Genomic DNA, 57,671 nt, shown 5'->3' with positions numbered 1-57,671 from the left:
CGCGCGCTGAACGCCCCGCAGCTGACGGTGGAGCGCTCGCTCTATCTGAACGCCGCGTGGGTGTACGAATCGACGGGGAACGCCTCGGCGACCCCGCCGTACGGCATCGGCTACACCCCGGTGCGGGGGGCGCGGCGCAAGCCCGTCGAGTGCCACGGCGGGGTGCGGCTCGACGACGGGCGGTTCGGGGACGCCGTGGACCTGCACTACGCCCGCTTCGTGCTGAACGGCGCGCGGCGGGAGGAGGTGTCGCTGCGCCGGATCGTCACGCCGGAGCTGCGGTTCAACGGCGAGCGCCCCGAGGAGGGGCGGGTGGTGCTCAACGGTGCCAAGATCGTGACCCTGATCGACCTGTCGACCAGCTGGCCGGGGCCCGGCGGTCTCGCGATGGGCGGCTTCGTCTACGAGAACCTGGTGCCGTACGGCCACTTCCCGCTGGCGCGGCGGCTCGAATGGGTGGCGGCGGCGACCCCGGAGTACGCCCCGGAGCCGTACGAACGGCTGGCGACGGTCCTGCGCAACAGCGGCGAGGACGCCGACGCCCGGGCGGTCCTGCTCGCCAAACAGCGGCGGCGCCGGGAGACGCTGCCGGTGGCGGGGAAGCTCTGGGGCTATCTCCAGGACTGGACGGTGGCGTACGGCTACCGCCCGGGCCGGGCGGCGCTGTGGATGGCGGTGCTCTGGGCGGCGGGGGCGATCGCGTTCTCCCGCTACGACCCGGTGCCGCTGAAGGCGGAGGAGTCCCCCCGGTGGAACGCCACGCTGTACGCCCTGGACCTGCTGCTGCCGGTGATCAATCTCGGCCAGGACGGCTACTGGCGGCTGGAGGGCCTCTGGCAGTGGGTGGCGACGGTCCTGATCCTCCTCGGATGGGTGCTGGCGACGACGGTGGCGGCGGGGGCGTCGAGGCTGCTGCGACGGGGATAGACGGCAGGGCCGGTGTGGGAGACGAGGCGGGGGCGGAAGGGGCGACGGGAGGGGCGCGGGTCATCGCGGGGACGTGTGGGGGTCGTGACCGTTCCTGGGGGCGCGCGGCACGGATCCCGACCAGGCTCACCTCTTTCTTTACTCTGTCTTGACCTTGCTCAGGACAACTTTCCCGCCGCTACCAAAGCTTCACAGCTCCCCACTGGCGCCGTCCTCACCTGCGGTTTTCAATGGCGGCACCATGTCATTGCTCCGCGCCCTGATCGGCACCGCCCGACTCGTCCGGCACGCGCCGCGGCTCGCCGCCGTCCTGCCGCCGGACGACGACGTGCTGCTCGACGCGCCGGACGGTCGGCTCGCGCCGGCCCTGGTCGCCGCCGCCCTGGCGGACCCCGCGCCGGCGGCCCGGCTCCTGGCCGCCACCCGGGAGGCCGCCGAGTGGGAGAACCGCGACCGCTACGTCGCCCGGCTGGCCACCTTCGCCTACGGCCGCGACGAGTGGCTGGGCCGGTGGCTGGCCGCCGCGCCCCACGACCCCGACGCGCTGCTCGTCAAGGCGCAGCTCGAGGTGCGCCGGGCCTGGGAGTCGCCCGCCCGCGCCGAGCGACTGCGCGAGCTGGGCCCGCTGATCGACGCGGCCGCCGGGGCCGCGCCGCGCGACCCCGTGCCGTGGCGCCTCGCCCTGGACCACGCCCGGGGCACGCACGCCCCGCACACGGACTTCGAGCCGCTGTGGGAACAGGCCGTCCGCCGCTCGCCGCACCACTACGGCTGCCATGTCGCCGCGCTCAAGTACCTCTCGGCCCAGCGGCACGGCTCGCACCGCGAGTGCTTCGACTTCGCCGAGCAGGCCGCGGAGGACGCCCTGCCCGGCTCCCTGATCCAGGCGCTGCCGGTTCGCGCCGCCTTCGCGGAGCTGCTCCTCGGCACCGGGCACCCGCACGAGGACCGGATCGACGCGGCCGCCGACCGGGCCGCCGCCCTCTCCGCGGTGTACCCGGCCGGCGACCCCTGGCCCGCCGAGGTCCGCAACCTGCTGGTGTACGTGCTGGTCAGGCGCGGGCGGTGGGACGAGGCGCTGGAGGAGTTCCGGCGTCTGGGCCCCTGTGCGACGTCGTTTCCGTGGACGCTGGTGGGCGAGGATCCGCTCGCCCGTTTCCTGGCGGCACGGGACGCGGTACGGGTCGAAGTGGCCCGCGCGACGCCGCTGCGGGAAGCCGGACGGGGACGGGCCGGTCGAGGCGGGCCGCGCGGCCATTACGCTTGACCGCTGTGACCACCGCTCGCCTGCCTCTCTTCCCGCTCAACGCGGTGCTGTTCCCGGGCCTCGTGCTGCCCCTGAACGTCTTCGAGGAGCGTTATCGCGCCATGATGCGCGAGCTGCTCAAGACCGACGAGTCGGAGCCGCGCCGCTTCGCCGTCGTGGCGATCCGCGACGGCCGGGAGGTCGCGCGCACCGCTCCGGGCATGCCCGACCCGACGGCGCAGCCGGAGAAGGGGCCCGCCGCGGGCTTCGGCTCCGACCCGATCCAGGCGTTCCACCGGGTCGGCTGCGTGGCCGACGCGGCGACGATCCGGGAGCGGGCCGACGGCAGCTTCGAGGTGATGGCGACCGGCACGACCAGGGTGAAGCTGCTGTCGGTCGACGCGAGCGGGCCCTTCCTGGTGGCGGAGGTCGAGGACATCCCCGAGGAGCAGGGCGACGAGGCGGGCACGCTCGCCGAGGGCGTCCTGCGGGCGTTCCGGAGCTACCAGAAGCGGCTGGCCGGCGCCCGGGAGCGGTCCCTGACCACCAGTGAGCTGCCGGACGATCCGTCGGTGGTGTCGTATCTGGTCGCGGCCGCCGCGGTGCTCGACACCCCGGCGAAGCAGCGGCTGCTGCAGGCGCCGGACACGGCGACCCGGCTGCGCGAGGAGCTGACGCTGCTGCGGGCGGAGACGGCGGTGCTGCGGCACCTGCCGTCGCTGCCGGCGGTGGATCTGACGCGGGCGCCGACGAGCCCGAACTGACGGAGGAGCCCGGTGGCGAAGAAGCAGAGGAAACAGGGAGGCGGCACGCCCGCGACGGTGGCGCTGGCGGCCGCCGGGACCGCGTTCACCCTGCACGCCTACGACCACGACCCCGCCTCGGCCTCGTACGGCGAGGAGGCGGCGGAGGCGCTGGGCGTCTCGCCCGACCGCGTCTTCAAGACCCTGGTCGCGGACGTGGACGGCGAGCTGACGGTCGCGGTCGTCCCGGTCGCCGGCCAACTGGACCTCAAGGCCCTCGCCTCGGCGGTCGGCGGCAAGCGCGCGGCGATGGCCGACCCGGCGGCCGCCGAGCGGACCACCGGATACGTCCGGGGCGGCATCTCCCCGCTGGGGCAGCGCAAGCGCCTGCGGACGGTCCTCGACGCCTCCGCCTCCGGCCACCCGACGATCTGCATCTCGGCGGGCCGCCGCGGCCTGGAGGTCGAGCTCTCCCCCACCGATCTGGCCGCCCTGACATCGGCGGTGCTGGCCCCGATCGGCCGCGCGTAGGAACGACCGCGCCGGGCCCGGCCCCGGCGCTCGCTGCCCCCGCCCGAGGTCAGTTCTCCGCGGCCGGCGGAGTGGTGGGCTGGACGGGCGGCACCGGCCACTCCTGCTCCGGGTCGCGCGGACCGAAGAGGGCCGTCAGACCCAGGTGGACCAGGAGCGCGGCCAGCGGCCACGCGAGGATCGCCCCCTGCCACATCTCCAGCTTCAGCGGCGCGTCGAACACCACGTTCGGCCCCACCGCCTTGGCATGGGCCACCACGTCGTGCGAGGGCCCGAGGTACGTCCCCACCCCCCAGCCGAGCAGCGACCCCAGCACGCCCCCGACGGTCATGCCGAGGATCAGCGCCACCCCGCCGTGCCGGTGGAAGAGGAAGACCAGCAGCGCTGCGACCGCCCCGAAGGCCAGCGCCAGGAGCACGAACGTGCCGTCCGCGCCGATCGCCGCCTCCCCCTCGCTGTCGCGCAGGAAGACCGCCTTGCCGTCCGAGACCAACGGCACCCTCGGCGCCAGCCACAGCCACAGCGGCCCCAGGGCCGCCCCGAGGACCGTGGACACGGCGGCCACCACGGCCGCCTGTCGCAGTTCCGTCCCCGAGCTCGGGACGTCGTCCGCCTCCGGCGACGCGGGGTAGGGCGAGGGCCAGGCGTGGGCGTCGTGCGGAGGCTGGTGAGGCGGTGTCAGAGGTGCGGTCACCCCGCCATCGTGCCAGGTGCCCGCGCGCCCCGCCTCAGCGGACCGCCGCCCGCCGGTACGCCCACGTCGCCACCGCCAGCGACGCCACGCCCACCGCCCCGCACACCGCGAGGTCCAGCCCGACGGCCGCCCAGTCCGGGTGCGGGCCGAAGGTCCGGGCCAGCGCCTCCACCCCGTACGTCGAGGGCAGCAGGTCCCGCGCCCAGCCGATCGGCTCCGGCAGCCGGTCGGCCGGCAGCACGCCGAGCAGCAGCGCCGCCGACATGCCCAGCTGTCCGAGGAGCGTCGCCAGTTCCTGGCGTGGCGCGAGCAGTCCGAGCGCCGCGCCGAGCCCGGCGAGCGCCGCCCCGGCCAGCGGCACGACGGCCGCCAGGATCCACAGGTGCGCGAGCGGCAGCCCGAACAGCACGGAGCCGATGACGGCGGTCGCCACCGTCCCGGGCACGGTGAAGGAGGCGTACGCGCCCGCCGCGCCGAGGACCACGGCGGCCGGCGGCACCGGCAACGTGGCGTAGTGGTCGAGCCCGCCGCCGGCCCGCAGCTGGCCGAAGTACTGGGCGAGCAGGTTCAGCGCGACGAAGGCGACGACGAGGACGGACGAACCGGCCACCACCGCCCGCGCCTCCTCCCCGCCGTCGACGACCCCCCGCATCAGGACCATGATCCCGACGGACTGGAAGGTCGCCACGAAGAGCAGCGGGATACGGGAGACCCGGGCGCGCGAGAGCTGCGCGCGGTACACGGCCGCGAGGGCCGGCAGCAGCCGGGCGCGCGGCGCGAGCGGCGCGGCGCCTTCGCCCTCGCCGCCGTCACGGCTCCGGGCCGCCGGCGCACCGGTCGACAGGACCTCGGCGGGCACGATGCTCACTGCGTACTGCTCCTGACCGTCCGGTTCCACGACATCTCGTACGACTCCGCGCACCACCTCGGGTACGACCGCGCGGCCGGCCGCGTGTACGGGTTCACGCCTTCACCAGCCCCTTGGTCTCGCCGCCCAGCGCCAGATAGACGTCCTCCAGGCTCGGCGTCGCCAGCGTGAAGTCGTCCAGCGCCGCGAAGGCCGCCCCGCCGGTGACGGCGGCGACCGCCGCCCGGGCCTCGTCCGGTGCGAGCCGCAGGGTCCAGCGCCTGCCGGACTCCTGCGCGGAGGTCCGCAGCGCGGCCACCTCGGGGACGTCCAGCGGGGCGCGCTCGCGCCAGACCAGATCGACCCGCACCTCGCCCGCGACGCGCTCCTTGAGCCCGGCCGGGGTGTCGCAGGCGATGACCCGGCCGCGTTCGAGGACGGCGACCCGGTCCAGGACGGTCTCGGCCTCGATGACGTTGTGGGTGACGAGCAGCACCGTCGTGCCGTGTTCGGCGCGGCGCCGGTCGACGGCGGCCCAGACGGCCCGGCGGGCGACCGGGTCCATGCCGGTGGTCGGCTCGTCGAGGACGAGGACCGGCCGCTGCCCGATCAGGGCGGCGGCAACGCAGGCGAGCCGCCGCTGCCCGCCGGAGAGCTTCTTCAGGGGCCGCCCGGCCAGCTCGCCGAGACCGAGCTCCTCCAGGACGGCGTCGCGGGCGGCGCGCGCGTCCCGGGCGGTCAGTCCGCGCAGCCGGCCGGTGGTCTCGGCGGCGAGGGCGACCGTCAGCTCGTCGAGCGCGGTGGACTCCTGGCCGAGATAGGCGAGCAGCCGCGCGGCGCGTTCCGGGTGGCGGACGAGGTCGTGGCCGAGCAGCTCGACCGAGCCGGAGTCGGGGCGCATCAGACCGGTCAGCTGGCGGACGAGGGTGGACTTGCCGGCGCCGTTGGGTCCGAGCAGGCCGAAGATCTCGCCGCCGCCCACATCCAGGCTGATGCCGTCGGTGGCGCGCACCTCGGGCGTCGCGGGGGTCCCTCGCCTGCCGCGCGCGGCGGGGTACGTCTTGACCAGATCCCGCACCACGCACACCGTACTCACGAGGGATGAGCCTACGGGGTCCGCGGCCCTACTCCCCCGCGGGGGCGTGTTCCGCGGCGGCCCGGACGTCGATCTCGCGCCAGAACCCGGCCCGGATGGCATAGCGGTCGTGCTCGTCGATCTGGTCGTCCTTGTGGGCGAGGAGGCCGAACCGTGCCGCGTACCGGAGGAGTTCGCCGTCGATGCGGTGCGGGATGCGCGGATACATCGTGGAGAGCCGCTGGACGTGGCTCTGCTCGGGGAGCCGTTCCATCCAGCGGCGGGCGAAGACCTGCCCCACCTCGAACGGGTCGCCGCCGACGGTGGTGATGTCCTCCTCGCGGTCGGCCCAGCGCTGCTCGGCGCTGGTGAGCTGGGCGAGGGTGGGCAGCGATGCGGTCTCGGCCGGTTCGCCGAGGGGGCCGCCGGGGCGCTCGATCCACCCCTTGTCGGAGGACCAGCGCAGGGTGGCGTTGGCCGGGTGGACGTGGGCGTGGTGCGCGTGGGGGTGGGCGGGGGTCCCAGGTCCTCGCAGTCCGGCGAGGTCCTTGGGCGTGGGGACGCCGGCCTTGCCGGTGGCGGGGGCGGGGACGCCGGGCGCCGATCCGTTCGAGGAGGGGGCGGCGGGCGCGGGGGCGGGCGTTCCGTTCTGTCCGCGGGAGGCCTCGGCGGCCTCGGCGGCCCGTTCGGCGGAGGCGGCGAGCGCCGACTCGGGCAGCGGGGCGGAGAGGATGGCGGCGATCTCGGGGCGCGGGACCGGCGGGGGCGCGCAGATGCCGGTGAGGTCCTTGGCGCGGACGGCGCGGGTGATCCAGGCGCGGTCGAGGACCCGGCGTTCGTCGGCTTCGGCGACGAGGTCCTCGGACTGGTTGTAGTCGCCGTCGGCGGCCTGGACGGCCCAGAGGTGCACGGCGACGCCGTGCTCCTTGGCGGACATGAGGCCGGGCAGGAGGTCGCCGTCGCCGGTGACCAGGACCACGTCGGAGCAGGCGCGGTTTCTGGCCAGTTCGGTGAGCTCGGCGTGCATGGCCGCGTCGACGCCCTTCTGGGCCCAGCGGCCGTCGCTGCGGGTCAGGGCGCCCAGCCGGACGGTCACCCGGGGCATCACGCGCAGCCGGCGGTGTTCGGGCTGGGGGACGCGGTCGGGTGCGCCGTCGAACCAGTAGATGCGGAGCAGGGGCTGTTCGGTGTCGGCCTCGGCCCGGTCCCGCAGGCCCTGGATCAGGGCGGCGTGGTCGACGGTGATCCGGGAGCGGGCCGGTTCCCCGGCGAGAAGGCTCGCGGCGGCGCCCAGCAGATAGCCGGCGTCCACCAGAACGACGCAGCGGTCCACGTGTTCCACCCTCTTTCGGGAACCTCGGGATCGGAAGTTGCTTCGGATTTCCTTCGAGTCTGCCCGACGGCCGGGAGGTTGACGGCCGGAACTGGATCATCGGCGTGGCGGATCCGGCCCGCCGGGTGCCCTCACCGTCCGTAATGATCCAAAGTGCGGCGGTTCGTGCCGTATGTGAGTCTGGCAGCGGTCCTGGCCCCGAGATTCCCCCGAGGAGGCATCACCATGGCCAAGAACAAGAACCAGAACCGTTCGCAGAAGCAGTCGCCGGCCGAGCGCGGCACCCAGCAGGCGCAGCAGTCGGCGATGGAGTCGCAGGCCGAGCAGCGCGCCGCCCAGGTCACGCCGGGCGACATGGCCCGCAAGGGCCGGCAGAAGCGCTTCGGCCACAACTGATCTTCCGCGCCGGTACGCGGCAAGGGGCGCGCCCGTGACGACGGGCGCGCCCCTTCCGCGTGGCCGCGGGCCTTATCCGGCCAGGCAGGACGGGCCGAGCAGCACCTTCAGGTCGCCGAAGAGCGCGGGGTCGGGCTGGACCCGGTGCCGGTCGAGCCGGAGCACGGTGGTCTTCCGCGGGCCCTGGAGCTTGATCCGCACCTCGGTGTTGCCCTTGTGGTGGCCGAGGATCTCGCCGAGCCTGCTGATCATGGGCGGGGTGACCTTCACCGTGGGGATGGTGAGGATGACGGGGGCGTTGGTCCCGGCGTTCGACAGGTCGGGGACCATCAGCTCCATGGCGACGAGCCGCGGGATGTCCTCGCGCTTGTCGAGGCGGCCCTTGACGAAGACGACGGTGTCCTCGACGAGCTGGGTGGAGACCAGCTGGTAGGTGGCCGGGAAGAACATGCACTCGATGGAGCCGGCCAGGTCCTCGACGGTGGCGATGGCCCAGGCGTTGCCCTGCTTGGTCATCTTGCGCTGGAGGCCGGAGATGATGCCGCCGATGGTGACGACCGCGCCGTCGCCGTGCTCGCCGCCGGTCAGCTGGGAGATCCCGGCGTCCGTCTTGTCGGAGAGGACGTGCTCCAGGCCGAAGAGCGGGTGGTCGGAGACGTAGAGGCCGAGCATCTCGCGCTCCTGGGCGAGGAGGTAGGACTTCTCCCACTCGACGTCGGAGAACTCGACGTCGAGGCCGAAGCCGGGCTCGTCACCGGCGTCGTCGCCCATGCCGCCGAAGAGGTCGAACTGTCCCTCGGCCTCCTTGCGCTTGACCGCGACCACGTTGTCGATCATCGGCTCGTGGTGGGCGACCAGGCCCTTGCGGGTGTGGCCCATCTCGTCGAAGGCGCCGGCCTTGATCAGCGACTCGATGGTCCGCTTGTTGCAGACGACCGCCTCGACCTTGTCGAGGAAGTCGGGGAACGTGGAGTACTTCCCCTTGGCCTTGCGCGACTTGATGATCGACTCGACGACGTTGGTGCCGACGTTGCGGACGGCGGAGAGACCGAAGAGGATCACGTCGTCGCCCTGGGCGGCGAAGTTCGACTCGGACTCGTTGACGTTCGGCGGCAGCACCTTGATGCCCATGCGGCGGCACTCGTTCAGATAGACCGCGGACTTGTCCTTGTCGTCCTTGACCGAGGTCAGCAGACCGGCCATGTACTCGGCCGGGTAGTTGGCCTTGAGGTACGCCGTCCAGTAGGAGACCAGGCCGTACGCGGCGGAGTGCGCCTTGTTGAAGGCGTAGCCGGCGAAGGGGACCAGGACGTCCCACAGGGCCTGGATGGCCTCGTCGCTGTAGCCCTTCTCCCGGGCGCCCTTCTGGAAGAGGACGAAGTTCTTCGCCAGCTCCTCGGGCTTCTTCTTGCCCATCACGCGGCGGAGGATGTCGGCCTCGCCGAGGGAGTACCCGGCGATGATCTGGGCGGCCTTCTGCACCTGCTCCTGGTAGACGATCAGGCCGTAGGTGACCGCGAGCACCTCTTCGAGCGGCTTCTCCAGCTCGGGGTGGATCGGGGTGATCTCCTGCTGCTTGTTCTTGCGCAGGGCGTAGTTCGTGTGCGAGTTCATGCCCATCGGGCCCGGCCGGTACAGGGCGGACACGGCGGAGATGTCTTCGAAGTTGTCGGGCTTCATCAGCCGCAGCAGCGAGCGCATGGGGCCGCCGTCGAACTGGAAGACGCCGAGGGTGTCACCGCGCTGGAGGAGTTCGAAGGTCTTCGGGTCGTCCAGCGGCAGGGCGAGGAGGTCGAGGTCGAGCCCCTTGTTGGCCTTCACCATCTTGACGGCGTCGTCCATGATGGTCAGGTTCCGCAGGCCCAGGAAGTCCATCTTCAGCAGGCCGAGCGACTCGCACTGGGGGTAGTCCCACTGCGTGATGGTGACGCCGTCGGTGTGCCGCACCCAGATCGGGGCGTGGTCGACGATCGGCTCGCTGGACATGATCACGCCGGCCGCGTGCACACCCATCTGCCGGACGAGGCCCTCCACGCCCTTGGCGGTGTCGATGACCTTCTTCACGTCGGGCTCGTTCTCGTACATCGCCCGGATCTCGCCCGCCTCGCTGTAGCGCGGGTGCGAGGGGTCGGTGATGCCGTTGAGATCGATGCCCTTGCCGAGGACGTCGGCGGGCATCGCCTTGGTGAGCCGGTCACCCATGGCGTACGGGTAGCCGAGGACACGGGCCGAGTCCTTGATGGCGTTCTTCGCCTTGATCTTGCCGTACGTGCCGATCATGGCGACCTTGTCGGAGCCGTACTTCTCCGTCACGTACCGGATCACCTCGACGCGCCGACGCTCGTCGAAGTCGATGTCGACATCGGGCATCGAGACGCGCTCGGGGTTGAGGAAGCGCTCGAAGATCAGTCCGTGCGGAATCGGGTCGAGGTCGGTGATGCCCATGGCGTAGGCAACGATCGAGCCGGCCGCGGAGCCGCGGCCGGGGCCGACGGCGATGCCCTGCTTCTTCGCCCACATGATGAAGTCGGCGACGACGAGGAAGTAGCCGGGGAAGCCCATCGAGATGATGGTGTCCATCTCGTACTCGACCTGCTTCATGCGGTCGTCCGGGATGCCGTCCGGGAAGCGGCGGTGCATGCCGCGCATGGTCTCCTCGCGGAACCAGGAGACCTCGGTGTAGCCCTCGGGGATGTCGAACTTCGGCATGAGGTTCTTCTCGACGAACATGCCGTCGGTGGAGACCTGCTCGGCGACGAGAAGGGTGTTGCGGCAGCCCTCCTGCCAGGCGTCCGAGGAGTCGACGGCGTACATCTCGTCCGTGGACTTGAGGTAGTAGCCGGTGCCGTCGAACTTGAAGCGGTCCGGGTCGGAGAGGTTCTTGCCGGTCTGGATGCACAGCAGCGCGTCGTGGGCGGTGGCCTCGTGCGCGTAGGTGTAGTGCGAGTCGTTGGTGACCAGCGGCGGGATGCCGAGCTTCTTGCCGATCTCCAGGAGCCCGTCGCGGACCCGGCGCTCGATCTCGATGCCGTGATCCATCAGCTCCAGGAAGTACCGCTCCTTGCCGAAGATGTCCTGGTACTCGGAGGCCGACTTCAGGGCCTCGTCGAACTGGCCGAGGCGCAGCCGGGTCTGCAGCTCGCCGGAGGGGCAGCCGGTGGAGGCGATGAGGCCCTCGGACCACTGGGAGATGGTCTCCTTGTCCATCCGGGGCCACTTCTGGAGCCAGCCCTCCGCATAGGCGTCGGAGGAGAGCTTGAAGAGGTTGTGCAGTCCGGTGGCGTTCGCCGCCCAGATCGTCTTGTGGGTGTAGCCGCCGGAGCCGGAGACGTCGTCCCGCTTCTGGTGCGGCTGGCCCCACAGGACCTTCCGCTTGTTCCGCCGGGACTCGGGGGCGACGTACGCCTCGATGCCGATGATCGGCGTCACGCCGGCCTTCTTCGCGGTGTGGAAGAAGTCGTAGGCCCCGTGGAGGTTGCCGTGGTCCGACATGGCGATATGGGTCATGCCCATCTCGTTGCACGCGTCGAACATGTCCTTGAGCCGCGCGGCACCGTCCAGCAGGGAGTACTGGGTGTGGACGTGGAGGTGCGTGAAGGGCGGCTTGGTCACGGTGGGGAGCCTCCGGGCTGCGGTCTTTCAGGGGGCGCGACCCCCGGACCCCCGCTTTGGGGGAACAGCGTGGAAGTCTACTTCTCCGGACTGACATCGGCGGGATACTGCGGGGGCCGAGCCGCTCGCCGAGGGGTGGCGGTCGGGTGGCGGGCGGGCGGGCACTCGGGGGTACCGTCGCGCGTTGAGAGACAGGGAACACCTGTCCCGTTTGTCCGAACAGTCTTGCACCAGGAGGCACCCTCGATGTCGGTCCCCCAGCTCACCGAGGCCCAGCGCGGTGAGCAGATCCTCGCCGTCTTCGACACCGCCTTCGGTGAGCTCCTCGCCGCCGACCCGGCCGCCTTCCGGGTCAAGTTCCGGAAGATGGCCGGCTCCGCCTTCGCGTTCTACCGCGGCACCGCGAGCCTGTTCTACGCCGACCTGGAGGAGGAGCGGCACGGCGGTCCGTACGTGGACGAGCGGACCGGCCGGGTGTGGATCCACGGCGATCTGCACGCGGAGAACTTCGGCACGTACATGGACGCCACGGGCCGGCTGATCTTCAACGTCAACGACTTCGACGAGGCGTACGTCGGCCCCTTCACCTGGGACCTCAAGCGGCTCTCCGCCTCCCTGGCCCTGATCGGCTACGCCAAGGCGCTCAGCGACGAGCAGATCACCGAGCTGGTGCGGATCTACGCCGCCGCCTACCGGGAGCGGATCCGCGCCCTGGCGACCGGCGCCATGGACGACGAGGTGCCGCCGTTCACCCTCGACACGGCCGAGGGGGCGCTCCTGGACGTCCTGCGGGACGCCCGCGGCATGACCAGGTTCGGGCTGCTGGACTCGATGACCGAGATCCGCGACTTCGAGCGCCGCTTCTCCTCGGGGGCGGGCGCCGTCGAGCTGGACGCCGCCTCCCGCTACAAGGTCCTGGCCGCCTTCGACGGCTATCTGGAGACCCTGCCGGAGTCGAGCCTGGCCCGGCCCGACTCGTACCGGGTCAAGGACGTCGTGGGGCGGCGCGGGATCGGGATCGGCTCGGCCGGCCTCCCCTCGTACAACATCCTGCTGGAGGGCAACAGCGACGCGCTCGAGAACGACGTCGTGATCTATATGAAGCAGGCGCAGACACCGGCGGTTTCGCGCCATGTCACGGACGCGGCGGTCCGGGAGTACTTCCAGCACGAGGGGCACCGCACGGTGATCTCGCAGCGGGCGCTGCAGGCGCACGCCGACCCGTGGCTGGGCTGGACGGAGCTGGACGGGTCGGGGCAGCTGGTCGCGGAGGTCTCGCCGTACGCGGTGGACCTGGACTGGTCGGACATCGACGACCTGGAAGAAATCGCGGCGACCGTCGCCGACCTCGGCCGGGCGACGGCGACGATGCACGCGGCGGCGGACGACTCCAGCGGCCACTCGCTGGTGCCGTTCTCCACGGAGCGGGCCATCGACGCGGCGATCGCGGCCGACGAGGACGGCTTCGCGGAGCTGCTGGTGGACTTCGCCCACGGGTACGGCGCACGCGCGCGTGCCGACCACCAGACCTTCGTCGACCTCTTCCGCAACGGCCGGATCCCGGGCCTCTGAGCCCTTTCACAGGGAGCCCTTAGGAGGCTCTTACGGAAGGGCATGGCACACTCTCCAGGCTATGGACATATCAGGGACGCGGCTCAGGGGGCTGCGGGCGGCGCTCTTCACGGCACTGGTCGTGACGCTGTCCGCCGGCTCGCACGTGCTGCTGTCCCGGGTCCCGCTGCCGCTGCTGACCGTCGGTCTGCTCGCGGCCGGCGTCTTCGCCGTGGCGTACGCGCTGGCGGGCCGCGAGCGCGGCTTCGGGCCGATCGCCGGGCTGCTGGTCCCGCTGGAGCTGGCGGCCGACACGGTCTTCACCGCGGGCCAGACGCTCTGTTACGGCCCCGCCGGCGGCCCGGTCGCCGGTTCGCTGCGGGCGGTGGGCGTGGACGTGCTCTGCGGCGGCGCCGTGGGCACCCCGCTGCCGGGGGTGGCTGCCCCCGAGAGCGGGAGCCTGGCCGCCGTGCTGCACTCGCCGCACCCCGCGCTGCCGTGGCTGCTGCTCGTCGCGCACGTGTCGGTGGGTCTGTTCGCGGCCGCCTGGCTGCGGCACGGCGAGCGGGCGCTGGCCGGGATCGTCCGGGCGGTGGCGGCCTTCGCGTTCCGGCCGCTGCTCCTGGTGGCGGCGCTGGGCGGCGCGGCCCGCCCGGCTCCGGGACCCGGCGGGCGCCGTGCGCCGGCGCCGCGCCGCTCGCGCACCCGGCTGCTCGTGCACTCCGTGGGACGGCGTGGACCGCCGTGTTCGGGCTTCGCACTCGCCTGAGCACGTCCGTCCCGTTCCTCTTTCACCTCCCACGGAGATCACGATCATGAGTTCACGCAACAGCCAGGCCAACAAGGCAGCCGCCCGCGAGCGGCTCCGCGTCGAGCGCGAGCGCCAGGCGAAGAAGGAGAAGACCCGCCGCCAGGTGGTCGTGGCTCTGACGGCGGTCGGCGTGCTGGCCGTCGCCGGCGGCGCCGGCTACATCGTCGTGCAGTCCAACAAGCCCGGCGAGTGGGAGGCGGCGGCGAAGGCCACGAACATCACCGCGCCCAAGAACACCGAGGGCACGAACGGCACGACCGTCGTCATCGGCAAGCCGGAGGCGACCAAGACGCTGGAGCTCTACGAGGACTCGCGCTGCCCGGTCTGCGCGACGTTCGAGCAGCAGGTCGGCCCGACGGTCGACAAGGACGTCACGGACGGCAAGTACAAGATCAAGTACATAGGCGCGACGTTCATCGACAACGCCGCTTCGGGCGAGGGCTCGAAGAACGCCCTGTCGGCCCTGGGGGCGGCGCTCGACGTGAGCCCCGAGGCGTTCATGAAGTTCAAGGCGGCGCTCTACTCCACGAAGTTCCACCCGGAGGAGACCCAGGACAAGTTCGCCAAGGACTCCTACCTCCTGGAGATCGCCGACTCGGTGCCGGCCCTGAAGGGCAACGCCCAGTTCAAGAAGAACGTGGAGGACGGCACCTTCGACGCCTGGGCGATGAAGATGTCGGCGGCGTTCGACGCGAGCGGGGTCACGGGCACCCCGACGCTGAAGATGGACGGCAAGACGCTGACCGTCGAGGGCGGCAAGAACCCGCCGCTGACGGTCGACGAGTTCAACGCGGCGCTGACCCCCGCGCTGAAGGGCTAGCGACGCGAAGGCGAGGGCCGCCCCCGTCGGGGCGGCTTCCGGGGCGGTCTTCTCCTCGCGTGCACGACAACCAGCCGACAGGCAGGCGAACTTTCCGGTTTTCGCCTGCCTGTTCGTCGTACCGGTCAGTAATCTGACTGCCCGTGACCAGTCGTTTCATATCCTCCGCCCCCACCCGCCGTACGGTCGTGAAAGCCGCCGCCGTCACGGCCGTCGCCGCACCGGCGCTGGTGGGCACCGCCTCCCCCGCGCTCGCGGCCTCCGAGGCCCCTGTCTTCCTCCACGGCGTCGCCTCCGGCGACCCCCTGCCCGACGGCGTCCTGCTCTGGACCCGTGTGACCCCCTCCCCCGACGCCGTCCCCGGCTCCCTCAAGGGCCCCGATGTCACGGTCGGCTGGGAGGTCGCCGAGGACCGGGCCTTCGGGCGGACCGTGGCCCGGGGCACCACCACCGCCCGGGCCGCCTCCGACCACACGGTCAAGGCGGACGTCCGGGGTCTGCGCCCGGCGACCACCTACTGGTTCCGGTTCACGGCCGGCGAGACCGTCTCCCCGGTCGGCCGGACGCGCACCACCGCCCCCGCCGACGCCTCCACGGACGGGGTCCGCTTCGGCGTGGTCTCCTGCGCCAACTGGGAGTCCGGCTACTTCTCCGCGTACCGCCACCTCGCGGCCCGCGCGGACCTGGACGCGGTCCTGCACCTCGGCGACTACATCTACGAGTACGCGGCCGGCGCCTACCCGGACGCCGCCTACTCCGTCCGGCACCACGAGCCGAAGCACGAGATCGTCTCGCTGGCGGACTACCGCACCCGGCACGCGACGTACAAGACGGACCCCGACCTCCAGGCCCTGCACGCCGCCCACCCGGTGATCGCGATCTGGGACGACCACGAGGTCGCCAACGACGCCTGGGCCGGCGGCGCGGAGAACCACACGCCGGGCGCCGAGGGCGGGTGGGCGGCCCGGGTGGCCGCCGCGAAGCAGGCGTACTTCGAGTGGATGCCGGTCCGGGCCTCCACGGAGGGCACGGTCTACCGGCGCCTGCGCTTCGGCAAGCTGGCCGACCTGCACCTGCTCGACCTGCGCTCGTTCCGCTCCCAGCAGGCCTCGATCGGCAGCGGCTCGGTCGACGACCCGGAGCGCACGCTCACCGGCCGCGCCCAACTGGACTGGCTGAAGGCCGGGCTGGCGGGTTCGGACGCCACCTGGAAGCTGGTCGGCACCTCGGTGATGATCTCGCCCGTCGCCTTCGGTTCCGTTCCGGCCCATCTCCTCGGCCCGCTGGCCGAACTGCTCGGCCTGCCGAAGGAAGGGCTCGCGGTCAACGTCGACCAGTGGGACGGCTACACGGACGACCGCAAGGAGCTGCTGGCCCATCTGACCGGGCGGTCGATCCGGAACACGGTCTTCCTGACCGGTGACATCCACATGGCGTGGGCCAACGACGTGCCGGTGAAGGCGGCGACGTACCCGCTCTCCACGTCGGCCGCGACGGAGTTCGTGGTCACCTCGGTCACCTCGGACAACATCGACGACCTGCTCCATGTGGCGCCCGGCACGGTCTCCGTGGTGGCGGCGGGGGCGATCAAGGCCGCCAACCGCCATGTGAAGTGGGTGGACATGGACCACCACGGCTACGGCGTGCTCGACGTGACCGCCGAGCGCTCGCAGATGGACTACTACACGGTCTCCGACAAGGCGCGGCCGGACGCGACGGCCTCCTGGGCACGGTCGTACCGGACGCGGAACGGAACGCAGCGTGTCGAGCGGGTGTACCAGCCGGTCTGATGAGATGACTTCATGGCTGATTTTCAGCCATGATCCCTCCTGTTAACAGAAGCTCACATCGCTACGGCGGGTGGTGCGTTCGGGTGATCGAATCCGGACACACCACCCGCCTCTGTCGTCTCTTTCGTTACGTCGCCGTCTCAAACTGCGGAAACGACGAAAGTCTTTCTTCCCGATGCCCCGATTTGCCGCACGGATGATTGGGCTTGATCAATGCTCAACAACGTCTGACAGGGACCCGTAATCTCCCCGCGGTGGCGAGGAATTGCCTCTCCACAACCCCCACGAGGAGACACCTGTGCGTGCTCTTGTGCGTATATCGCCGCGTATGTCCCGTCGCATGCTCGGCACCGCCGTGATGGCCGGAACCCTTGCCCTGGCTCCCCTCTCCGCCCCCTCGGCGGCCCCCACCCCCACCACCTCCGCCGCCTCCCTCTCCGCCGAGGACTGCGCGGACGGTACGGACGCCCTCTCCAGCGCCCGTAAGTCCCGCGGCGCCACCGCCCACGCCGCGGAGCCCAACGAGGTCTCCGCCGCCCAGGCCAAGGCCATGGACGCGGACCTGAAGAAGAGACTGGAGTCGGCCCGTTCGCAGGGCATGCGGGCGACCGCCGCCGTCGTGGACATCCCCGTCTACTTCCACGTCATCCACAGCGGCACCACGGGCAAGCTCACCGCCACCGACATCGGCAAGCAGATGTCGGTCCTGAACGCGGCCTACGGCGGCCAGGGCACCGGCAACGTGAACTCCAACTTCCGGTTCACCCTCGCCTCGACCGACTACACGGACAACGCGTCCTGGTACAACCTCGCCTCGGGCTCCACCGCCGAGCGGCAGATGAAGCAGACCCTCCGCAAGGGCGGCGCGGGCGCGCTGAACTTCTACACCGCCAAGCTCAGCGGCGGCCTGCTCGGCTGGGCGACCTTCCCGTCCTCGTACGCCTCCAGCCCGTCCATGGACGGTGTCGTCGTCCTCGACTCCTCGCTGCCGGGCGGCTCCGCCGCCAACTACAACCAGGGCGACACCGCCACCCACGAGGTCGGCCACTGGCTGGGGCTCTACCACACGTTCCAGGGCGGCTGCAACGGCGCAGGCGACTCGGTGAGCGACACCCCGGCCGAGAAGAGCCCGGCCTACGAGTGCCCGACCGGCCGCGACAGCTGCGCGTCCAAGGCGGGCGCGGACCCGATCCACAACTTCATGGACTACACGTACGACGCCTGCATGTACCAGTTCACTGCGGGCCAGGTCACGCGGATGACCAACGCCTGGACGGCGTACCGCGCCGGCTGACCTCTGTGAGGGTCGGCGCGCGCCGAGGTGAGCGTGCCGAGGAGACGCGCCGACGAGGGCGCGGCGGGAGAGCCCCCCGCCGCGCCCTTCAGCCGTCCGCGAGGCCGTCGAGGAAGGCCAGGGCGACCGACCAGGTCCGCTCGGCCGCCGCCTCGTCGAAGTCCGGCAGCTCCGGATCGGTGTAGAGGTGCCCGGCGCCCGGATAGCGGTAGACCTCCACGTCCGCCCCGATCCGGCGCATCGTCAGGTACCACGACGTCAGCCAGTCGTGCGGCTCGAACGGGTCGGGGTCGGCCAGGTGGAGCTGGACGGGCAGGTCGTCGACGGCCGCGTTCGGCGCGATGTCCGAGGTGCCGTGGAGCATCAGCAGCCCGCGCGCCTTGTCGTCGCCCAGCGCGAGGGTCTGCGCGACCGACGCCCCGAAGGAGAAGCCGGCGTAGACCAGACCCCGGTCCGAGTACGGCGCCGCGGCGAGGACCGCGCGCTTCAGCAGCTCCTCCTTGCCGATCTTGTCCTTGAGCTCCGTTCCCTCCTGCACGGACTCGGCGGTTTGGCCCTCGAAGAGGTCGGGCACGCGAACCTGGTGCCCGGCGGCCCTGAGCCGCTCGGCCGCGGCCTCCACAGCGGGGCGCAGACCGTAGGCCGAATGGAAAAGCATGATGTCCATGCGTTCCATCCTGCCAGCCGGGCCCGTCGAGCCCGAGACACGTCGACGCCTCGGAAACCCACGGAGGAGAGGGAGAACCTGGTGCGCCCCTTGCTGGTCCTCGGAGGATCGGTCCTGCTCACACTGCTCGTCGTCTGGCTGGCCGACCTGCTGCTCCGCCGAGCCGACGTACGGCACCCGGACACTCCCCTGTGGGGGCTGCTCCGGCGCTGCCGGGTGCCGCTCCAGGCCGTGATGCTGACGGCCGTGCTGCGCGGCACCTACCGGGAGACCCGATGGGGCCCCGTCCAGGAGCACGAGGCGGGGATCGGCCAGGTCCTGTCCCTGATCCTGATCGGCGCCGGCGCCTGGCTGGTCACCATGATCGCGTCGGCCGTCGTCGAGTCGACCTTCGCGCGGTACGCCTCCACCAGCCGCGACGCGGCCCGGGTCCGCCGGGTCCGCACCCAGGTCACCCTCATCATGCGGATCGTGACCGCGGTCGTGGCCGTCGTCGCCGTGGCGGCCATGCTGCTGACCTTCCCCGCCCTGCGCACGATCGGCACGTCGATGCTGGCCTCCGCCGGCATCATCGGCATCGTGGCGGGCATCGCCGCCCAGAGCACGCTCGGCAACCTCTTCGCCGGCTTCCAGATCGCCTTCGGCGACATGGTCCGGATCGGTGACACGGTGGTGGTGGACGGCGAGTGGGGCGTCGTGGAGGAGGTCACGCTGACCTTCCTCGCGGTGCGGACCTGGGACGAGCGCCGGATCACGATGCCCGTGTCGTACTTCACCAGCAAGCCCTTCGAGAACTGGTCCCGCGGCGGCGCCCAGATGACCGGCACGGTCTTCTTCCACCTGGACCACAGCGCCCCGGTGCCGGCCATGCGCGACAAGCTCAAGGAGATCCTGGCGGAGAGCCCGGCCTGGGACGGCCGCGACTGGAGCCTCGCCGTGACGGACACCACCCCCAGCACCATCCAGGTTCGGGCCGTGGTGACGGCGAAGGACGCGGACGACGTGTGGACCGTCCGGTGCACCGTACGGGAGCAGCTCCTCGCCTGGCTGACCGAGGAGCACCCGCACGCCCTGCCCCGGATCTCGGTGGCCGACGCCGTCCCTGCGCCGCGGAACGGACGGCGCCAGGACGCTCCGCCGCCGCGGCCCTCGGAGGTGCACAGCAACAACGCGGACGCGTACCAGAAGGGCGCCGACGAACCGGTCCGCACCGGGCGCGGCTGAGCTGCCGGCAAGGGACGGCTGAACGGCCGGCCGGGGGCGGGGCACGGTCCTTCGGGTGGCCGCCCCGCCCCATCGCCTGCCCTCGCCCCCCGGCCCCGGCGCCCGCCCCGGTCAGCGCATGCTGCGGACGTCCAGGTGGCGCAGCACCCGGTCCACCACCTCGGGATCGGCGCCCGGCTCGCTGCGCGCCGACAGCACCTCGTGCCGGGCGGCCGACATCATCTCCCGCTGGAGGCGCTGCACCAGCTTGACCCGCTCGGCCCGCTCGGCGAAGGCCGCCCGCCGCTCCTCGTCCAGCATGTCCGGGCTGATCCGCGCGCCGATGTCGAACGCCCCGCGCAGCAGCCGCTCCTGCACCTCCTCGGGCAGCTCCTCCACGTCCTGGATCTCCCTCAGCCGGCGCTTGGCCGCCTTCGCCGCGCGCGTGGCCAGCTCGCGTTCGAGGGCCCGCTCGGCGTCCGCGTCGGCGCGCACGCCGAGCCGCTTGACCAGCCAGGGCAGGGTGAGGCCCTGGACGACGAGGGTGGCGATGATCACACAGAAGGCGATGAAGATGATCTCCTCCCGGCCGGGGAACGGCGCTCCGTCGTCCGTCCGCAGCGGGATGGCGAGCGCCAGCGCCACGGAGGCCACCCCGCGCATCCCGGACCACCACATGACGACCGTCTCGCGCCAGCTCACCGGGATCTCCTCGTCGTAGTCCCGGAAGGAGTGGAGCTTCTTCGCCAGCCAGGTGGCGGGCAGCAGCCACACCAGGCGGACGCCGACGACCACGGCGACCACGACGGCGCCCCAGCCGAGCATCTCGCCGATCCGGGCGTCGGCGGTGCCGAAGACGTGGTGGAGTTCGAGGCCGATCAACCCGAAGGCGATCCCGGTGACGAGGGTGTCGACGATCTGCCAGAACGTCTGCCCGGCGAGCCGGCCCATCACGTCGTCGGCGTCGACGGCGTGCTCGGCGAGGAAGAGGGCGACGACGAGGACGGCCAGGACGCCGGAGCCGTGCAGCTCCTCGGCGAGGACGTAGGCGACGAAGGGCACCAGCAGGGTGAGGCCGGTCTGCAGGGTGGCCTCGCCGAGGACGCCGATGAGCCTGTTGGCGAGCCAGCCGAGGGCCAGGCCGACGGCGATGGCCACCACGGCGGAGAGGACCAGCTCGGCGCCGGCGCCCGGCCAGGAGAACGTTCCGCTGACGGCCGCGCCGATGGCGACGTGGTAGAGCACGATCGCGGTGACGTCGTTGAAGAGTCCCTCGCCCTCCAGGATGGAGACGAGGCGGCGGGGCAGCCCGAGCGAGCCGGCGACGGCCGTCGCGGCGACCGGGTCGGGCGGTGCGACGAGCGCGCCGAGGGCGACGGCGGCGGCGAGGGGCAGCGCGGGGACGAGCGCGTCGGCCACGGCGGCGACGGCGGCCGTGGTGACGAAGACCAGCGCGACGGCGAGCAGGAAGATGGGCCGCCGGTTGGCGGCGAACTGCCGCCAGGAGGTGCGCTGCACCGAGGCGTAGAGCAGCGGCGGGAGGACGAGCGGAAGGATGTAGTCGGGCGGGATCTCGACGTTCGGTACGAACGGCACGAAGGCGAGGACGATCCCGATCAGGGTCATGAGGACCGGGGCCGGCAGCCCGAGCCGCTCCCCGAGCGGCACGGTGAGCAGAGCCCCGAGCAACAACAGGAACAGCAGGGCCAATTGGTCCACGGGTGCGCCCTTCCGGCCTCGCGGCGCGGTCGATGATCGGGCTCCAACCCTGCCACGCCCGGGCACGGATCCGGACAAACCGACGTGCGGCGCCGCTCACACGGCCCGCGGCCGCTCACGCCCCCGGTCGCCGCGGCCCCCGCCGAAACTCCCCGGGACCGGCCGCCCGGGCGCCGTCGGTCAAGCGCCCCGGGCCGGTCGGTCAGGCGTCGCCCTGGAGGACGCGGCGCATGGCCCGGTGCGGGATGCCCGCGTCCGGGAACTCGGGGCCGTACGCGGCGTAGCCGAGCCGTTCGTAGAAGCCGAGGGCGTGGGTCTGGGCGTGCAGGTCGACGGCGCTCAGGCCGCGCTCGCGCGCCGCGTCCTCGATCGCCCGGACCAGCGCCGCGCCGACGCCGAGGCCGCGCGCCGCCTTGGAGACGGCGAGCCGCCCGAGGGAGCCCACGGTCGCGTCGCCGCCGGTCTTGCCGGCCGCGTCCGCTCCGTACAGCAGGCGGCCGGTGCCCAGCGGCAGGCCGTCCTCCCGGACGGCGAGGACGTGCACGGCCGTCTCGTCGTACGTGTCGTACTCGATCTCCGCCGGGACGTTCTGCTCGCCGACGAAGACCTCCCTGCGCACCGCGAAGCAGGCCTCGCGGTCCTCGGGTCCGACGGCCTCGCGGACGGTGTATCCGGCGCTCACGCGCTCTCCGCCGCGATCTTCTCCAGGGCGGCCCGGAGGTCCTCCGGGTAGGTGCTCTCGAACTCGACCCAGCGGCCGTCCGAGGGGTGCTCGAAGCCGAGCCGCACCGCGTGCAGCCACTGCCGGGTCAGGCCGAGACGCTTGGCCATGGTGGGGTCCGCGCCGTAGGTGAGGTCGCCGACGCAGGGGTGGCGGTGGGCCGACATGTGCACCCGGATCTGGTGCGTGCGGCCGGTCTCCAGCTTGATGTCGAGCAGCGAGGCCGCCCGGAACGCCTCGATCAGGTCGTAGTGGGTCACCGAAGGCTTGCCCTCGGCGGTCACGGCCCATTTGTAGTCGTGGTTGGGGTGGCGGCCGATCGGCGCGTCGATGGTGCCGCTCATCGGATCGGGGTGGCCCTGCACCAGCGCGTGGTAGCGCTTGTCGACGACCCGCTCCTTGAACTGCGCCTTGAGCAGGGTGTACGCCCGCTCGGACTTGGCGACCACCATCAGCCCGGACGTGCCGACGTCGAGCCGGTGCACGATCCCCTGGCGCTCGGCGGCGCCGGAGGTGGAGATGCGGTACCCGGCGGCGGCGAGGCCGCCGATGACGGTGGTGCCGGTCCAGCCGGGGCTGGGATGGGCGGCCACGCCGACCGGCTTCATGATCACGACGATGTCGTCGTCGTCGTGGATGATCTCCATGCCCTCCACGGGCTCGGCCACGATCTGCACGGGCGCGGGCGCCCCGGGCATCTCGACCTCGAGCCACGCGCCACCGCTGACCCGCTCGGACTTGCCGACGACGGAGCCGTCGACCTGGACCTTCCCGGAGGCGGCCAGCTCGGCGGCCTTGGTACGGGAAAACCCGAACATACGGGCGATGGCGGCGTCGACGCGCTCGCCCTCCAGGCCGTCGGGAACGGGCAGCGTGCGGATCTCGGGACTCGTACTCACCCGTCGAGTATGCCTTGTGCGGACGGCCCCCGGTTCTGCGGTCAGTCCTTGTGGACGGTCCCGTCCGGGTCCAGACCTCGGAACGAGAGGATGACGATCAGGATGCCGCCGCAGACGATCGCCGAGTCGGCGAGGTTGAAGACGGCGAAGTGCGCGGGCGCGATGAAGTCCACGACCGCGCCCTTGAAGACGCCGGGCGACCGGAAGATCCGGTCGGTGAGGTTGCCCAGCGCGCCGCCGAGCAGCAGGCCGAGCGCGAGCGCCCACGGCAGGCTGTAGAGCTTGCGCGCCAGCCGGATGATCACCAGGATCACCGCGGCCGCGATGCAGGTGAAGAGGATCGTGAAGGCCTCGCCCATGCCGAACGCCGCGCCCGGGTTGCGGATCGCGTGGAACTGCAGCAGATCGCCGACCACCTCGATCGGCGCGTGGCCCTCCAGCTTGGCGACCACGAGCATCTTGCTGCCGAGGTCGAGGAGGTAGGCGACCAGCGCGACCACGAACAGCGCGACGATCCTGCGCTTGCCCTTCGGCCGCTCCTCCGGTGCCGCTGCCTCCTCGGCCCCTGCTGAATCCGGCGTACCGATGATGCGCTCCGCCTCTGCCACGTGAGTCCCTCAACCTAGGTGCCTGACTGCCCACGAGGGTACGGCACCCGGGTACGCGGAGGTCAGCCCCGGCGCTCCTGCTTCTGCTTGTCCTCGACACAGAGCGTCGCCCTCGGGAACGCCTGCATGCGCGCCTTTCCGATCGGCTTGCCGCAGACCTCGCAGAGGCCGTACGTGCCCGCGTCGAGCCGCTCCAGGGCGTGCTCGGTCTGCTCCAGCATCTCGCGGGCGTTGGCGGCCAGCGCCAGCTCGTGCTCGCGGGTGATGTTCTTGGTGCCGGTGTCGGCCTGGTCGTCGCCGGCGCCGTCCCCGGAGTCCCGCATCAGCCCGGTCAGCTCCTGCTGGGAGTGGAGCAGCTCGGTACGGAGTCTGAGCACCTCGCTCTCCAGTCCCTCGCGGGCCTCGGCGACCTCTTCGGGCGTCCAGGGGTCCTCTCCGGGGCGTACGGCGAGGTCGCCGGCGCGGGCCGGGGCCGGCACCGCGGCCTCGTCCTCGGCCGTCGTGATGACTCCACCCGCGGTCTTCTTCGCTGCCACCGTGCTGGCTCCTGTCTCTTCCACCTGCGCCGCGGACGCGGCCTTCGTCATGACCGCGGCCTGCTCGGCCGAGGCTGTCTCGGCGGCCGTCTTCTCGGCCGGTGACTTACGGGCGGCGGTCTTCTTCGCCGGGACCTGCTTCTTCGCGACCTTGGCCGTGACCTTGGCCGCGCCCTTCCCCGGGGCCTTCTCCGGCCCCTGCTTCGAGTCCTTCTTCGGGACCTTCTCCGGCCCCTGCTTCGAGTCCTTCTTCGGGACCTTCGCCGGGGCCTTTTCCGGGTCCTTCTTCGGGGTCTTCTTCGTGACCTTGTCCGCGACCACCTCCGCGATCTTCTTCGCGGCCTTTCTGGCGGTCCGCGTGGGCCCCTCGCTCTTCGTGCTCTTGGCGCTCTTCTTCGGGGACGCCTTACCGGCGGCTGCCGTTGCCCCGTCCGCGGCCCGGGTGGCCGTCGTCTTCTTCGCGGTCGCCTTCCTGGCGGCCGCCTCCTTCGCCGGAGCCTTCTCCGACGAAGCCTTCTTCGCCGGAGCCTTCTTCGCCGGGGCCTTCGCGGCAGCGGTCCTCCCGGCCGCCGTCTTCCGCGCCGGAGCGGGGGACGCCTTCTTGGCGGCCTTCGCCGTGGACGTGGAGGCGGACGCCGCGCCGGACCTGGTCGCGCCCGTGGTCCCGGTCGTGGTCTTGCGTGCCGGGGCCGCCGTGTCCGCCTTCTTCGCGACCGTCGACTTCTTGCCGGTCACGCCCTTGGCCGACCCGTCCGCACCGGCGGCGCCGGCGGTCGAGGTCTGCTTCGCGGCGGTCTTCTTCGCCACCATGTCGCGGCCCCTTCACATTTTGTGATCTTGCTCGCGAATCGTGCTGGGACGATAAATCGGCCCAAGGCCCGCGGCAACGGGGCACGCCGCCGTTCTCCCTCCGCCCATGCCTCCGGCATGGCGAACCTGCATCCGTTGTGCCCAGCTCCCCGCCCGGTAATCCCGTCGCCCCCTCCCCCGGATGGCGGCGGTCGAACTCCACGGCACCCCGTGTGGCCATTCGGGTCACGGCAAACCGGTCGGCCGCGCCGCCCCCGGGCCCGTACACTGGCCGCAGCGAAAGGCTTGGATGGGGACGAGTAGCGTCGTACGCAGCCATGAGCGACCCGGGGACGGTGAGAGCCCGGGGGCGAGCCCGATGTGAAGCATCACCCCGGAGCCGCCGGAAGAACGCCGTGGACCCGTCCCCGGCCAGTAGACCCGGCATCGCGACCCCAATGAGGGGGCCGCGGGCGCACGCCCGGGGCCAAGGAGGGTGGTACCGCGGGAGCCGCGCACGACGGCGCTCTCGTCCCTCCGGACGGAAACGAGACAGTCCGCCGGAGGAAGATCGATGTCGCAGTACCGCCAGGTGCCCGCCCAGGTCGACCTGCCCGCGCTCGAGCACGCCGTGCTCGATTTCTGGCGCGAGAGCAAGGTCTTCGCCAAGACCCTGGAGCAGTCCGAGGGCCGCCCCGAGTGGGTGTTCTACGAAGGCCCGCCCACCGCCAACGGCATGCCCGGCGCCCACCACATCGAGGCCCGCGTCTTCAAGGACGTCTTCCCCCGCTTCCGGACCATGCGTGGCTACCACGTGGCCCGCAAGGCCGGCTGGGACTGCCACGGCCTGCCGGTCGAGCTGGCCGTCGAGAAGGAGCTGGGCTTCTCGGGCAAGAAGGACATCGAGTCGTACGGCATCGCCGCGTTCAACGACAAGTGCCGCGAGTCCGTGACCCGGCACACCGACGCCTTCGCCGAGCTGACGACCCGGATGGGTTACTGGGTCGACCTGGACGACGCGTACCGCACGATGGACCCCGAGTACATCGAGTCCGTCTGGTGGTCGCTCAAGCAGATCTTCGACAAGGGGCTGCTCACCCAGGACCACCGCGTCGCCCCCTGGTGCCCACGCTGCGGCACCGGCCTGTCCGACCACGAGCTGGCGCAGGGGTACGAGACGGTCGTCGACCCCTCGGTCTTCGTCCGCTTCCCGCTGACCTCCGGACCGCTCGCCGGCCAGGCGGCGCTCCTGGTGTGGACGACGACCCCCTGGACCCTGGTCTCCAACACGGCGGTCGCCGCCCACCCCGAGGTCACCTACGTCGTGGCGTCCAACGGCGACGAGCGGCTCGTCGTCGCCCAGCCGCTGCTGGAGAAGGCGCTCGGCGAGGGCTGGGTGACCACCGGCGAGTCCTTCACCGGCGCCGAGATGGAGCGGTGGACGTACGAGCGTCCCTTCTCCCTCGTGGACTTCCCGGCCGAGGCCCACTACGTGGTCAACGCGGAGTACGTCACGACCGAGGACGGTACGGGTCTGGTCCACCAGTCCCCCGCCTTCGGCGAGGACGACCTCAAGGTCTGCCGCGCCTACGACCTGCCGGTCGTGAACCCGGTCCGCCCCGACGGCACCTTCGAGGAGGACGTGCCGCTGGTCGGCGGCGTCTTCTTCAAGAAGGCCGACGAGGCGCTGACCGCCGACCTGGACGCGCGGGGACTGCTCTTCCGGCACGTCCCGTACGAGCACAGCTACCCCCACTGCTGGCGCTGCCACACGGCGCTGCTCTACTACGCGCAGCCGTCCTGGTACATCCGTACGACCGCCGTCAAGGACCGTCTCCTCCAGGAGAACGAGAAGACGAACTGGTTCCCCGACTCGGTCAAGCACGGCCGGTTCGGCGACTGGCTGAACAACAACATCGACTGGGCGCTCTCCCGCAGCCGCTACTGGGGCACCCCGCTGCCGATCTGGCGCTGCGAGGACGACCACCTCACGTGCGTGGGCTCGCGCGCCGAGCTGACCGCGCTGACCGGCACCGACCAGTCGGAGCTGGACCCGCACCGTCCGTACATCGACGACGTCACCTTCACCTGCCCGGCCGAGGGCTGCGGGAAGACGGCCACGCGCGTGCCGGAGGTGATCGACGCCTGGTACGACTCCGGCTCGATGCCGTTCGCCCAGTGGGGTTACCCGTACAAGAACAAGGAGCTGTTCGAGAGCCGCTTCCCGGCGCAGTTCATCTCCGAGGCGATCGACCAGACGCGTGGGTGGTTCTACACGCTGATGGCGGTCGGCACGCTCGTCTTCGACAAGTCCTCGTACGAGAACGTGGTCTGCCTCGGCCACATCCTCGCCGAGGACGGCCGCAAGATGTCCAAGCACCTGGGCAACATCCTCCAGCCGATCCCCCTGATGGACCAGCACGGCGCGGACGCGGTCCGCTGGTTCATGGCGGCCGGCGGCTCCCCGTGGGCGGCCCGCCGGGTCGGCCACGGCACGATCCAGGAGGTCGTCCGCAAGACCCTCCTGACGTACTGGAACACGGTCGCCTTCCAGGCGCTGTACGCCCGCACCGCCGGCTGGGCCCCGTCCGCCGCGGACCCGGCCCCCGCCGACCGCCCGGTCCTCGACCAGTGGCTGCTCTCCGAGCTGCACACGCTGGTCGGCGAGGTCACCGAGGCGATGGAGGCGTACGACACCCAGCGCGCCGGCAAGCTGATCTCGGCGTTCGTCGACGACCTGTCGAACTGGTACGTACGGCGTTCCCGGCGCCGGTTCTGGCAGGGCGACAAGGCGGCCCTGCGGACCCTCCACGACGTCGTGGAGACCGTCACCCGTCTGATGGCGCCGCTGACGCCGTTCATCACCGAGCGGGTCTGGCAGGACATGGTGGTCCCGGTGACGCCGGACGCCCCCGAGTCGGTCCACCTGGCGACCTGGCCGGAGGCCGACGCCTCCGCCGTCGACACGGAGCTGTCGCGTCAGATGCTGCTGGTCCGCCGTCTGGTGGAGCTGGGCCGGGCGACGCGGGCGGAGTCGGGCGTGAAGACGCGCCAGCCGCTGTCCCGGGCGCTGGTGGCCGCGACGGGCTTCTCCGCGCTGTCGCCGGAGCTGCGGGCGCAGATCACCGAGGAGCTGAACGTCTCCTCGCTGGCGTCCCTGTCCGAGGTCGGCGGCTCGCTGGTCGACACGACGGCGAAGGCGAACTTCCGGGCGCTGGGCAAGCGGTTCGGCAAGGGCGTCCAGGACGTGGCCAAGGCGGTCGCGGCGGCGGACGCGGCGGCGCTCTCGGTGGCCCTGCGCTCCGGCGAGGCGGTCCTGTCGGTGAACGGCGAGGACATCACGCTCTCCCCGGAGGAGGTCATCATCACGGAGACCCCGCGGGAGGGCTGGTCGGTCGCCTCGGACGCGGGCGCGACGGTGGCCCTGGACCTGGAGATCACCCCGGAGCTCCGGCGGGCGGGCCTGGCCCGTGACGCGATCCGCCTGATCCAGGAGGCCCGCAAGAACAGCGGCCTGGACGTGGCGGACCGGATCGCCCTGCGCTGGTCCTCGGACTCCCCGGAGACCACGGAGGCCCTGACGGCCCACGCGTCCCTGATCGCCGACGAGGTCCTCGCCACAGACTTCGCCCCCACCCCCGCGGACCCCACCTACGGCCCCCCCTTCACGGACGAGCCCCTCGCCCTGACCTTCCGCCTCCGCAAGGCATAACTACAACGACTAGGGGCCCGGCACCTGAGGGTGCCGGGCCCTTTGGCGTGCGGGGGGCCCGGGGGCGGGGAGGGCGAAGCCCGGGGGTCCGGGGCGAAGGCGCGGGCGGGCCAGGGCGAAGGCCCGGGGGTCCGGGGCGAAGGCGCGGGCGGGCCAGGGCGAAGGCGCGGGCGGGCCAGGGCGAAGGCCCGGGGGTCCGGGGCGAAGGCCCGGGGGGCCGGGGCGAAGGCCCGGGGGGGGCCGGAGCGAAGCCCGGGCGGTCCCGGGCGCGCAGCCACCGGGGGTCTGGGGCGAAGCCCCGGGGGCTCGGGCACAGCCCCAGGGGCCCGGGCACAGCCCCAGGGGCCCGGGCACAGCCCCAGGGGCCCGGGCACAGCCCCAGGGGCCCGGGGGCAGCACCCGGGGTTCCAGGCGCAGGCCCCAGGGTCGGGGCACAGCCCCCTGTCCCCGGGCACAGCCCGAGGGGTCCGGGGCGCAGCCCCGAGGGTCGGGGCACAGCTCGGGCGGTCCCGGGCGCGCAGCCACCGGGGGTCTGGGGCGAAGCCCGCGGGGGCTGGGGCGCAGCCCCCGGGCTCGGGCGCAGCCCCGAGGGGTCCGGGGCATAACCCCGAGGGTCCGGGGCACAACCCCCCGGGCTCGGGCGCAGCCCCGAGGGGTCCGGGGCGCAGCCCCATGTCCCCGGATACAGCCCCAGGGGTCTGGGGCGCAGCCCCAGTTCGGGAAGGGGCGGGGTGGGGAAGGAGCCCGCCGCAGGCGCCCCCCGGCCCGCACCGCCCACCCGGCCCCGCCCCACCCCGCCGACGGCAAAAGGGCCGGGCCCCTGGTTTCCCAGGGGCCCGGCCCTCAGCCTGCCGACGGCTACGCGCTCATCGCGCGACCCGCCGCCGTCAGTTGTCGTCCTCGTCGATCAGGAAGCCACGCATCGGCGCCGGCGCCTGCTGCATCGGCTGCGGCGCCTGCGGCCGGACCGGTGCCATCGGCTGGGTCATCGCCGGGGACATCTGCTGCTGGCCGCCGTAGGAAGGCGCACCGCCCATCGACGGTCCACCGCCCATCGTGCCGTTCCCGTAGGACGGGGCGCTCGCGCCCGCCGAGGCCATCGAGGGCGACGGCGGCAGCGAGGCGGTAGCCGGCGTCCGCGGCGGAGCCAGCGAGTCGTCGGCCTGGGTCTCCAGCTGACGCAGCTGCGACTCGAGGTAGGACTTCAGCCGCGTGCGGTACTCGCGCTCGAAGCCGCGCAGGTCCTCGACCTTGCGCTCCAGCGTCGCGCGCGCGGACTCCAGCGAGCCCATCGCGACACGGTGCTTCTCCTGCGCGTCCCGCTCCAGCGCGTCCGCCTTGGCGCGGGCGTCCCGCTCCAGGCCCTCGGCGCGCGAGCGCGCCTCGCCGACGATCTTGTTGGCCTCGGAACGGGCCTCCGCGATCGCCTGGTCGGCCGTCTGCTGGGCCAGCGAGAGCACGCGCGCGGCGCTGTCCCCGCCAGGACCCTGCCCCGGCTGCGGCATCTGCTGCTGCATCTGCTGCTGCGGGTGACCCATGGGGCCGCCCATCGGCTGACCCATCGGGCCGCCCTGCATCTGACCGCCCTGCATGGGGCCACCCTGCATCTGACCGCCCTGCATGGGGCCGCCCTGCATCTGGCCCGGGCCGCCCATGGGGCCGCCCTGCATCGGGCCGGGGCCGTGCCCACCGGGACCGGCGGGGAGCTGCGGGGCACCGGACGGCAGCTGCGGCGGACCCATCTGCGGGGGCTGCTGCTGAACCGGCGGTCCGGATATGGCGGCGGGCACCGGGGCGCCGGGACCGACGGGACGATCCTGCTGCTCCGGGGGCTTGCGCATGCCCTGCTGCTGGTTCTGCGCGGCGGCACGCGTCGCGGCGGCCAGCTTGGCGCGCAGGTCCTCGTTCTCGCGGAGCAAGCGGGTCAGTTCGGCTTCGACCTCGTCGAGGAAGGCATCGACCTCGTCCTCGTCATAGCCTTCTCGAAGCCGGACGGTTGTGAACTGCTTGTTCCGCACGTCCTCGGGGCTCAGCGGCATCTCTTCTTCACCTCTACGTAGTCGTCGGCAGTCGGCAAGACCGTATCGTCCACATTCACCTCGCGAAGCTGCTCACGACGGAGATGAGGATATAGACGATGATCATCAGAACGAAGAAGGACAGGTCGAGTGCCACGCCCCCGAGACGCAGCGGCGGAATGAACCGCCGCAGAAGCTTGAGCGGTGGATCGGTGACAGTGTAGGTGGCCTCGAGAACGACCACCATCGCCTTACCGGGTGCCCACGCGCGCGCGAACTGGAAGACGTAGTCCATGACCAGTCGGAAGATCAGCACGATGAGGAAGCACATCAGAGCGATGTAGACCACTTGTAGTGCGACGCCCATCCCGCGCTTCCCTCTCCCCTGGCTCGTGCTCTCGCTTGACCGGCCTCTCGGCCGGGCCGTTCCGGTCCTGTGGTTCTCAGCTCTGGTTGAAGAATCCGCCCTCAGCGATGCGGGCCTTGTCCTCCGCCGTGACATCGACGTTAGCAGGCGACAACAGGAACACCTTCTGCGTCACGCGCTCAATGCTGCCATGGAGCCCGAAGACGAGTCCGGCGGCAAAGTCGACAAGTCGCTTCGCGTCCGTGTCGTCCATCTCGGTGAGATTCATGATCACAGGGGTGCCCTCGCGGAAGTGTTCCCCGATGGTACGGGCCTCGTTGTAGGTCCGCGGGTGCAGCGTGGTGATGCGGTAGGGCTCCCGCTCGGACACGACCTTGGGCATGATCACCGGTGCGTTCTTCTCCAGGCTCGGGCGTTCGGGTGTGATGGATGCCACGGGGGCAATACGCGCCGGACGTCCGCTTTCGGCGGAAAGCGGGGCGGCGTGCGCGACCGGCTCACGGGGCGAGGCCTGCTGCACCACTCGTACCGGTTCCTCCCGCTCCACCTGGCGCGGGGGCTGGTGGTGGCGCCGGTCCCGCTCGGGCTCCGGCTCCAGCTCGGGTTCGAAGTCGTCGTCGGGGTCGAATCCCCGGCCGTCGTACCCATCGTCCTCCACGAGGCCGAGGTAGACCGCCATCTTGCGCATCGCGCCGGCCATTCTCTGAGTCCTCCGCTCTGTGGTGGATCGGCCTCGTCACCAAGTGCCCGCGATCCACGCGGCCTGCCCGCCATCGGCGGGAATGACCATATTTTCTGCTGTGGTCCGACTTGCTTCGCGACGTTACCCGAGCCTGGGGCGGACACCCAGTACCGCCGTACCGATGCGCACATGTGTCGCTCCGGCCGCCACGGCCTCTTCGAGGTCCGCACTCATCCCCGCGGACACCATGTTCGCAGCCGGACGGGTCGTGCGCAGGGCAGTCGACAAATCCATCAGGCGGTCGAACGCCGCGCGTTGCCGGCCGGCGTACGGACCGGCGAGCGGCGCGACCGTCATCAGTCCGTCGAGCCGCAGTCCGGGTGCCGCGTCCACGGCGGCGGCCAACTCCTCGATGCCGTCCGGCGCCACACCGCCCCGCTCCCCCCGCTCCCCCGACTCGGCGTCGAGCGCGACCTGGACGAGACAGCCGAGCTCGCGCCCGGACTTCCCGGCCGCCGCCGAGAGGGCGGTGACGAGCTTCAACCGGTCGACGGACTGCACGACATCGGCGTAACTCGTCACGGAACGGACCTTGTTGGTCTGCAACTGGCCGACGAAGTGCCAGCTCAGGTCGAGATCCGCGCAGGCTTCGGCCTTGGGGGCGGCGTCCTGGTCCCGGTTCTCGGCGACGTGCCGGACCCCGAGTTCGTGCAGGTGTCGCACGTCGCTCGCGGGGTAGGTCTTGGTGACCACGATGAGGGTCACGTCCTCCCGCCTGCGCCCGGCGGCCGCGCACGCGGCGGCGATACGTTCCTCCACCCGCGCCAGGTTCTGCGCGAGTTCGGCCTTGCGGCCCGTCATGCCCGTCATGTCTCTCTCAGTCCAACCAGACATATCCCGCGAGTCGCCCCGTGGTGCGATCGCGGCGGTACGAGTAGTGGTCGCCCGATTCCCGGGTGCATACCCCGGCGTCCCGCAGGTCCCGGATGCCCAGCCGCTCCAGCTGGGCGTGGACCCCGGCGGTGACGTCGACGGCCGGGGTTCCCCAGCTGGTCTCCGCCCGGGCGGCCGGTTCGACCGCGGCGACCTCGTCCCGCATCGCGGCGGGCACTTCGTAGCACCGCCCGCAGACGGCGGGGCCGGTGCGGGCGGCGATCCGGGAGGGGTCGGCGCCGAGTTCGATCATGGCCCGTACCGCGGCCGGGACGACCCCGGCGACCATCCCGGGCCGTCCGGCGTGGGCCGCGGCCGCCACTCCGGCGACCGGGTCGGCCAGCAGGACGGGCGTGCAGTCGGCGGTGAGGACGGCGAGGGCGAGTCCGCGGCGGGTGGTGACGAGCGCGTCGACCTCGGGTACGGGCCGCTCCCCCCACGGTCCGTCGACCACCGCGACCTCGGCGCCGTGGACCTGGTTCATCCAGACGACCTGCCCCGGGTCGAGACCGAGGGCGCCGGCTGACCGCGCCCGGTTGGTCCGTACGGCTTCGGGGTCGTCGCCGACCGCGCCGCCGAGGTTGAGCTCCTCGTACGGAACGGCGCTCACCCCGCCCCACCTGTCGGTGAAAGCGAAGTGCGCGCCGTTCACGGGCTCGAGCCGGTCTATCACTTCAGGAAGTCCGGGACATCCAGCTCTTCGGCCTGCGTGTCCGGGTAGGGGCGGGCCGGCGGGACCGCCGGCGGGGCGACCGGGGCCAGCGGGGTCTCGTTGACCGCCGGCGCGGGCTGCTCGGCCGGAGCGGCCGGCTCGTCCCGCGGGGTGACCGTGCCCAGGCCGCCGAGCGGGCGCTCGGTGGAGCGGGGCGCCGGGGCCGGCTCCTCGCGCTTGGCCGAGGACGAGCTGAGGATGTTGTCCCGGCGGGTCGGCGGCTGGCCGCCGTCGAAGCCGGCCGCGATGACCGTGACCCGCACCTCGTCGCCCAGGGCGTCGTCGATGACGGCGCCGAAGATGATGTTGGCCTCGGGGTGGGCGGCCTCGCTCACCAGCTGCGCGGCCTCGTTGATCTCGAAGAGACCGAGGTCCGAGCCGCCGGAGATGGAGAGCAGCACACCGCGGGCGCCGTCGATGGACGCCTCCAGGAGCGGCGAGGAGATCGCCATCTCGGCCGCCGCGACCGCGCGGTCGTCGCCGCGGGCGGAGCCGATGCCCATGAGGGCCGAGCCGGCCTCGGACATGACCGACTTGACGTCGGCGAAGTCGAGGTTGATCAGACCGGGGGTGGTGATGAGGTCGGTGATGCCCTGCACACCGCTCAGCAGCACCTGGTCGGCCGACTTGAAGGCGTCGAGCACGGAGACCTGGCGGTCCGAGATCGAGAGCAGCCGGTCGTTCGGGATGACGATGAGGGTGTCGACCTCTTCGCGGAGTTCGGCGATGCCGTCCTCCGCCTGGTTGGCCCGGCGGCGTCCCTCGAAGGTGAACGGCCGGGTGACCACACCGATCGTCAGGGCGCCGAGCGAGCGCGCGATGTTGGCCACGACGGGTGCGCCGCCGGTGCCGGTGCCGCCACCTTCGCCGGCGGTGACGAAGACCATGTCGGCCCCCTTGAGGACCTCCTCGATCTCCTCACGGTGGTCCTCTGCCGCCTTGCGACCGACTGCCGGGTTCGCCCCGGCGCCGAGGCCACGGGTGAGTTCACGACCGACGTCGAGTTTGACGTCGGCGTCGCTCATCAACAGGGCCTGTGCGTCCGTGTTGATGGCGATGAACTCGACGCCCTTGAGACCGACCTCGATCATTCGGTTGATGGCATTGACACCACCGCCGCCGACACCGATGACCTTGATGACTGCGAGGTAGTTCTGCGGTGCTGCCACGTCGAAGGCCTCTCGCCTCGAGTTACGTGTCGCCGCTTCGCGGTGGTAGTCGCGCTGCGACGACGGATGCCGATGGGACGGTCCGAAACGCCGACCCAAACCCTAACGTTGAAGTTTAGGGTTACCAGTGTCTCTGTTCGCTGGACTCTTCCGAACAGGACACTAAGTCGACAAGTGGCGCACGTTCAACGAACACGCCGAACCTCCCGTTTTTCTTTTCACCCTATGTGATCACCCGTAGCGCTGGCCAACCAGGGTGCTGGCCAGCGGTGATGCGCGTCAACTGGCGGACGAGGCGGGCGCGGTGGGGGCGCTTACATCGAAGTGCCCCGCTTTGGGTGTCGCTTTCATCAGCGCGGTGAGAACCCGCGCCTTGACGGCGCCGTCCTCACCGCTGCCCCAGAAGACCGTCCGGCCGCCACCGAGCTCCAGAGTGATGGAGTCGTACGAGGCGACCTTCACGACACGAGTGTCCGCGGCGATTTTTCCGGGGAGTTCGCCCGTCACGCCTACCGCCGCCAGCAGAAGGCGGTCCGCGTCGAACCGTCGCAGGCTCGGCGAGGAGGCGGTGTCGAGGACGAGTTCCGGTACGCCGGCGGGCGCCTTGTCGACCGTGGCGAAACGGGTTCCGGTGGCGTCCACTTCAGTGAACTTTCCGCCCTTTTCCACCAGCAGAACCGGCTTCCGTTCCGTCACTTTCAGACCGATTCCATGCGGCCAGGAGCGCTCGACCTCGACGCTGTCGATGCGGGGCAGTTCCCGGCGGAGCCGCGCCTCGATCCCGTCCGTGTCGACGGAGACCAGGGGCGATCCGACGGGAACGGCGGCGACCGCCTCCACCTCACGCGGGGTCAGGACCTCGGTGCCGGTGGTCGCCACCCGCTCGACGCGCAGCCAGGAGGAGCCGTAGAGGACCCAGACGCCGCCCGCCACGAGGGCGAGCGACGCCAGTGCGATCATCAGACCCCGGCCGGGGAGCGGGAACCGCCCCGGCCCGCGCTCCCGGCCGCCCGCCCGGGGCGGCCGCTCCGACGACCTCTTCGGCCTGCTCGCACCGCTCTTCTCGGCGGTCGTCGACCCGGCTGCCACCTGGCGTCCCCTGCCTTCCGTCGGTTCTCCTGGGCTCGGCCCGCCTCCGGGCGGGCCGGATGCGGGCCCGCGGCCCGTCCGCCCGCGGTCAGCCCTGCCGGCGGGCGGCGATCGCCTCGTGGACCATGGCGACCAGCAGGTCGTCGGCGTCCCTGCGGCCGAACTCGGCGGCGGCGCGGGACATCTCGTACAGCCGGTGCGGATCGGCCAGGACCGGCAGGACGTTGCCCTGGACCCACTGCGGCGTCAGCTCCGCGTCGTCGACGAGGAGCCCGCCGCCCGCCTTGACCACCGGCTGGGCGTTGAGCCGCTGTTCACCGTTGCCGATGGGCAGCGGGACGTAGGCGGCGGGCAGCCCGACGGCGGAGAGTTCGGCGACGGTCATCGCGCCCGCGCGGCAGAGCATCATGTCGGCCGCGGCGTACGCGAGATCCATCCGGTCCACATACGGTACCGGTACGTACGGCGGCATTCCGGGCATGTTGTCGACGCGCGGCAGTTCGTTCTTCGGGCCGACCGCGTGCAGGATCTGGATGCCCGAGCGCTGGAGCACCGGGGCGATCTGCTGGACGACCTCGTTGAGCCGCCGCGCGCCCTGGGAGCCGCCCGAGACCAGCAGGGTCGGCAGGTTCGGGTCGAGCCCGAAGGCGGCGCGCGCCTCGGGGCGGACCCGGGCCCGGTCCAGCGTGGCGATGGTGTGCCGCAGCGGGATGCCGATGTAGCGGGCGTTGCGCAGCTTGGAGTCCGGGGTGGCCACGGCGACGCCGGCCGCGTACCGCGAACCGATCTTGTTGGCCAGGCCCGGACGGGCGTTGGCCTCGTGGACGACGATCGGCACGCCGAGGCGCTTGGCGGCGAGGTAGCCGGGCAGCGCCACGTAGCCGCCGAAGCCGACCACGCAGTCCGCCTTGGTCCGCTCCAGGATCTGCTCGGCCGCCTTGATCGTGCCGCGCAGCCGTCCGGGGACGGTGATCAGCTCAGGGGTGGGCTTGCGCGGCAGCGGGACGGCGGGGATGAGCGCCAACTCGTAGCCCCGCTCGGGCACGAGCCGGGTCTCCAGGCCCTTCTCCGTGCCGAGCGCCGTGATTCCCACGCTCGGGTCCTGCCTCCGCAGGGCGTCCGCGAGGGCGAGCGCGGGCTCGATGTGGCCGGCGGTCCCCCCACCGGCGAGTACGACATGCACCGAAATTCACCGCTCTCCGGACGGACGCTTCTTGACGCGCCGTCGCATCGACTTCCATCTCACCCCGGCCCGCTTGCCCCATCCGGGGCGGCGCATGGCCAGGGCCGCTTTCGCGGCGGGCTCCTGTCGCGCGAAGGCGATCAGCAGTCCGACGGCGAACATGGTCGGCAGCAGGGCGGACCCTCCGTAGGAGAACAGCGGGAGCGGGACTCCGGCGATCGGCAGCAGGCCGAGCACCGCACCGATGTTGATCACGGCCTGCGCCGTGATCCAGGTGGTCACACCTCCCGCGGCGTACCTCACGAAGGGGTCCTCCGTGCGTCCGGCCACGCGGATACCCGCATAGCCTAGAGCCGCGAACAGGGCGAGTACCGACAGCGTCCCCGCCAGACCCAGTTCCTCACCGGTGACGGCGAAGATGAAGTCCGTGTGTGCTTCGGGTAGTTGACCCCATTTTTCCACACTGGCACCCAGGCCGGATCCGAACCATCCGCCCGACGCCAGAGCATAGATCCCGTGCGCCGCCTGCCAGCACGGGTCCCCTTCGCCGCCGGGCTCGCTGGCTCCGATGCAGGCGAACCGCCGCATCCGGTTGGGGCTGGTCTTGATGAAGAGCAGCCCGATGGCGGCGGCGACGGCGAGGACGCCGGCGAAGAGCCGGGTGGGCGCGCCGGCGGTCCACAGCAGGCCGAAGAGGATCGCCGTGAGAATGATCGCGGTGCCCATGTCGCCGCCGAGCATGATCAGCCCGAGCAGCAGGAAGGCGCCGGGGACCAGGGGCACGAGGATGTGCTTCCACTGGGTCAGCAGACGCATGTCCTGTTTGCGGGCGAGGAGGTCCGCGCCCCACAGGATCAGCGCCAGTTTGCCGAACTCGCTGGGCTGGAGCTGAAACGGTCCGCCCAGATAGATCCAGTTCTGGTTTCCGTTGACCGCGTGCCCTATCCCGGGGATCTGGACGAGCGCCATCAGGAAGACGGTGCCGACGATGAGGGGGTAGGCGAGCGCGCGGTGCAGTTTGACCGGCATCCGGGAGGCCAGGAAGAGCAGTCCCGCCCCGATGAGCGCGGCCAGGAACTGCTTGCCGAAGAAGTAGGAGGGCGCGAGTTCGTAGCGCAGCGCGGTGATCATCGACGCGGAGTAGACCATCACGAGCCCGAGGGTGGTGATGAGCAGTCCGGCGCCGAGGATCACGTAGTACGCGGTCAGGGGACGGTCCCAGGCGCGGCGGGCCCGCTCGTAGGCGCGCCGGATCCCGCCGCCGCCCGGTTTCCGCGGCGGGGCGGGGGCGCGGCCCGTGCCGCGCGCGGCGGACGGCCGACGTGGCCCGGCGGTTCGGCTCGGCATGGGCGCTGTCCCCTCCGGTCGTGCCCGGCGCGGCCGGACCTGGTGGCTGGTCAGGTCAGGCGCGCCCGGTGGCGGCGAGGGCGCGGACCGCGTCCGCGAAGGCTTCGCCGCGCTTGTTGTAGTCGGTGAACATGTCCATCGAGGCGCAGGCCGGGGCCAGCAGGACCGTGTCACCCGGGCGGGCGAGCCGGGCCGCCTCCCGGACCGCGGCGGACATCGCCCCAGTGTCGGTCCGGTCGAGGTCCACGACCGGGACCTCGGGGGCGTGTCGCGTCAGGGCTTCGCGGATCAGGGCGCGGTCCGCGCCCATCAGCACGACGCCGCGCAGCCGGGGCGCGGAGGCCTTCACGAGGTCGTCGAAGGTCGCGCCCTTGGCGAGGCCGCCGGCGATCCACACGATGGGGTCGTAGGCCGCCAGGGAGGCTTCCGCGGCGTGCGTGTTGGTGGCCTTGGAGTCGTCGACGTAGGCGACCGAGTCGACGTCCTCGACGTGCTCGATGCGGTGGGCGTCGGGCCGGAAGGCCCGCAGTCCGTCGCGTACGGCCTTGGGTTCGACCCCGAAGGCGCGGGCCAGGGCGGCCGCGGCGAGCGCGTTGGCGATGTTGTGGGGCGCGGGGGGCCGGACGTCGGCGACCTCGGCCAGCTCCTGGGCCTGCTTCTGGCGGTTCTCGACGAAGGCGCGGTCGACCAGGATGCCCTCGACGACGCCGAGCTGGGAGGGGCCGGGGGTGCCGAGGGTGAAGCCGATCGCCCGGCAGCCCTCCTCGACGTCGGCCTCGCGGACCAGGTCCTCGGTGGCGGGGTCGGCGGCGTTGTAGACGCAGGCGACCGTGTTGCCTTCGTAGATCCGCCCCTTGTCGGCGGCGTACGCCTGCATGGAGCCGTGCCAGTCGAGGTGGTCGGGGGCCAGGTTGAGGACGGCCGCCGAGTGGGCGCGCAGCGAGGGCGCCCAGTGGAGCTGGTAACTGGAGAGTTCGACGGCGAGGACGTCGTACGTCTCCTCGCCGAGCACGGCGTCGAGGAGGGAGACGCCGATGTTGCCGACGGCGGCGGTGCGCAGCCCCGCGGCCTGGAGGATGGAGGCGAGCATCCGGACGGTCGTGGTCTTGCCGTTGGTGCCGGTGACCGCGAGCCAGGGGGCCGCGTGCGGGCCGCGGAGCCGCCAGGCGAGCTCGACGTCGCCCCAGATCTCCACGCCCGCCTCGGCGGCGGCCGTGAAGAGGGGCTTGTCGGGCCGCCAGCCGGGGGCGGTGACGATCAGCTCGGTGCCTTCGGGGAGGGTCTCTCCGTCGCCGAGGCGGACGGTGATCCCCTCGGCCTCCAGGGCGGCGGCCTGGGTCCGGGAGCGCTCGTCGTCGCCGTCGTTGACGACGGTGACGACCGCGCCGAGGCCGTGCAGGGCCCGGGCGGCGGGGATGCCGCTCACGCCGAGGCCCGCGACGGTGACGTGCTTGCCCCGCCAGTCGGCGGCCGGCTGATCGGTGCTCACTTCTCTGATGCCCATCCCGCGTAGAAGAGACCGAGGCCGACGATCACGCACATGCCCTGGATGATCCAGAACCGGACCACGACCAGGACCTCGGACCAGCCCTTGAGCTCGAAGTGGTGCTGGAGCGGCGCCATCCGGAAGACCCGCTTGCCGGTCATCTTGAACGAGCCGACCTGGATGACCACGGACATGGTGATCAGGACGAACAGACCGCCGAGCAGGGCGATGAGCAGCTCCGTGCGGGAGCAGATGGCGAGACCGGCGAGCGCGCCGCCGAGGGCCAGCGAGCCGGTGTCACCCATGAAGATCTTGGCGGGCGAGGTGTTCCACCACAGGAAGCCGAAGCAGGCGCCCATGAGCGCGGAGGCGACGACCGCGAGGTCGAGCGGGTCGCGCACCTCGAAGCAGGCGTTGGGGTTGGTCAGGTCCATCGCGTTGGCGCAGGACTCCTGGAACTGCCACAGCCCGATGAAGGTGTAGGCGCCGAAGACCATCACCGACGCGCCGGTGGCCAGGCCGTCCAGACCGTCCGTCAGGTTCACGCCGTTGGACATGGCCAGGATCATGAAGAGCGCCCAGACCACGAAGAGGACGGGTCCGATGGACCAGCCGAAGTCCGTGATGAAGGAGAGCTTCGTGGAGGCCGGGGTGAGGTCGCGCGAGTCGGAGAACTGGAGCGCGAGGACCGCGAAGGCGATGCCGACGATCAGCTGGCCGGCCATCTTCGCCTTGGCGCGCAGGCCGAGCGACCGCTGCTTGACGATCTTGATGTAGTCGTCGAGGAAGCCGACCAGGCCCATGCCGGCCATCAGGAAGAGGACCAGGATGCCGGAGTACGAGACGGGTTCGCCGGTGATGACCTTGGCGAGGGCGTACGCGATGAGCGTGGCCAGGATGAAGGAGATGCCGCCCATGGTGGGCGTGCCCTTCTTCCCGGCGTGGCCGCGCGGGCCGTCGTCCCGGATGAACTGGCCGTACCCCTTGCGGGCGAGCAGCTTGATGAGCAGCGGGGTGCCGATCAGGGTCAGGAAGAGCCCGATGGCCCCCGCGAAGAGGATCTGCCTCATCGGCCGGCAACCTCGCCCTCGGGGTCGAGCAGTGCCAGGGCGACCTGTTCGAGACCGACCGACCTCGAAGCCTTCACCAGCACGACGTCTCCCGGACGCAGTTCACTGCGCAACAGGTCGATCGCCGCCCGCGCGTCGGACACGTGCACCGACTCCTCACCCCACGAACCCTCGTTATATGCGCCCAGTTGCAGCCAGGACGCTTCCCTGTCCCCGACCGCGACGAGCTTGCTGACGTTGAGCCGGACGGCGAGCCGTCCGACCGCGTCGTGCTCGGCGAGCGATGCGTCACCGAGCTCGGCCATCTTGCCGAGCACCGCCCACGTACGGCCCCCCTGGGCCTGTGCGGCCCTGCCCATGGCCGCGAGCGCGCGCAGGGCGGCTCGCATGGACTCGGGGTTCGCGTTGTAGGCGTCGTTGACGATCGTCACGCCGTCCGGACGCTCGGTGACCTCCATGCGCCAGCGCGACAGGGTGCCTGCCTCGGAGAGCGCGGTGGCGATCTCCTCCACGGGCATGCCCAGCTCGTGCGCGACGGCGGCCGCGGCGAGCGCGTTCGACACGTGGTGCTCACCGTACAGGCGCAAGGTCACGTCACTGCACCCGGTGGGTGTGTGAAGACTGAAAGAGGGCTGTCCGTTCTCTGTGAGCCGGACATTCTCGGCACGTACGTCGGCTTCGCGGTCCTCTCCGAAGAGCGTCACGCGGGCCCGGGTCCGCTCGGCCATGGCCCGGACGAGGGGGTCGTCGGCGTTGAGGACGGCGATGCCGCCCTTGTCGGCCGGGGGAAGCGCCTCGACGAGTTCGCCCTTGGCCTGGGCGATCTGCTCGCGGCCGCCGAACTCGCCGATGTGGGCGGTGCCCACGTTCAGGACGAGTCCGATGCGCGGCGGGGTCAGTCCGGTGAGGTAGCGGATGTGCCCGATGCCGCGGGCGCCCATTTCGAGGACCAGGTGCCGGGTGCCGTCGTCGGCCTTCAGCGCGGTGAGCGGGAGGCCGATCTCGTTGTTGAGCGAGCCGGGTGTCCAGACGGTGGGGGCGTGGCGTTGCAGGACCTGGGCGATCAGGTCCTTGGTGGAGGTCTTGCCGGCGGAGCCGGTGAGGGCGACGACGTCGGCGCCGAGGCGTTCGACGACGGCGCGGGCGAGGGCCCCGAGCGCCGCCTGGACGTCGTCCACGACGATGGCGGGGACGCCGACGGGGCGGGCGGCGAGCACGGCTGCCGCGCCGGCCTGGACGGCCCGCTCGGCGTAGTCGTGGCCGTCGACGCGCTCGCCGGGGAAGGCGACGAAGAGACTGCCGGTCTCCACCTCGCGGGAGTCGATGACGACGGGACCGGTGACGAGGACGTCCGGATCCGGTATGTCGTGCGACTGCCCGCCGACGATGGTGGTGATCTCGGCGAGGGAGAGGGCGATCACAACTTATCCCTGACTGTTCTTGAGGCTGCGTTCCACCGCTTCGCGCAGGACCTGGCGGTCGTCGAAGGGGCGGACCACTCCGGCGATGTCCTGGCCCTGCTCATGGCCCTTGCCGGCCACCAGGACGGTGTCGCCCGGCCGGGCGCGGGCCACGGCCGCGGCGATGGCGGCGGCGCGGTCCGCGTCGACCAGCACGTCGCCGCGCTCGTGCGCGGGCACCTCGGCGGCGCCCGCGAGCATCGCGGCGAGGATCGCGAGGGGGTCCTCGGAGCGGGGGTTGTCGGAGGTCAGTACGGCGGTGTCGGCGAGGCGGGCGGCGGCGGCGCCCATCGGGCCCCGCTTGGTGACGTCCCGGTCCCCGCCGCAGCCGAGGACGATGTGGATTCTGCCCTCGGTGACCTTGCGCAGGGAGCGCAGGACCGATTCGACGGCGTCCGTCTTGTGGGCGTAGTCGACCACGGCGAGGTAGGGCTGTCCGGCGTCGACGCGCTCCAGGCGGCCGGGGACGCCGGGGACGGCGGCCACGCCGTCGGCGGCGGTCTGCGGGTCCAGCCCGGCCACGGCGAGGGTGACGATCGCGGCGAGGGTGTTGGCGACGTTGAACGGGCCGGGCAGCGGGGCGGCCGCGGAGACCCGCTCGCCCCGCGGGCCGACGACGGTGAAGGTGGAGCCGGTCGCGCCGATCTCGACGTTCTCGGCGCGCCAGTCGGCGTCCGGGTCGCCCTCGGCGGAGAAGGTGACGACCGGGACGGACGCCTCCTTGGCGAGCCGCCGGCCGTACGGGTCGTCGTGGTTCACCACGCCCTGTTTGCTGCGTTCGGGGGTGAACAGCCGCGCCTTGGCCCCGAAGTAGTCCTCCATGTCGGAGTGGAACTCCATGTGCTCGGGGCTGAGGTTGTTGAAGACGGCGACGTCGAAGACGCAGCCGTCGACCCGGCCGAGCACGAGGGCGTGGCTGGAGACCTCCATGGCGACCGAGTCGACGCCGCGCTCGCGCATGACCGCGAACAGGGCCTGGAGGTCGGTGGCTTCCGGGGTGGTGCGCTCGGACTTGATGCGCTCGTCGCCGATCCGCATCTCGACCGTGCCGATGAGGCCGGTGCTGCGCCCGGCCTCGCGCAGGCCGCCTTCGACCAGGTAGGCCGTGGTGGTCTTGCCGGAGGTGCCGGTGATCCCGATCTGCAGGAGGTCGGCGCCGGGCCTGCCGTAGATCTCGGCGGCGAGTTCGCCCATGCGGCCCCGGGGGTCGTCGACGACCAGGACCGGCAGGCCGGTCTCGGCGGCCCGGCCGGCGCCCGAGGGGTCGGTGAGGATCGCGACGGCGCCGAGTCCGGCTGCCTGCGCGGCGAAGTCCGCGCCGTGCAGCCGGGCGCCGGGGAGGGCCGCGTAGACGTCCCCGGGGCGTACCGCCCGTGAGTCGTGGGTGATCCCCGAGACGTCTGCGGAGCCGGGAGCCTCGATGCCGAGCCGGGCGGCCAGGTCGCCCAGGGGTGTCGGGCGGGCCTGCTCCGGACGGGGCGGGGCGGTTCGGTACTGATCAGCGTGTGGCACGGCGGTGAGCGTACCGGGCGTACCGGGTGCGGGGCGAAATCGCGCCTCGGGGTCGTCGGCGTTCGATTTCCGGTTCCCTGGCTGGGGGGTGATCGTCGTCACTGGTGCTCCCGGAGTGTCACTCACTGGCCTTGAAGGTCACCGGCATCCGGGCCGGCTCGTTGCCCGTGGGGGCGACGTGGAGCGTCTTGAGGGCGAACTCCATGACCTTCTTGTAGATGGGTCCGCAGATCTGGCCGCCGAAGTAGCTTCCCTTGGTGGGGTTCTGGATGGCGCAGTAGACGGTGATCTGCGGGTCGTCGGCGGGCGCGAAGCCCGCGAACGAGGCGGTGTAGCCCTTGTAGCGGCCGAGTTCGGGGTCGACGCGGTTGGCGGTGCCGGTCTTGCCCGCGACCCGGTAGCCGGGGATGCGGGCCTTGGTGCCGGTGCCCTCCTCGTCGCCGACCACGGACTCCAGCATCCGCGCGACGGTCGTGGCGGTCTTCTCGCTGACCACGCGGGTCTGCCGGGGCGTGGGCGCCGGGGTGAAGCGGCCGTCGGGTCCCTTGAGGCCGCGGACCAGGGTCGGCTCGATCCGTACGCCTCCGTTGGCGATGGTCGAGAAGACCGAGGCGGCCTGCATGGCGTTGACCGACAGGCCCTGGCCGAAGGGGATCGTGTACTGCTGCGAGGTCGACCAGTCCTGGGGCTTGGCGAGGATCCCGGAGGTCTCGCCGGGATAGCCGAGTCCGGTGGGGGCGCCGATGCCGAACTTGCGCAGGTACGAGTGGAGGACCCGGTTGGCCTCGGGCTGGGTCGCGCCGAGCTGGCCGGTGGCCAGGATCGTGCCGATGTTGCTGGACTTGGCGAGGACGCCGTTGAGGGTGAGGTGCCAGGTGGGGTGGTCGATGTCGTCCTTGAAGAGGCGGTCGCCCCGGTGCAGCCGGTTGGGGACGACGACATGGGTACCGGGGGTGGCGACGCCCTCCTCCAGGACTGCGGCCATGGACATGACCTTGCTGGTGGAGCCGGGTTCGTAGGCGTCCTGGAGGGCCGCGTTGCCCATGGCGGCGGAGTTGGCGGCGGACAGGTCGTTGGGGTCGAAGCCGGGGGCGTTGGCCATGGCGAGGACCTCGCCGGTCCTGGTGTTCTGGACGATGACGTAGCCGCGGTCGGCCTTGGACTTTCGGACCTGGTCGGTGATGGCCTGCTGGGCGGCCCACTGGATGTCCCGGTCGATGGTCAGCTCGATGTCTGAGCCGGGGACGGCCGGGGTGCCCTGGGAGCCGGCGGTGGGCACCCGGCGCCCGCCGGACTGGGCGAACCTGATCTTTCCGTCCGTGCCGGCCAGTTCCTTGTCGAGCATGGACTCCAGGCCGCCGGCGCCGCGGCCCTCGGCGTTGACGTACCCCAGTATCCCGGCGGCGAGTTCGCCGTTGGGGTACACGCGCTTGGTGCTGGGTTCGCTGAGGACGCCGCCGAGCAGGTTGACGCCGTTGCCGCCCTCGGCCGCGCCGGCCTTCCGCTCGTACACCTTCTTGAGGTCCTTGATCTGCTTCCAGACCTGTGGTGTCTGCTTGCGGGCGAGCAGGGTGTAGCGGGACTTGGGGGTGCGGAGCTTCTTGACCAGCTCGGCCGGGTCCTTGCCGAGGAGCGGTGCGAGGAGCGCGGCGGCCTGTTCGGGGGCGTCGGGGACCTTGGCCTCTTCGGGGGTGAAGAGCTTGGGGTCGGCGGTGATGTCGTACGCGTCGACGCTGGCGGCCAGGGCGATGCCGGCCCGGTCGGTGATCTCGCCGCGGTCCGCGGAGAGCGTGAACTCCTGGTAGCGGTGCTTCTGCGCCTTGGCGGCGTACGCGGAGGCGTCGACGGCCTGCACCTGGAGGAGCCGGACGACGAACACCAGCATCACGAGGGTGAGTCCGAGGGAGACGAGCCGCAGCCGCGGCTTGGGGCTGCCGAGCCGGATGGTGCGGGCCTTGGGGCGGGCCGGGGGCCGGGGGGCGCGGCGCGGGGCGGGTTCGGCCGGGCGGCCGGTGGCGGGCCGGGGGCGTGCGGACCGGGCAGGGCCGGGGACCGGGCGGCGCGGGGGCTCCTTGGGGGGCACTGCGGTCACCTGCCGGAGGTCGTCGGGGCGGGCGCGGAGCCGCCGGGCGTGGTCGTCTGCGGCGCGTCGGAGGTACGGGGCGCACCCGGCGTGTCGGGCCGTGCCCGGGGCTGCGAGGGGGTGGGCGTGTCGGGCGGCGTGCCCGGCACGGTCTGCGTGCCGGGCGCGTTCGCCGGCGGCGCCGGGTCCGGCGTGTCGGGCGCGCCGTCGGAGGTGGTCGCGGTGCCCTGGGGCGCGGTCCCGGGGGCGGTCTGCGGCGCGGTCGCGGCGTCCGGCGGGGCCGGGGTGCCGGCCGGGGGCGTCGCGGCGGTCGTGGGCGCCACCGGGTCGGTCATGGGCTCCGGGTCGGGCGGGGGCGCGGACGCCTTGGACGGCTTGCCGCGGACCCGGCCGTCCGGGTCGAGGAAGGCGGGGCTGCCGCCGGGGACCATGCCGAGCTCCCGGGCCCGCCGCTCCAGCGCGTCGGGCGCGGAGTAGTCGTCCACGTCGCGCTGGAGGGCCTGCTCCTCGTCGGTCAGCTCGGTGGTCTTCTTCTTCAGCTCGCTGAGCTTGAAGGACCCCTGGTTGAGGGAGGAGTTGAGGAGCAGCAGCGTGATGAGGCCGCCGCCGAGCAGGAGCACGACGAGCAGGACGAAGGGGGTGCGGGCGGCGGTGCTGGGTCCCGAGGGCATGAACCGCCCGAGCCTCGCGGCGCGCCCTTTGAGCGGCCCCTTCTTCGTCACGGCTGCTCGCTTTCCCTCGCCTGGCGTGCGTCGGTCACCGCTCGTCCTCCCTGATGCGCTCCGCCCCCCGGAGCCGGGCCGGGGCCGCGCGGCGGTTCTCGGCGACCTCCTCCTCCGTGGGGAGTTCGGCGCCGCGGGTGAGGAGCTTCAGGCGCGGCTGGTAGCGCTCGGGGACGACGGGGAGACCGGGCGGGGCCGTGGTCGCCGCGCCCGCCGCGAAGACCTGCTTGACCAGCCGGTCCTCCAGCGAGTGGTACGACAGGACGGCGATCCGGCCGCCGACGGCGAGCGCCTTCACCGCCGCCGGGATGGCCTCCTCCAGGACGGTCAGCTCGCCGTTGACCTCGATGCGCAGGGCCTGGAAGGTGCGCTTGGCGGGGTTGCCGCCGGTGCGCTTGGCCGCCTGCGGGAGGGAGTCGCGGATCAGCTCGACCAGCCGTGCGCTGGTGGTGAACGGCTCCTTCTCGCGCTCGCGCACGACCGCGGAGACGATGCGCTTGGCCTGCTTCTCCTCGCCGTACGCGCGCAGGATGCGGACCAGCTCGCCGGGCGGATAGGTGTTGAGGACCTCCGCGGCGCTGACCCCGGTCGTCTGGTCCATGCGCATGTCGAGCGGGGCGTCCTGCGCGTAGGCGAAGCCGCGGTCGGCCTCGTCGAGCTGCATGGAGGAGACGCCCAGGTCGAAGAGGATGCCGTCGGCCTTCGGGATGCCGAGCCGGTCGAGGACCTCGGGCAGTTCGTCGTAGACGGCGTGGACCAGCGTGGCGCGCTCCCCGAACGGGGCGAGGCGCTCGCCGGAGAGCCGCAGCGCCTCCTTGTCCCGGTCGAGGGCGACGAGCCGCGCCTCGGGGAACCGCTCGAGGAGCGCCTCGCTGTGGCCGCCGAGGCCGAGGGTGCAGTCGACCACCACCGCGCCGGGGCGCTGGAGGGCCGGGGCCAACATGTCCAGGCACCGCTGGAGCATCACCGGGACGTGTCGGTCGTTGCTCAATGCGCCCTCTCAGATCCGGCGCGGCCGGGACGTGTCACCGGCTCACCGGGCCCTACCGCCGCACACGCGGGGGAGAAATTGCCGAAATCGCTCAATGTCTCCGTGAACTTCGCGCCACTTTAGTCCACGGGCCCCGACGGTCAATCAACCGGCTGGCGCGTCGCACGGGCGGCCGGGGAGACCGGGTCGATCCGGGCGGATCACCCTGATGGGCCCGGCCCTCTCATGCCTGTGGGTTACCTCACAACAAGGTTCATTGACGTTCTTTGTCCCCTCTCACAGCGGGCCGGAACGCCCGGTGACCACTACCGTCGATGTCATGTCGACCTCTGCGCACGCCTCTGCCGACGCGATAAGGACCGGTGGCTCGGTCACGGACCGTCTCGTCGAGGCCAACGAACGCTATGCCGCCCGCTTCACCGACCCCGGAATGGACGCCCGGCCGGTGCTGAACGTGGCCGTCGTCGCCTGCATGGACGCGCGGCTCGATCTGCACGCCGCGCTCGGTCTCGAACTGGGCGACTGCCACACCATCCGCAACGCCGGCGGTGTGGTCACCGACGACGTCATCCGCTCCCTCACGATCAGCCAGCGCGCGCTCGGCACGCGCAGCGTGGTGCTGATCCACCACACGGGCTGCGGTCTGGAGTCGCTGACCGAGGAGTTCCGGCACGACCTGGAGATGGAGGTCGGCCAGCGCCCGGCCTGGGCCGTCGAGGCGTTCCGCGATGTCGAGCAGGACGTCCGGCAGTCGATGCAGCGGGTGCGCACCTCGCCGTTCCTGGTGCACACGGACGACGTCCGGGGCTTTGTGTTCGACGTGACCACGGGCCTTCTCCGCGAGATCGACCCGGCTTAATCCGGCATACCCCGGCATATCGCTCGCACTTGTCCACAGGCAAGTGACACCGGGCGCCACGGGCAACAAGAATGCTCGTGTGACACCTTTCGGAAACCCTCCGGGACGGGTGTACGTGTTTCGGGGCGGGCCGCGCATCGGCCCGCGAGTGGGCCGAGGAGGGCCGGGTGACGACCTATGACGATCGAGCGAGCCTCGCTGATCTGACCACGACGGCGGAGCGTGTCCGCCGGTCGGTGGAGGGTGTGATCGAGGGCAAGCCCGAGGTCGTACGGCTTTCGCTGACCGTGCTGCTCGCCGAGGGACATCTTCTGATCGAGGATGTCCCCGGCGTCGGCAAGACGATGCTGGCCAAGACGCTGGCGCGGTCCATCGACTGCTCGGTGCGCCGCATCCAGTTCACGCCCGACCTGCTGCCCTCGGACATCACCGGCGTGTCGATCTTCGACCAGCAGCGGCGTGACTTCGAGTTCAAGCCGGGCGCGATCTTCGCCCAGATCGTGATCGGCGACGAGATCAACCGCGCCTCGCCGAAGACCCAGTCCGCCCTCCTGGAGTCCCTGGAGGAGCGGCAGGTCACGGTGGACGGGCAGACGTACGAACTGCCGAGCCCGTTCATGGTGGTCGCCACCCAGAACCCGGTGGAGATGGAGGGGACCTATCCCCTCCCCGAGGCCCAGCGCGACCGCTTCATGGCCCGCGTCTCGATCGGCTATCCCAGCCCCGAGGCCGAGCTGAAGATGCTCGACGTCCACGGCTCGGTCTCCCCGCTCGACGACCTCCAGCCGGTGGCGCACGCGCACGACATCCTGAAGCTGATCGACGCCGTGCGCGGGGTGCACGTGGCCGACTCCGTGCGGCGGTACGCCGTGGACATCGTCGCCGCGACCCGTACCCACCCCGACCTCCGGCTCGGCGCCTCCCCCCGGGCCACGCTCCATCTGCTGCGCGCCGCCAAGGCGTCCGCCGCGCTCAGCGGCCGGGAGTACGTCCTGCCGGACGACCTCCAGGCGCTGGCGGTGCCGGTGCTCGCCCACCGGCTGCTGCCGACCACGCAGGCGCAGATGAACCGCCGGACGTCCGAGCAGGTCGTCGTCGACATCCTGCAGCGGACCCCCGTCCCGGCCACCGCGCCGCCCGCCGGCCCGCCGGCCGGCCCGCTCTACGGCCAGCAGCCCGGCGTCCGGCAGCTGTGATGACGACCGCTGCCGCGCCGGAGGGGCAGCGGGGTGACGACCGGGACGTCCGGGCGGGCGACGACCGCGGCGGTCCGCGGGCCGCGCTGAGCGGTCTCACCACCCGCGGCCGTTCCTTCCTCGCCGCCGGTGTCGCCGCCGCCGTCTGCGCCTTCGTGCTCGGGCAGGGCGACCTGCTGCGCGTGGGACTGCTGCTGGCCGTGCTGCCGCTGGTCTGCGTCGCCGTGCTGTACCGCACCCGCTACCAGGTCGCGGGCAGCCGCCGGCTCTCTCCGCAGCGGGTGCCGGTCGGCTCCGAGGCCCGGGTCCATCTGCGGATGGAGAACGTCTCCCGGCTGCCCACGGGGCTGCTGATGCTCCAGGACCACGTCCCTTACATGCTCGGGCCGCGCCCCCGGTTCGTCCTGGACCGGGTCGAGGCCGGCGGCCGGCGCGAGGTGTCGTACCGGGTCCGCTCGGACCTGCGCGGCCGCTTCCCGCTGGGACCGCTCCAGCTCCGGCTGACCGACCCCTTCGGCATGTGCGAGCTGACCCGCTCGTTCAGCGCGTACGACACCCTCACGGTCGTCCCCCGCACCGAACCGCTGCCGCCGGTGAGACTGGCCGGCGAGGCGGCGGGGTACGGCGACGGGCGGCAGCGCTCGCTGGCGCTCGCCGGGGACGACGACATCATTCCGCGCGCCTACCGCCACGGCGACGACCTGCGCCGGGTCCACTGGCGCTCCACCGCCCGCTATGGCGAGTTGATGGTCCGCCGGGAGGAGCAGCCGCAGCGGGCCCGCTGCACGGTGCTGCTCGACACCCGCCGGATCGCCTACCAGGGCGCGGGCCCCGACTCCGCCTTCGAGTGGGCGGTCTCGGGCGCGGCCTCCGCCCTGGTGCACATGCTGGAGCGGGGCTTCGCGGTGCGGCTGCTGACGGACACCGGCAGCGCGGTGCCCGGTGAGGGTTCGGAGGGGTTCGCGGGTTCGTCGCAGGACACGGCCGAGGCGGCCGGTCTGATGATGGACACCCTCGCCGTCGTCGACCACTCCGACGGGGCCGGTCTCTCACGCGCCCACGACGTGCTGCGCGGCGGCAACGAAGGCCTTCTGGTCGCCTTCGTCGGCGATCTCGACGAGGAACAGGCGGCGCTGGCCGCCCGGATGCGGCAGCGCAGCGGCGCGGCGGTCGCCTTCGTCCTGGACAGCGGGACGTGGCTGACCGGCGGAGCGGTGAGCGGCGCGGTCGAGGACCGGCTGCGGCGGCTGCGGGAGGCCGGTTGGACGGCGCTGGCCGTGCCGCCGGGCGCGCGGCTCGCCGAGCTGTGGCAGCAGGCCGGCGGAATGTGGGTGGACGGCCCGGCGGGCGACATCTGGGGAGGACGGTCATGAGCGGTCGCGCGCGGCTGACGCTCGGCGCCTACGCCGCCACGCTGATGGCGGCGGGCGCGCTGCTGCCGCTGGTGAAGCCGGCGACGTGGATCTTCACGGCGGCGGTGCTGCTCGCGGTGCAGAGCGGCGTCGGGGCGCTCACCCGGCGGGTTCCGCTGGCCAGGCCGCTGACGATCGCGGCCCAGGCGGTGGTGACGCTGCTGGCGCTCACCCTGGTCTTCGCGGGCGGACACGCGCTGCTCGGGTTCCTGCCGGGGCCGGCGGCCTTCGCGCACTTCACGACCCTGTTCGAGGCGGGCGCCGCCGACATCGGCCGGTACGCCATCCCGGCCCCGGACACCGAGGGCATCCGGCTGATGGTGGTCGGCGGCGTACTGCTCGTCGGCCTGCTCGTCGACACCCTCGCGGTGACCTTCCGCAGCGCCGCGCCCGCCGGACTGCCGCTGCTCGCCCTGTACTCGGTCGCCGCGGGGCTCTCCGACGGCGGCGCGAGCTGGCTGTGGTTCCTGCTGGCGGCCGGCGGCTATCTGCTGCTCCTGCTGGGCGAGGGGCGTGACCGGCTCTCCCAGTGGGGCCGGGTCTTCGGCGGCGCGCCGCGCGCGGGCGGCCGCGGGCCGGCCGGCGGCGACGGCGGGCAGGTGCTCGCCCCGGTGCGGACCGGCCGGCGGATCGGCGTGGTCGCCATGGGCATCGCCCTGGCGGTGCCGGCCGTGCTCCCGGCGCTGAACGGCGGGTTCCTCGGCGGTCCGGGCGAAGGCTCCGGCACGGGCGGCCAGGGCGGCACGATCTCGGCGGTCAATCCGCTGGTCTCGCTCCAGGACAACCTCCGCCAGCCCGAGGACCGCGAGGTGCTCCGCTATCGGACCAACGCGCTCGACACCAGCGGCATGTATCTGCGGCTGGTCGCCCTCGACCAGTTCGACGGCACGTCCTGGAAGTCCTCGGTCCGCCCGATCGAGGACGTGCCCGAGCGGCTGCCGAAGCCGGACGGGCTCGGCGACGGGGTGCGGTCGACGGAGATCACCGGCAATTTCGTGGCCTCGCCGTCGTACGAGCAGAAGTGGCTGCCGATGCCGTATCCGGCGGCGAAGGTCGAGATCGACGGCCGCTGGCGGTACGAGCCGGCCGGGCGGATGCTCGTCGGCGACGGCAAGCAGACGACCCGGGGCGCCCGGTACACGGTGACGAGCCTGGACGTCCGCCCGACACCGGGGCAGTTGGCCGCGGCCCCGGCGGCTCCGGCCGGGCTCCGCTCGGAGTACACCCGGGTGCCCGCCTCGCTGCCGGCCGACGTGAAGGCGACGGCCCTGGCGGTGACCCGCGGCGCGCGCAACGACTACGAGCGGGCGGTGAAGCTCCAGGACTGGTTCGCCCGCGACGGCGGGTTCCGCTACGACGTGGAGGTCGAGTCGGGGACGGGGGTGCAGGCGATCTCACGCTTCCTGAAGCAGAAGGAAGGGTTCTGCGTCCACTTCTCCTTCTCGATGGCGGCGATGGCGCGCTCGCTGGGCATCCCGGCGCGGGTGGCGGTCGGCTTCATGCCCGGCACGCCGCGGGCCGACGGCTCGGTGTCGGTGGGGATCCGGGACGCGCACGCATGGCCTGAGCTGTACTTCGAGGGGGCCGGGTGGACCCGGTTCGAGCCGACGCCGTCGCGCGGTTCCACTCCTGACTACACGCGGGCGCAGACTCCCTCGGACACGCCGTCGGGCTCGGCGCAACCGGAGACCAGTGCCTCGGCGCTGCCCTCCGAGGTGCCGAGCACCGAGGACAGCTGCCCGCCGCAGATGCGCCGGCAGGGCGAGTGCGGCCCCGACGCGGCGGCGGGCGCCGACGCGTCCGACGGGGGCGGGCCGAATCCGCTGATGGTGCTGCTGGTGTGCCTGGGGGTGGCGATCGCGGTGCTGCTGCCGCTGTCGCCGCTGCTGTGGCGTACGCGGGTACGGGCGGGGCGGCTCGGTTCCCCGGGCCGTACGGCCGAGGACGCGGCGGCCCGGACCCTGGCGGTCTGGCGGGAGGTCGTCGACACGGCCTGGGACCACGGGGTGGTGCCGGACGAGTCGCTGACGCCCCGGCGGACGGCGGCGCGGATCGTCCGCCTGGGCTCGTTGGAGGGCGAGGCGGCGAACGCGGTGCACCGGGTGGCGCGGGCGGTGGAGGAGGTTCTCTACGCTCCGGCCCCGCGCCCGGCAGCCGGCCTGCCGGAGGAGCTCGCCCTGATCAGGACCGGCTTCCACACGGCCGCCTCCCGCCGCACCCGCCTGCGCGCCCTGCTCGCCCCCCGCTCGGCCGTCCGGGTGCTCTGGACCGCCTCTTCCCGCTGGTCCGCTGTGACGACCCGCTGGTCGGCCCACCGCCACGCCCTGACGGCCCGCGCGACGACGACCCTCCGGAAGGCCGCCCGCCAACGGGGGTGAGGGGGCGGGGGCCGGGGGGCCGGCTGCCGGACGGGGCCCGGGCGGGGCCCGGCTGCCGGCCCCGTTCGGCGGGGGGCCCGGTTGCGCCGGCCGCGTTTCGGAGGCCCCCCGGGGCCGCACGCGACGAGCCCCGCGGGGCGGGCACCTGGGGGTGCCGGGCCGCGAGGCTCGGGAGCGTGAGGGGGCTGGTCAGAGCCCTCGGTCAGGGGGCGTCAGTGGCTGCCGCCCTGTTGTTCGTCTCGGCGGCGCTGCCACCGTTCCTCGATGCGGTGCATCATCGAACGGCGCTGCCGGGCCTGACGGCCGCCGGCCGCTCCACCCGCCGCCTGCTGCTGCTCGCCCGGCTTGGGCGCCTTGCGCCAGCCGGTGACGGCCAGGACCGCGCAGCCCAGCATGACGAGGAATCCCACCACGCTGATCCAGATCTGCTGAGCGACCATTCCGGCCATGAGGAGCGCGATACCCACCAGGAAGCCGGCGACTGCCTGGTAGACCCGTCGCCGGGTGTACGTACGCAGTCCGCTTCCCTCGAGCGCTGTCGCGAACTTGGGATCTTCGGCGTACAGCGCTCGCTCCATCTGCTCGAGCATTCGCTGCTCGTGCTCCGAGAGCGGCACGGAGTCCTCCTAGTCGTCGGTCGCGGGGGCGACCGGGATGCGGCCCTTTCAGGATAGGCAGGGAATCGCCCCCGTGAAACCCGCCCTCAACGCCAAATCGCCATTCCGGGCCGCCATGCGGTTCGGTTGCTGAGGCGTTGATTCCCCTGCGCGCTGCCTGTCATGCCGGTTGGTGTCCCCCGATCATACGGGGCGAAGCCCCGGACCGGAGGGTCTGTGGCGTACTCCATGTGCGGCTGCGTCGCTGATCAGCCGGTTGCTCGGCGGTCCGCGCCCGGACGGGGCCCGCACCGCCGAGCGGGTGTCAGGCGCGCTTGTCGCCCAGGACGTGCAGCTGGGTGGCGATGGCGTGGAAGGACGGCAGCTCCGCGGCGGCCGCCTCCAGCTTGAGCAGGGCCTCCGCGGCGCCGGGCTCGGTGTCGACCAGGACCCCGGGGACCAGGTCGGCGAAGACCCGGACGCCGTGCACCGCGCCGACGTCCAGACCGGCCTCGGACGCCAGCGCGGTGAGCTGGTCCGCGGTGAAGCGCCGGGGCACCGGGTCGCCGTCGCCCCAGCGGCCGTCGGGATCGCTCAGGGCGGTGCGGGCCTCGGTGAAGTGGCCGGCGAGGGCGCGCGCGAGGACGGCGCCGCCGACGCCCGCGGCGAGCAGGCTGAGGGCGCCGCCGGGCCGCAGCGCGGCGACCGCGTTCCGTACGCCCTCGGCCGGGTCGTCGACGTACTCGAGGACGCCGTGGCAGAGCACCACGTCGTACTCCTCGCGGGCGACGACGTCGAACAGGCCGCGGATGTCCCCCTGGACGCCCTCGACGCGGTCGGCCACACCGGCCTCGGCGACGCGCCGCTCCAGCGCGAAGAGCGCGTTCGGGCTGGGGTCGACGACGGTGACGCGGTGGCCGAGGCGGGCCACCGGCACGGCGAAGTTGCCGGATCCGCCGCCGGTGTCGAGGACGTCGAGGCTCGTCTTCCCGCCGGCCTTGGCCCGGCGGTCGAGGGCGTCCTGGAGGACGTCCCAGACGACGGCGGTACGCAGGGAGGCGCGCGACGGCCGCGACGACGTCTCTCGACCGAAGACAGGGGAAGGGTCCGACACGGCTGCTGACTCCTCGGTGACAGGGGCGAACGCTCCCACCCTATGGCCTCGAACGGTCTCTCCCGATCACCGCGCGGCCCCGTCGCCCCGGGGCTGGCGGGGCAGTACCGGCTGGAGGACGAGGAGCCGCTCGACCAGTCGCAGGAACATCCCGGCGTCCCGGATCAGATCGTCGGCGTCCCGTCGGCTCGCCGCGCCCGCGATGCCCGCCTCGGCCCTGGCCCGCCGCTCGGCGCCGGAGGCGAACAGGGCGCTCCACTCGGCCAGCTCGGGGGCGATCTCGGGCAGCACCTCCCAGGCGCTGCGTATGCGCCGCCGCTTGCGCGGATCCTCCTCGGGCCTGCCCCGGGCGGCGAGCACGGCCGCCGCGGTGCGCAGGGCGGCGAGGTGGGCGGTGGCGTACCGCTCGTGGGGCGCGTCGAACGAGGCCGCCTCGTCGAGCCCGGCGCGGGCCTTGGCCAGCAGGTCGAGCGCGGCGGGCGGGGCGGTGGCGCGGCGCAGGACGGGGTGGATGTCGGTCGGCGGGCCGACCAGCGCGGGGGCGGGGCGGCCTCCCCCGTGGCCCTCGGCACGGGAGGTGCCGCCGGGGCGGCGCCGGGGCGCGGCTGCTGCGGAGGAGCTGACCATGACGAGCCTCCTGTCGTCGTGTGACGGCGCTGTGGCCGTATGTGTCCATCGTGCAGGGCACCACTGACAATCCGCCTGACCTGGGCTTTTGCCTCAACCTCCGTTCGGCGGTAAGTTTTTGCACTGACCAGTCAGTTCAAAAGGGGAAGAGGGGGGTGGATCCGTGGAAGCGCATGCGGAGGAGCCGTCGGGCGCCGCCGTCGTCGCGGACGGGTTCGGACTGAAGGGGCCACGCGGCTGGGTCTTCCGCGAGGTCGGCTTCCGGGCGGAGCCGGGTTCGCTCGTCGCGATCGAAGGTCCTTCGGGTACGGGTCGCACCTGTCTTCTGCTCGCCCTGACCGGCCGGATGAAACCCCACGAGGGCCACGCCGAGGTCGCCGGGCTCCCGCTGCCCCGCAAGATGGCCGCCGTGCGCCGGATCAGCGCGCTCGGCCCGGTCCCCGGCGTCAGCGACCTCGACCCGGCCCTCACGGTCGACGAGCACCTGCGGGAGCGCGCCCTGCTCCAGCGCAGGTACGACGGCTCCCTGCGGTCCCTGCTGCGCCCGCGCGGGGAGCGGGCCGCCGCCACCCGGGCCCGGATCGAGGAGGCCCTGGAGGCCGCCGGGCTCGACCTGGACACCCTGCCGAAGGCCGGGCGGACCTCCGTACGGGACCTGGAGCGCCTGGAGGCCCTGCGCCTCTCGGTCGCCCTGGCCCTGATCGGCAGGCCCCGGCTGCTCGCCCTGGACGACGCCGACATGAAGCTCCGGGACGCCGACCGCGCCGCGGCCTGGTCGCTGCTGCGGTCGATCGCCGACGCCGGCACCACCGTCCTCGCCGTCTGCAGCGAGGCCCCCGAGGGCGCCCTGCGGGTGACCACCGCGCCCCGCGCCACCCCGGCGACGGACACCCCGCAGGACCCGGCCGCCGAGAACCGGACCACCGACGCGGACGACACCGCCGCCGAGGACCGGACCGCCGCCGGCAGCGGCGCGGACCGGACGGACGCCACCGCCGCCGCGGACCGGACCGCCGCCGGCAGCGGCGCGACCGGCGGCACCCACACCGACACCGCCACCGACGGCGACGCCGTCACCATCGAGGAGGGGGAGGGCGATGCGCTCGCCGAAACTGGCCGCGCTTGAGCTGAAGCGGTTCGGCAGGGGGAAGCTGCCGCGCGCCGCGCTCGTCGCGATCCTGCTGCTGCCCCTGCTCTACGGCGCGCTGTACCTGTGGTCCTTCTGGGACCCCTACAGCAGGCTCGACCGGATACCCGTCGCGCTCGTCAACGAGGACCAGGGCGCCACGGCCGACGGCAAGAAGGTCCACGCCGGCGACGACATCACGGCGGGCCTGCGCGAGAGCAAGGTCTTCGAGTGGCACGAGGTCAGCGATGCCGAGGCCCGTGCGGGCGTGGAGGACGGCACGTACTACCTCTCGCTGACCATGCCCGCCGACTTCAGCACCCGGATCGCGTCCAGCTCCGGTGACGCCCCGGAGACCGGCGCGCTCAAGGTCCGTACGAACGACGCCAACAACTACATCGTCGGGCAGATCTCCCGGACGGTGTTCTCCGAGGTCCGCACCGCGGCCTCCACCAAGTCCTCGCGCTCCTTCCTGGACCGGATCTTCATCTCCTTCTCCGACATCCACGACGCGACCGAGAAGGCCGCCAAGGGCGCCGGACAGCTCAAGGCGGGCGCGGACAAGGCCAAGAAGGGCTCCAAGAGCCTGGCCGACGGGCTGATCACCGCCAAGGAGGGCAGCGGGGACCTGGCCTCCGGGCTGAAGAAGCTCGACAAGGGCGCGGGCGAGCTGGAGACCGGCTCCCGGCAGGTCGCGGACGGCACCAAGGCCCTCGCCGACAAGGTCAACGGCAAGGCCGCCCAGGTCCGCCCGTACCTGAAGAACAACGGCAAGGCGATCGGTGACACGGCCCGCCTGGTGGCGCACTCCGCCGCGGCGGTGCGGCACGACCTCGACGACCTGGTCAGGCGCGCCCCCCTCGCCCGCAGCGCCGCCCACCTCGCCGACGACAAGCTGGAGAAGGTCCACCGCGAGCAGTGCGTGGACGACCCGCTGCCGGACCCCCAGGTGTGCCCGGCCCTCAAGGAGGCCAAGGTCACCGCCGACGACGTGGCGAAGATCGCCGACGACCTG

48 protein-coding genes (2 of these 48 cut by a window edge) are annotated in these 57,671 nt (G+C 72.3%); 18 read left to right on the top strand and 30 right to left on the bottom strand.

Features of this window, described 5'->3' with window-relative positions; translation table 11 throughout:
- The 4 genes from ACZ6RC_RS04530 to ybaK form a co-directional block, all read left to right on the top strand.
- Positions 1-927 carry the 3' portion of an oxidoreductase gene (locus ACZ6RC_RS04530; RefSeq protein WP_453615333.1) on the top strand. It extends 675 nt beyond the left edge of the window, so the window shows 927 of its 1,602 coding nt (coding positions 676-1,602); the start codon falls outside the window, past its left edge; the stop codon is at positions 925-927.
- A gap of 241 nt (positions 928-1,168) precedes the next feature.
- Complete coding sequence (locus ACZ6RC_RS04525) at positions 1,169-2,194, top strand: hypothetical protein (protein WP_469579209.1); 1,026 nt, start codon at positions 1,169-1,171, stop codon at positions 2,192-2,194.
- Positions 2,195-2,199: 5 nt separating this feature from the next.
- Positions 2,200-2,937, top strand: a complete 738-nt coding sequence (locus tag ACZ6RC_RS04520) for an LON peptidase substrate-binding domain-containing protein (RefSeq protein WP_391140711.1) — start codon at positions 2,200-2,202, stop codon at positions 2,935-2,937.
- A 12-nt stretch (positions 2,938-2,949) separates the two neighbouring features.
- Entirely contained in the window at positions 2,950-3,447 is a 498-nt protein-coding gene (gene ybaK / locus ACZ6RC_RS04515; protein ID WP_391140712.1) for a Cys-tRNA(Pro) deacylase, read from the top strand.
- Positions 3,448-3,496: 49 nt separating this feature from the next.
- On the opposite strand, the gene ACZ6RC_RS04510 is transcribed toward ybaK, so the two are convergent.
- The 4 genes from ACZ6RC_RS04510 to ACZ6RC_RS04495 form a co-directional block, all read right to left on the bottom strand.
- Complete coding sequence (locus ACZ6RC_RS04510) at positions 3,497-4,141, bottom strand: DUF2567 domain-containing protein (RefSeq protein ID WP_469579206.1); 645 nt, start codon at positions 4,139-4,141, stop codon at positions 3,497-3,499.
- 34 nt (positions 4,142-4,175) lie between these two features.
- Positions 4,176-5,009: an ABC transporter permease gene (locus ACZ6RC_RS04505; protein ID WP_469579203.1), complete on the bottom strand. Its 834-nt coding sequence runs from the start codon at positions 5,007-5,009 to the stop codon at positions 4,176-4,178.
- A 94-nt stretch (positions 5,010-5,103) separates the two neighbouring features.
- Positions 5,104-6,075, bottom strand: a complete 972-nt coding sequence (locus ACZ6RC_RS04500) for an ABC transporter ATP-binding protein (RefSeq protein WP_391141203.1) — start codon at positions 6,073-6,075, stop codon at positions 5,104-5,106.
- Between the two features lie 37 nt (positions 6,076-6,112).
- Entirely contained in the window at positions 6,113-7,396 is a 1,284-nt protein-coding gene (locus ACZ6RC_RS04495; protein WP_391140715.1) for an NYN domain-containing protein, read from the bottom strand.
- 225 nt (positions 7,397-7,621) lie between these two features.
- On the opposite strand from ACZ6RC_RS04495, the gene ACZ6RC_RS04490 reads away from it, so the two are divergent.
- The gene (locus ACZ6RC_RS04490) at positions 7,622-7,792 is read left to right on the top strand and encodes a hypothetical protein (protein WP_391140716.1); all 171 of its coding nucleotides are present in this window, start codon (positions 7,622-7,624) and stop codon (positions 7,790-7,792) included.
- A 72-nt stretch (positions 7,793-7,864) separates the two neighbouring features.
- Here ACZ6RC_RS04490 and dnaE read toward each other — a convergent pair whose 3' ends face one another.
- Positions 7,865-11,404: a DNA polymerase III subunit alpha gene (gene dnaE / locus ACZ6RC_RS04485; RefSeq protein WP_391140717.1), complete on the bottom strand. Its 3,540-nt coding sequence runs from the start codon at positions 11,402-11,404 to the stop codon at positions 7,865-7,867.
- A gap of 246 nt (positions 11,405-11,650) precedes the next feature.
- Here dnaE and ACZ6RC_RS04480 point away from each other — a divergent pair, with 246 nt between their 5' ends.
- From ACZ6RC_RS04480 to ACZ6RC_RS04460, 5 genes are all read left to right on the top strand, one after another.
- Positions 11,651-12,976 (top strand): DUF2252 domain-containing protein, encoded by a 1,326-nt coding sequence (locus ACZ6RC_RS04480; RefSeq protein WP_453615341.1) that lies wholly within the window; start codon positions 11,651-11,653, stop codon positions 12,974-12,976.
- 61 nt (positions 12,977-13,037) lie between these two features.
- The gene (locus ACZ6RC_RS04475; protein WP_453615343.1) at positions 13,038-13,724 is read left to right on the top strand and encodes a hypothetical protein; all 687 of its coding nucleotides are present in this window, start codon (positions 13,038-13,040) and stop codon (positions 13,722-13,724) included.
- A gap of 46 nt (positions 13,725-13,770) precedes the next feature.
- A complete protein-coding gene (locus tag ACZ6RC_RS04470) occupies positions 13,771-14,586 on the top strand; it encodes a DsbA family protein (RefSeq protein WP_391140720.1) in 816 nt (271 codons plus the stop codon).
- A 143-nt stretch (positions 14,587-14,729) separates the two neighbouring features.
- Positions 14,730-16,376: an alkaline phosphatase D family protein gene (locus ACZ6RC_RS04465; RefSeq protein WP_469579197.1), complete on the top strand. Its 1,647-nt coding sequence runs from the start codon at positions 14,730-14,732 to the stop codon at positions 16,374-16,376.
- 328 nt (positions 16,377-16,704) lie between these two features.
- Positions 16,705-17,670 (top strand): zinc metalloprotease, encoded by a 966-nt coding sequence (locus ACZ6RC_RS04460; RefSeq protein ID WP_453615349.1) that lies wholly within the window; start codon positions 16,705-16,707, stop codon positions 17,668-17,670.
- Between the two features lie 88 nt (positions 17,671-17,758).
- Here ACZ6RC_RS04460 and ACZ6RC_RS04455 read toward each other — a convergent pair whose 3' ends face one another.
- Positions 17,759-18,346, bottom strand: a complete 588-nt coding sequence (locus ACZ6RC_RS04455) for a dienelactone hydrolase family protein (RefSeq protein ID WP_391140723.1) — start codon at positions 18,344-18,346, stop codon at positions 17,759-17,761.
- Positions 18,347-18,415: 69 nt separating this feature from the next.
- On the opposite strand from ACZ6RC_RS04455, the gene ACZ6RC_RS04450 reads away from it, so the two are divergent.
- On the top strand, positions 18,416-19,561 hold the full coding sequence (locus tag ACZ6RC_RS04450) for a mechanosensitive ion channel family protein (RefSeq protein WP_469579446.1): 1,146 nt from the start codon (positions 18,416-18,418) through the stop codon (positions 19,559-19,561).
- A 111-nt stretch (positions 19,562-19,672) separates the two neighbouring features.
- Here the strand turns inward: ACZ6RC_RS04450 and ACZ6RC_RS04445 are convergent, their stop codons facing one another.
- From ACZ6RC_RS04445 to ACZ6RC_RS04425, 5 genes are all read right to left on the bottom strand, one after another.
- A complete protein-coding gene (locus ACZ6RC_RS04445) occupies positions 19,673-21,259 on the bottom strand; it encodes a Na+/H+ antiporter (protein WP_391140724.1) in 1,587 nt (528 codons plus the stop codon).
- Positions 21,260-21,461: 202 nt separating this feature from the next.
- A complete protein-coding gene (locus tag ACZ6RC_RS04440) occupies positions 21,462-21,941 on the bottom strand; it encodes a GNAT family N-acetyltransferase (protein WP_469579194.1) in 480 nt (159 codons plus the stop codon).
- Entirely contained in the window at positions 21,938-22,879 is a 942-nt protein-coding gene (locus ACZ6RC_RS04435) for an RluA family pseudouridine synthase (RefSeq protein WP_391140726.1), read from the bottom strand. Before ACZ6RC_RS04435 ends, ACZ6RC_RS04440 begins: the two co-directional genes overlap by 4 nt.
- Positions 22,880-22,920: 41 nt before the next feature.
- Entirely contained in the window at positions 22,921-23,487 is a 567-nt protein-coding gene (gene lspA / locus ACZ6RC_RS04430) for a signal peptidase II (RefSeq protein ID WP_391140727.1), read from the bottom strand.
- Positions 23,488-23,549: 62 nt separating this feature from the next.
- The gene (locus ACZ6RC_RS04425) at positions 23,550-24,833 is read right to left on the bottom strand and encodes a TraR/DksA family transcriptional regulator (protein ID WP_469579192.1); all 1,284 of its coding nucleotides are present in this window, start codon (positions 24,831-24,833) and stop codon (positions 23,550-23,552) included.
- Between the two features lie 553 nt (positions 24,834-25,386).
- On the opposite strand from ACZ6RC_RS04425, the gene ileS reads away from it, so the two are divergent.
- Positions 25,387-28,524 carry an isoleucine--tRNA ligase gene (ileS, locus tag ACZ6RC_RS04420; RefSeq protein ID WP_469579190.1) on the top strand — a complete coding sequence of 1,046 codons (3,138 nt, stop codon included), beginning with the start codon at positions 25,387-25,389 and terminating at the stop codon, positions 28,522-28,524.
- Between the two features lie 887 nt (positions 28,525-29,411).
- Here the strand turns inward: ileS and ACZ6RC_RS04415 are convergent.
- The 16 genes from ACZ6RC_RS04415 to rsmH all read right to left on the bottom strand — a co-directional run bounded on the left by ACZ6RC_RS04415 (position 29,412) and on the right by rsmH (position 47,348).
- Entirely contained in the window at positions 29,412-30,563 is a 1,152-nt protein-coding gene (locus tag ACZ6RC_RS04415; RefSeq protein WP_391140730.1) for a DivIVA domain-containing protein, read from the bottom strand.
- Between the two features lie 55 nt (positions 30,564-30,618).
- Positions 30,619-30,909, bottom strand: coding sequence for a YggT family protein (locus ACZ6RC_RS04410; protein WP_391140731.1), 291 nt, complete (start codon positions 30,907-30,909; stop codon positions 30,619-30,621).
- A 76-nt stretch (positions 30,910-30,985) separates the two neighbouring features.
- The gene (locus ACZ6RC_RS04405) at positions 30,986-31,609 is read right to left on the bottom strand and encodes a cell division protein SepF (protein WP_391140732.1); all 624 of its coding nucleotides are present in this window, start codon (positions 31,607-31,609) and stop codon (positions 30,986-30,988) included.
- A gap of 123 nt (positions 31,610-31,732) precedes the next feature.
- Positions 31,733-32,452 (bottom strand): YggS family pyridoxal phosphate-dependent enzyme, encoded by a 720-nt coding sequence (locus ACZ6RC_RS04400; RefSeq protein ID WP_453615758.1) that lies wholly within the window; start codon positions 32,450-32,452, stop codon positions 31,733-31,735.
- 16 nt (positions 32,453-32,468) lie between these two features.
- On the bottom strand, positions 32,469-33,197 hold the full coding sequence (gene pgeF / locus ACZ6RC_RS04395) for a peptidoglycan editing factor PgeF (protein WP_469579188.1): 729 nt from the start codon (positions 33,195-33,197) through the stop codon (positions 32,469-32,471).
- On the bottom strand, positions 33,194-34,405 hold the full coding sequence (gene ftsZ, locus ACZ6RC_RS04390) for a cell division protein FtsZ (RefSeq protein WP_391140734.1): 1,212 nt from the start codon (positions 34,403-34,405) through the stop codon (positions 33,194-33,196). Before ftsZ ends, pgeF begins: the two co-directional genes overlap by 4 nt.
- A gap of 279 nt (positions 34,406-34,684) precedes the next feature.
- Positions 34,685-35,494: a cell division protein FtsQ/DivIB gene (locus ACZ6RC_RS04385; protein ID WP_469579186.1), complete on the bottom strand. Its 810-nt coding sequence runs from the start codon at positions 35,492-35,494 to the stop codon at positions 34,685-34,687.
- Between the two features lie 88 nt (positions 35,495-35,582).
- Positions 35,583-36,677 carry an undecaprenyldiphospho-muramoylpentapeptide beta-N-acetylglucosaminyltransferase gene (gene murG / locus ACZ6RC_RS04380; RefSeq protein ID WP_391140736.1) on the bottom strand — a complete coding sequence of 365 codons (1,095 nt, stop codon included), beginning with the start codon at positions 36,675-36,677 and terminating at the stop codon, positions 35,583-35,585.
- Positions 36,678-36,683: 6 nt separating this feature from the next.
- The gene (gene ftsW / locus ACZ6RC_RS04375; protein ID WP_453615367.1) at positions 36,684-38,024 is read right to left on the bottom strand and encodes a putative lipid II flippase FtsW; all 1,341 of its coding nucleotides are present in this window, start codon (positions 38,022-38,024) and stop codon (positions 36,684-36,686) included.
- 55 nt (positions 38,025-38,079) lie between these two features.
- Complete coding sequence (gene murD, locus ACZ6RC_RS04370) at positions 38,080-39,528, bottom strand: UDP-N-acetylmuramoyl-L-alanine--D-glutamate ligase (protein WP_469579184.1); 1,449 nt, start codon at positions 39,526-39,528, stop codon at positions 38,080-38,082.
- Positions 39,510-40,580: a phospho-N-acetylmuramoyl-pentapeptide-transferase gene (gene mraY / locus ACZ6RC_RS04365; RefSeq protein ID WP_391140739.1), complete on the bottom strand. Its 1,071-nt coding sequence runs from the start codon at positions 40,578-40,580 to the stop codon at positions 39,510-39,512. Before mraY ends, murD begins: the two co-directional genes overlap by 19 nt.
- Positions 40,577-42,001, bottom strand: coding sequence for a UDP-N-acetylmuramoyl-tripeptide--D-alanyl-D-alanine ligase (locus tag ACZ6RC_RS04360; protein ID WP_391140740.1), 1,425 nt, complete (start codon positions 41,999-42,001; stop codon positions 40,577-40,579). The genes mraY and ACZ6RC_RS04360 overlap by 4 nt, the downstream gene beginning before the upstream one ends.
- A 3-nt stretch (positions 42,002-42,004) precedes the next feature.
- Positions 42,005-43,654, bottom strand: a complete 1,650-nt coding sequence (locus tag ACZ6RC_RS04355) for a UDP-N-acetylmuramoyl-L-alanyl-D-glutamate--2,6-diaminopimelate ligase (RefSeq protein WP_469579181.1) — start codon at positions 43,652-43,654, stop codon at positions 42,005-42,007.
- 16 nt (positions 43,655-43,670) lie between these two features.
- A complete protein-coding gene (locus ACZ6RC_RS04350; RefSeq protein ID WP_469579445.1) occupies positions 43,671-45,635 on the bottom strand; it encodes a peptidoglycan D,D-transpeptidase FtsI family protein in 1,965 nt (654 codons plus the stop codon).
- Between the two features lie 5 nt (positions 45,636-45,640).
- Positions 45,641-46,306 carry a cell division protein FtsL gene (gene ftsL, locus ACZ6RC_RS04345; protein ID WP_469579443.1) on the bottom strand — a complete coding sequence of 222 codons (666 nt, stop codon included), beginning with the start codon at positions 46,304-46,306 and terminating at the stop codon, positions 45,641-45,643.
- Between the two features lie 85 nt (positions 46,307-46,391).
- Positions 46,392-47,348: a 16S rRNA (cytosine(1402)-N(4))-methyltransferase RsmH gene (rsmH, locus tag ACZ6RC_RS04340; RefSeq protein WP_453615375.1), complete on the bottom strand. Its 957-nt coding sequence runs from the start codon at positions 47,346-47,348 to the stop codon at positions 46,392-46,394.
- A gap of 256 nt (positions 47,349-47,604) precedes the next feature.
- Here rsmH and ACZ6RC_RS04335 point away from each other — a divergent pair, with 256 nt between their 5' ends.
- The 4 genes from ACZ6RC_RS04335 to ACZ6RC_RS04320 all read left to right on the top strand — a co-directional run bounded on the left by ACZ6RC_RS04335 (position 47,605) and on the right by ACZ6RC_RS04320 (position 53,193).
- A complete protein-coding gene (locus ACZ6RC_RS04335) occupies positions 47,605-48,207 on the top strand; it encodes a beta-class carbonic anhydrase (RefSeq protein WP_391140745.1) in 603 nt (200 codons plus the stop codon).
- A gap of 167 nt (positions 48,208-48,374) precedes the next feature.
- The gene (locus tag ACZ6RC_RS04330; RefSeq protein ID WP_469579179.1) at positions 48,375-49,403 is read left to right on the top strand and encodes an AAA family ATPase; all 1,029 of its coding nucleotides are present in this window, start codon (positions 48,375-48,377) and stop codon (positions 49,401-49,403) included.
- On the top strand, positions 49,403-50,776 hold the full coding sequence (locus ACZ6RC_RS04325) for a DUF58 domain-containing protein (RefSeq protein WP_469579177.1): 1,374 nt from the start codon (positions 49,403-49,405) through the stop codon (positions 50,774-50,776). The genes ACZ6RC_RS04330 and ACZ6RC_RS04325 overlap by 1 nt, the downstream gene beginning before the upstream one ends.
- Complete coding sequence (locus tag ACZ6RC_RS04320) at positions 50,773-53,193, top strand: transglutaminase TgpA family protein (RefSeq protein WP_469579175.1); 2,421 nt, start codon at positions 50,773-50,775, stop codon at positions 53,191-53,193. The genes ACZ6RC_RS04325 and ACZ6RC_RS04320 overlap by 4 nt, the downstream gene beginning before the upstream one ends.
- Before the next feature lie 212 nt (positions 53,194-53,405).
- On the opposite strand, the gene ACZ6RC_RS04315 is transcribed toward ACZ6RC_RS04320, so the two are convergent.
- From ACZ6RC_RS04315 to ACZ6RC_RS04305, 3 genes are all read right to left on the bottom strand, one after another.
- Entirely contained in the window at positions 53,406-53,810 is a 405-nt protein-coding gene (locus ACZ6RC_RS04315; RefSeq protein WP_453615383.1) for a DUF3040 domain-containing protein, read from the bottom strand.
- A gap of 304 nt (positions 53,811-54,114) precedes the next feature.
- On the bottom strand, positions 54,115-54,903 hold the full coding sequence (locus ACZ6RC_RS04310) for a class I SAM-dependent methyltransferase (RefSeq protein ID WP_469579173.1): 789 nt from the start codon (positions 54,901-54,903) through the stop codon (positions 54,115-54,117).
- A 66-nt stretch (positions 54,904-54,969) separates the two neighbouring features.
- On the bottom strand, positions 54,970-55,530 hold the full coding sequence (locus ACZ6RC_RS04305) for an SAV_6107 family HEPN domain-containing protein (RefSeq protein ID WP_469579171.1): 561 nt from the start codon (positions 55,528-55,530) through the stop codon (positions 54,970-54,972).
- 163 nt (positions 55,531-55,693) lie between these two features.
- Between ACZ6RC_RS04305 and ACZ6RC_RS04300 the strand changes: the two genes are divergently transcribed.
- Positions 55,694-56,656 (top strand): ATP-binding cassette domain-containing protein, encoded by a 963-nt coding sequence (locus ACZ6RC_RS04300; protein ID WP_469579169.1) that lies wholly within the window; start codon positions 55,694-55,696, stop codon positions 56,654-56,656.
- On the top strand, positions 56,628-57,671 hold the 5' end (the start) of the coding sequence (locus tag ACZ6RC_RS04295; protein ID WP_469579167.1) for a YhgE/Pip family protein. The gene runs 1,044 nt beyond the window's last position; 1,044 of the gene's 2,088 nt are visible here — the first part of the coding sequence; it begins with the start codon at positions 56,628-56,630; the stop codon falls past the right edge of the window. The genes ACZ6RC_RS04300 and ACZ6RC_RS04295 overlap by 29 nt, the downstream gene beginning before the upstream one ends.

Source organism: Streptomyces sp. NPDC048353, assembly GCF_055587165.1.
Note: the sequence above shows the minus strand (reverse complement) of the source record. Positions and strands in the feature narration are given on the sequence as shown.

What these genes read in the sequence shown, in the direction of transcription:
- ACZ6RC_RS04525 (WP_469579209.1), top strand. Translation starts at nt 1,169, where the DNA reads ATGTCATTGCTCCGCGCCCTGATCGGCACCGCCCGACTCGTCCGGCAC.
- ACZ6RC_RS04490 (WP_391140716.1), top strand. Translation starts at nt 7,622, where the DNA reads ATGGCCAAGAACAAGAACCAGAACCGTTCGCAGAAGCAGTCGCCGGCC.
- ACZ6RC_RS04480 (WP_453615341.1), top strand. Translation starts at nt 11,651, where the DNA reads ATGTCGGTCCCCCAGCTCACCGAGGCCCAGCGCGGTGAGCAGATCCTC.
- ACZ6RC_RS04475 (WP_453615343.1), top strand. Translation starts at nt 13,038, where the DNA reads ATGGACATATCAGGGACGCGGCTCAGGGGGCTGCGGGCGGCGCTCTTC.
- ACZ6RC_RS04470 (WP_391140720.1), top strand. Translation starts at nt 13,771, where the DNA reads ATGAGTTCACGCAACAGCCAGGCCAACAAGGCAGCCGCCCGCGAGCGG.
- ACZ6RC_RS04460 (WP_453615349.1), top strand. Translation starts at nt 16,705, where the DNA reads ATGTCCCGTCGCATGCTCGGCACCGCCGTGATGGCCGGAACCCTTGCC.
- ACZ6RC_RS04455 (WP_391140723.1), bottom strand. Translation starts at nt 18,346, where the DNA reads ATGGAACGCATGGACATCATGCTTTTCCATTCGGCCTACGGTCTGCGC.
- ACZ6RC_RS04425 (WP_469579192.1), bottom strand. Translation starts at nt 24,833, where the DNA reads ATGGTGGCGAAGAAGACCGCCGCGAAGCAGACCTCGACCGCCGGCGCC.
- ileS (WP_469579190.1), top strand. Translation starts at nt 25,387, where the DNA reads ATGTCGCAGTACCGCCAGGTGCCCGCCCAGGTCGACCTGCCCGCGCTC.
- ACZ6RC_RS04415 (WP_391140730.1), bottom strand. Translation starts at nt 30,563, where the DNA reads ATGCCGCTGAGCCCCGAGGACGTGCGGAACAAGCAGTTCACAACCGTC.
- ACZ6RC_RS04410 (WP_391140731.1), bottom strand. Translation starts at nt 30,909, where the DNA reads ATGGGCGTCGCACTACAAGTGGTCTACATCGCTCTGATGTGCTTCCTC.
- ACZ6RC_RS04405 (WP_391140732.1), bottom strand. Translation starts at nt 31,609, where the DNA reads ATGGCCGGCGCGATGCGCAAGATGGCGGTCTACCTCGGCCTCGTGGAG.
- ACZ6RC_RS04400 (WP_453615758.1), bottom strand. Translation starts at nt 32,452, where the DNA reads ATGACGGGCCGCAAGGCCGAACTCGCGCAGAACCTGGCGCGGGTGGAG.
- ftsW (WP_453615367.1), bottom strand. Translation starts at nt 38,024, where the DNA reads ATGCCGAGCCGAACCGCCGGGCCACGTCGGCCGTCCGCCGCGCGCGGC.
- murD (WP_469579184.1), bottom strand. Translation starts at nt 39,528, where the DNA reads ATGGGCATCAGAGAAGTGAGCACCGATCAGCCGGCCGCCGACTGGCGG.
- mraY (WP_391140739.1), bottom strand. Translation starts at nt 40,580, where the DNA reads ATGAGGCAGATCCTCTTCGCGGGGGCCATCGGGCTCTTCCTGACCCTG.
- ftsL (WP_469579443.1), bottom strand. Translation starts at nt 46,306, where the DNA reads ATGCCCTCGGGACCCAGCACCGCCGCCCGCACCCCCTTCGTCCTGCTC.
- ACZ6RC_RS04325 (WP_469579177.1), top strand. Translation starts at nt 49,403, where the DNA reads ATGACGACCGCTGCCGCGCCGGAGGGGCAGCGGGGTGACGACCGGGAC.
- ACZ6RC_RS04320 (WP_469579175.1), top strand. Translation starts at nt 50,773, where the DNA reads ATGAGCGGTCGCGCGCGGCTGACGCTCGGCGCCTACGCCGCCACGCTG.
- ACZ6RC_RS04305 (WP_469579171.1), bottom strand. Translation starts at nt 55,530, where the DNA reads ATGGTCAGCTCCTCCGCAGCAGCCGCGCCCCGGCGCCGCCCCGGCGGC.